The sequence below is a fragment of the Agromyces sp. NPDC058484 genome (assembly GCF_042720415.1).
Lineage (GTDB): Bacteria > Actinomycetota > Actinomycetes > Actinomycetales > Microbacteriaceae > Agromyces.
In genome coordinates this window covers 1-56,075 of record NZ_JBHXMP010000019.1, presented here as the reverse complement: position 1 = coordinate 56,075, position 56,075 = coordinate 1, and the positions used below count along the sequence as shown (strand labels likewise).

General features: G+C 71.2%; 51 protein-coding genes (1 of these 51 running past the window's edge). 19 read left to right on the top strand and 32 right to left on the bottom strand.

Annotated elements, in window-relative coordinates:
- On the top strand, positions 1-539 hold the final stretch of the coding sequence (locus tag ACFWN7_RS14905; RefSeq protein WP_376939621.1) for a hypothetical protein. 721 nt of this gene lie to the left of the window's left edge; the window shows 539 of its 1,260 coding nt (coding positions 722-1,260); its start codon lies off the left edge, out of view; its stop codon occupies positions 537-539.
- Entirely contained in the window at positions 540-1,190 is a 651-nt protein-coding gene (locus ACFWN7_RS14900) for a response regulator (RefSeq protein WP_376939620.1), read from the top strand. It abuts the gene before it with no gap.
- A 48-nt stretch (positions 1,191-1,238) separates the two neighbouring features.
- Here the strand turns inward: ACFWN7_RS14900 and ACFWN7_RS14895 are convergent, their stop codons facing one another.
- From ACFWN7_RS14895 to ACFWN7_RS14860, 8 genes are all read right to left on the bottom strand, one after another.
- Positions 1,239-1,544 carry an MTH1187 family thiamine-binding protein gene (locus ACFWN7_RS14895; protein WP_376939619.1) on the bottom strand — a complete coding sequence of 102 codons (306 nt, stop codon included), beginning with the start codon at positions 1,542-1,544 and terminating at the stop codon, positions 1,239-1,241.
- A gap of 18 nt (positions 1,545-1,562) precedes the next feature.
- The gene (locus ACFWN7_RS14890) at positions 1,563-2,831 is read right to left on the bottom strand and encodes a glycosyltransferase 87 family protein (RefSeq protein ID WP_376939618.1); all 1,269 of its coding nucleotides are present in this window, start codon (positions 2,829-2,831) and stop codon (positions 1,563-1,565) included.
- A gap of 19 nt (positions 2,832-2,850) precedes the next feature.
- Complete coding sequence (locus ACFWN7_RS14885) at positions 2,851-3,699, bottom strand: NAD(P)H-hydrate dehydratase (protein WP_376939617.1); 849 nt, start codon at positions 3,697-3,699, stop codon at positions 2,851-2,853.
- A gap of 49 nt (positions 3,700-3,748) precedes the next feature.
- Positions 3,749-4,129, bottom strand: coding sequence for a VOC family protein (locus tag ACFWN7_RS14880; RefSeq protein WP_376939616.1), 381 nt, complete (start codon positions 4,127-4,129; stop codon positions 3,749-3,751).
- Positions 4,130-4,204: 75 nt separating this feature from the next.
- Positions 4,205-5,242: a hemolysin family protein gene (locus ACFWN7_RS14875; protein WP_376939615.1), complete on the bottom strand. Its 1,038-nt coding sequence runs from the start codon at positions 5,240-5,242 to the stop codon at positions 4,205-4,207.
- Entirely contained in the window at positions 5,239-6,564 is a 1,326-nt protein-coding gene (locus ACFWN7_RS14870) for a hemolysin family protein (RefSeq protein ID WP_376939614.1), read from the bottom strand. The genes ACFWN7_RS14875 and ACFWN7_RS14870 overlap by 4 nt, the downstream gene beginning before the upstream one ends.
- A 484-nt stretch (positions 6,565-7,048) precedes the next feature.
- Positions 7,049-7,471: an ArsR/SmtB family transcription factor gene (locus ACFWN7_RS14865; RefSeq protein WP_376939613.1), complete on the bottom strand. Its 423-nt coding sequence runs from the start codon at positions 7,469-7,471 to the stop codon at positions 7,049-7,051.
- 109 nt (positions 7,472-7,580) lie between these two features.
- The gene (locus ACFWN7_RS14860) at positions 7,581-9,020 is read right to left on the bottom strand and encodes a GuaB1 family IMP dehydrogenase-related protein (RefSeq protein WP_376939612.1); all 1,440 of its coding nucleotides are present in this window, start codon (positions 9,018-9,020) and stop codon (positions 7,581-7,583) included.
- Positions 9,021-9,166: 146 nt separating this feature from the next.
- Between ACFWN7_RS14860 and ACFWN7_RS14855 the strand changes: the two genes are divergently transcribed.
- The gene (locus ACFWN7_RS14855; protein WP_376939611.1) at positions 9,167-12,913 is read left to right on the top strand and encodes a multifunctional oxoglutarate decarboxylase/oxoglutarate dehydrogenase thiamine pyrophosphate-binding subunit/dihydrolipoyllysine-residue succinyltransferase subunit; all 3,747 of its coding nucleotides are present in this window, start codon (positions 9,167-9,169) and stop codon (positions 12,911-12,913) included.
- Between the two features lie 104 nt (positions 12,914-13,017).
- Here the strand turns inward: ACFWN7_RS14855 and rsrA are convergent, their stop codons facing one another.
- Positions 13,018-13,275 carry a mycothiol system anti-sigma-R factor gene (gene rsrA, locus ACFWN7_RS14850; protein WP_376939610.1) on the bottom strand — a complete coding sequence of 86 codons (258 nt, stop codon included), beginning with the start codon at positions 13,273-13,275 and terminating at the stop codon, positions 13,018-13,020.
- The gene (locus ACFWN7_RS14845) at positions 13,272-14,009 is read right to left on the bottom strand and encodes a sigma-70 family RNA polymerase sigma factor (RefSeq protein WP_376939609.1); all 738 of its coding nucleotides are present in this window, start codon (positions 14,007-14,009) and stop codon (positions 13,272-13,274) included. Before ACFWN7_RS14845 ends, rsrA begins: the two co-directional genes overlap by 4 nt.
- A gap of 37 nt (positions 14,010-14,046) precedes the next feature.
- Here ACFWN7_RS14845 and aroA point away from each other — a divergent pair, with 37 nt between their 5' ends.
- Genes aroA through bcp form a run of 3 tightly spaced genes read left to right on the top strand, consistent with a single transcriptional unit; the run spans position 14,047 to position 16,957 of the window.
- Entirely contained in the window at positions 14,047-15,417 is a 1,371-nt protein-coding gene (gene aroA / locus ACFWN7_RS14840; RefSeq protein ID WP_376939608.1) for a 3-phosphoshikimate 1-carboxyvinyltransferase, read from the top strand.
- On the top strand, positions 15,414-16,451 hold the full coding sequence (rsgA, locus tag ACFWN7_RS14835; RefSeq protein ID WP_376939607.1) for a ribosome small subunit-dependent GTPase A: 1,038 nt from the start codon (positions 15,414-15,416) through the stop codon (positions 16,449-16,451). The genes aroA and rsgA overlap by 4 nt, the downstream gene beginning before the upstream one ends.
- A 29-nt stretch (positions 16,452-16,480) precedes the next feature.
- Positions 16,481-16,957 (top strand): thioredoxin-dependent thiol peroxidase, encoded by a 477-nt coding sequence (gene bcp / locus ACFWN7_RS14830; RefSeq protein ID WP_376939606.1) that lies wholly within the window; start codon positions 16,481-16,483, stop codon positions 16,955-16,957.
- A gap of 3 nt (positions 16,958-16,960) precedes the next feature.
- Here the strand turns inward: bcp and ACFWN7_RS14825 are convergent, their stop codons facing one another.
- Positions 16,961-17,395: a hypothetical protein gene (locus ACFWN7_RS14825; protein WP_376939605.1), complete on the bottom strand. Its 435-nt coding sequence runs from the start codon at positions 17,393-17,395 to the stop codon at positions 16,961-16,963.
- 228 nt (positions 17,396-17,623) lie between these two features.
- On the opposite strand from ACFWN7_RS14825, the gene ACFWN7_RS14820 reads away from it, so the two are divergent.
- A complete protein-coding gene (locus tag ACFWN7_RS14820) occupies positions 17,624-17,872 on the top strand; it encodes a WhiB family transcriptional regulator (protein ID WP_022881603.1) in 249 nt (82 codons plus the stop codon).
- Positions 17,873-17,918: 46 nt separating this feature from the next.
- Here the strand turns inward: ACFWN7_RS14820 and ACFWN7_RS14815 are convergent, their stop codons facing one another.
- Genes ACFWN7_RS14815 through ACFWN7_RS14805 form a run of 3 tightly spaced genes read right to left on the bottom strand, consistent with a single transcriptional unit; the run spans position 17,919 to position 21,310 of the window.
- Positions 17,919-19,412: a sensor histidine kinase gene (locus ACFWN7_RS14815; protein ID WP_376939602.1), complete on the bottom strand. Its 1,494-nt coding sequence runs from the start codon at positions 19,410-19,412 to the stop codon at positions 17,919-17,921.
- Positions 19,413-19,433: 21 nt separating this feature from the next.
- Positions 19,434-20,681: a CpaE family protein gene (locus ACFWN7_RS14810; protein ID WP_376939601.1), complete on the bottom strand. Its 1,248-nt coding sequence runs from the start codon at positions 20,679-20,681 to the stop codon at positions 19,434-19,436.
- Positions 20,681-21,310: a hypothetical protein gene (locus tag ACFWN7_RS14805; protein WP_376939600.1), complete on the bottom strand. Its 630-nt coding sequence runs from the start codon at positions 21,308-21,310 to the stop codon at positions 20,681-20,683. The genes ACFWN7_RS14810 and ACFWN7_RS14805 overlap by 1 nt, the downstream gene beginning before the upstream one ends.
- Positions 21,311-21,431: 121 nt before the next feature.
- Here ACFWN7_RS14805 and ACFWN7_RS14800 point away from each other — a divergent pair, with 121 nt between their 5' ends.
- On the top strand, positions 21,432-21,725 hold the full coding sequence (locus tag ACFWN7_RS14800; RefSeq protein ID WP_376939599.1) for a helix-turn-helix domain-containing protein: 294 nt from the start codon (positions 21,432-21,434) through the stop codon (positions 21,723-21,725).
- Positions 21,726-21,738: 13 nt separating this feature from the next.
- Here ACFWN7_RS14800 and ACFWN7_RS14795 read toward each other — a convergent pair whose 3' ends face one another.
- Positions 21,739-22,338, bottom strand: a complete 600-nt coding sequence (locus tag ACFWN7_RS14795; protein ID WP_376939598.1) for a hypothetical protein — start codon at positions 22,336-22,338, stop codon at positions 21,739-21,741.
- Positions 22,339-22,561: 223 nt separating this feature from the next.
- Here ACFWN7_RS14795 and ACFWN7_RS14790 point away from each other — a divergent pair, with 223 nt between their 5' ends.
- Entirely contained in the window at positions 22,562-22,960 is a 399-nt protein-coding gene (locus ACFWN7_RS14790) for an Rv3235 family protein (protein ID WP_376939596.1), read from the top strand.
- 64 nt (positions 22,961-23,024) lie between these two features.
- Here the strand turns inward: ACFWN7_RS14790 and secA are convergent, their stop codons facing one another.
- The 6 genes from secA to mtrA form a co-directional block, all read right to left on the bottom strand.
- The gene (gene secA / locus ACFWN7_RS14785) at positions 23,025-25,817 is read right to left on the bottom strand and encodes a preprotein translocase subunit SecA (protein WP_376939595.1); all 2,793 of its coding nucleotides are present in this window, start codon (positions 25,815-25,817) and stop codon (positions 23,025-23,027) included.
- Between the two features lie 257 nt (positions 25,818-26,074).
- A complete protein-coding gene (gene hpf, locus ACFWN7_RS14780) occupies positions 26,075-26,776 on the bottom strand; it encodes a ribosome hibernation-promoting factor, HPF/YfiA family (protein WP_376939594.1) in 702 nt (233 codons plus the stop codon).
- Positions 26,777-26,799: 23 nt separating this feature from the next.
- Positions 26,800-27,576 (bottom strand): phosphoribosyltransferase family protein, encoded by a 777-nt coding sequence (locus tag ACFWN7_RS14775; RefSeq protein WP_376939593.1) that lies wholly within the window; start codon positions 27,574-27,576, stop codon positions 26,800-26,802.
- A 97-nt stretch (positions 27,577-27,673) separates the two neighbouring features.
- On the bottom strand, positions 27,674-29,347 hold the full coding sequence (locus tag ACFWN7_RS14770; protein WP_376939592.1) for a hypothetical protein: 1,674 nt from the start codon (positions 29,345-29,347) through the stop codon (positions 27,674-27,676).
- Positions 29,340-31,025 carry an MtrAB system histidine kinase MtrB gene (gene mtrB / locus ACFWN7_RS14765; RefSeq protein ID WP_376939591.1) on the bottom strand — a complete coding sequence of 562 codons (1,686 nt, stop codon included), beginning with the start codon at positions 31,023-31,025 and terminating at the stop codon, positions 29,340-29,342. Before mtrB ends, ACFWN7_RS14770 begins: the two co-directional genes overlap by 8 nt.
- A 7-nt stretch (positions 31,026-31,032) precedes the next feature.
- Complete coding sequence (gene mtrA / locus ACFWN7_RS14760; RefSeq protein WP_376939589.1) at positions 31,033-31,713, bottom strand: MtrAB system response regulator MtrA; 681 nt, start codon at positions 31,711-31,713, stop codon at positions 31,033-31,035.
- A 195-nt stretch (positions 31,714-31,908) separates the two neighbouring features.
- On the opposite strand from mtrA, the gene ACFWN7_RS14755 reads away from it, so the two are divergent.
- The 5 genes from ACFWN7_RS14755 to ACFWN7_RS14735 are packed head-to-tail and all read left to right on the top strand — an operon-like array spanning position 31,909 to position 37,384.
- Complete coding sequence (locus tag ACFWN7_RS14755) at positions 31,909-33,069, top strand: hypothetical protein (protein WP_376939588.1); 1,161 nt, start codon at positions 31,909-31,911, stop codon at positions 33,067-33,069.
- Positions 33,066-33,710 (top strand): DUF4129 domain-containing protein, encoded by a 645-nt coding sequence (locus tag ACFWN7_RS14750; protein WP_376939587.1) that lies wholly within the window; start codon positions 33,066-33,068, stop codon positions 33,708-33,710. The genes ACFWN7_RS14755 and ACFWN7_RS14750 overlap by 4 nt, the downstream gene beginning before the upstream one ends.
- Positions 33,707-35,005, top strand: coding sequence for a DUF4350 domain-containing protein (locus ACFWN7_RS14745; protein WP_376939586.1), 1,299 nt, complete (start codon positions 33,707-33,709; stop codon positions 35,003-35,005). Before ACFWN7_RS14750 ends, ACFWN7_RS14745 begins: the two co-directional genes overlap by 4 nt.
- Entirely contained in the window at positions 35,002-36,045 is a 1,044-nt protein-coding gene (locus ACFWN7_RS14740; RefSeq protein ID WP_376939585.1) for an AAA family ATPase, read from the top strand. The genes ACFWN7_RS14745 and ACFWN7_RS14740 overlap by 4 nt, the downstream gene beginning before the upstream one ends.
- A 1-nt stretch (position 36,046) precedes the next feature.
- A complete protein-coding gene (locus ACFWN7_RS14735; protein ID WP_376939584.1) occupies positions 36,047-37,384 on the top strand; it encodes a DUF58 domain-containing protein in 1,338 nt (445 codons plus the stop codon).
- 208 nt (positions 37,385-37,592) lie between these two features.
- Here the strand turns inward: ACFWN7_RS14735 and ACFWN7_RS14730 are convergent, their stop codons facing one another.
- Positions 37,593-38,588 carry a stage II sporulation protein M gene (locus ACFWN7_RS14730; RefSeq protein WP_376939583.1) on the bottom strand — a complete coding sequence of 332 codons (996 nt, stop codon included), beginning with the start codon at positions 38,586-38,588 and terminating at the stop codon, positions 37,593-37,595.
- Between the two features lie 17 nt (positions 38,589-38,605).
- Between ACFWN7_RS14730 and ACFWN7_RS14725 the strand changes: the two genes are divergently transcribed.
- Positions 38,606-39,448 (top strand): RDD family protein, encoded by an 843-nt coding sequence (locus ACFWN7_RS14725; RefSeq protein ID WP_376939582.1) that lies wholly within the window; start codon positions 38,606-38,608, stop codon positions 39,446-39,448.
- A 174-nt stretch (positions 39,449-39,622) separates the two neighbouring features.
- On the opposite strand, the gene ahcY is transcribed toward ACFWN7_RS14725, so the two are convergent.
- The 3 genes from ahcY to ACFWN7_RS14710 are packed head-to-tail and all read right to left on the bottom strand — an operon-like array spanning position 39,623 to position 42,805.
- Positions 39,623-41,110: an adenosylhomocysteinase gene (gene ahcY / locus ACFWN7_RS14720; RefSeq protein ID WP_376939581.1), complete on the bottom strand. Its 1,488-nt coding sequence runs from the start codon at positions 41,108-41,110 to the stop codon at positions 39,623-39,625.
- A gap of 49 nt (positions 41,111-41,159) precedes the next feature.
- Positions 41,160-42,593, bottom strand: a complete 1,434-nt coding sequence (locus ACFWN7_RS14715) for a phosphomannomutase/phosphoglucomutase (RefSeq protein WP_376939579.1) — start codon at positions 42,591-42,593, stop codon at positions 41,160-41,162.
- The gene (locus ACFWN7_RS14710; RefSeq protein WP_376939577.1) at positions 42,590-42,805 is read right to left on the bottom strand and encodes a DUF3499 family protein; all 216 of its coding nucleotides are present in this window, start codon (positions 42,803-42,805) and stop codon (positions 42,590-42,592) included. The genes ACFWN7_RS14715 and ACFWN7_RS14710 overlap by 4 nt, the downstream gene beginning before the upstream one ends.
- A gap of 63 nt (positions 42,806-42,868) precedes the next feature.
- On the opposite strand from ACFWN7_RS14710, the gene ACFWN7_RS14705 reads away from it, so the two are divergent.
- On the top strand, positions 42,869-43,309 hold the full coding sequence (locus tag ACFWN7_RS14705; RefSeq protein ID WP_376939576.1) for a hypothetical protein: 441 nt from the start codon (positions 42,869-42,871) through the stop codon (positions 43,307-43,309).
- Between the two features lie 57 nt (positions 43,310-43,366).
- Here the strand turns inward: ACFWN7_RS14705 and ACFWN7_RS14700 are convergent, their stop codons facing one another.
- The 5 genes from ACFWN7_RS14700 to ACFWN7_RS14680 all read right to left on the bottom strand — a co-directional run bounded on the left by ACFWN7_RS14700 (position 43,367) and on the right by ACFWN7_RS14680 (position 49,786).
- On the bottom strand, positions 43,367-44,818 hold the full coding sequence (locus ACFWN7_RS14700; RefSeq protein WP_376939574.1) for a DUF5719 family protein: 1,452 nt from the start codon (positions 44,816-44,818) through the stop codon (positions 43,367-43,369).
- On the bottom strand, positions 44,808-47,876 hold the full coding sequence (locus tag ACFWN7_RS14695; RefSeq protein WP_376939573.1) for a glycosyltransferase family 2 protein: 3,069 nt from the start codon (positions 47,874-47,876) through the stop codon (positions 44,808-44,810). Before ACFWN7_RS14695 ends, ACFWN7_RS14700 begins: the two co-directional genes overlap by 11 nt.
- 174 nt (positions 47,877-48,050) lie before the next feature.
- Entirely contained in the window at positions 48,051-48,371 is a 321-nt protein-coding gene (locus ACFWN7_RS14690) for a WhiB family transcriptional regulator (RefSeq protein WP_376939655.1), read from the bottom strand.
- Positions 48,372-48,567: 196 nt separating this feature from the next.
- The gene (galE, locus tag ACFWN7_RS14685) at positions 48,568-49,536 is read right to left on the bottom strand and encodes a UDP-glucose 4-epimerase GalE (protein ID WP_376939572.1); all 969 of its coding nucleotides are present in this window, start codon (positions 49,534-49,536) and stop codon (positions 48,568-48,570) included.
- 100 nt (positions 49,537-49,636) lie between these two features.
- Complete coding sequence (locus tag ACFWN7_RS14680) at positions 49,637-49,786, bottom strand: hypothetical protein (protein WP_376939571.1); 150 nt, start codon at positions 49,784-49,786, stop codon at positions 49,637-49,639.
- Positions 49,787-49,871: 85 nt separating this feature from the next.
- Between ACFWN7_RS14680 and ACFWN7_RS14675 the strand changes: the two genes are divergently transcribed.
- Positions 49,872-50,828, top strand: a complete 957-nt coding sequence (locus tag ACFWN7_RS14675; RefSeq protein WP_376939569.1) for a GlxA family transcriptional regulator — start codon at positions 49,872-49,874, stop codon at positions 50,826-50,828.
- Between the two features lie 189 nt (positions 50,829-51,017).
- On the opposite strand, the gene ACFWN7_RS14670 is transcribed toward ACFWN7_RS14675, so the two are convergent.
- Together ACFWN7_RS14670 and manA are read right to left on the bottom strand one after the other, a co-directional pair.
- Complete coding sequence (locus ACFWN7_RS14670; protein WP_376939568.1) at positions 51,018-51,323, bottom strand: GIY-YIG nuclease family protein; 306 nt, start codon at positions 51,321-51,323, stop codon at positions 51,018-51,020.
- A 348-nt stretch (positions 51,324-51,671) separates the two neighbouring features.
- A complete protein-coding gene (gene manA / locus ACFWN7_RS14665; protein WP_376939567.1) occupies positions 51,672-52,925 on the bottom strand; it encodes a mannose-6-phosphate isomerase, class I in 1,254 nt (417 codons plus the stop codon).
- 92 nt (positions 52,926-53,017) lie between these two features.
- Here manA and ACFWN7_RS14660 point away from each other — a divergent pair, with 92 nt between their 5' ends.
- Positions 53,018-54,478, top strand: a complete 1,461-nt coding sequence (locus ACFWN7_RS14660; protein WP_376939566.1) for an O-antigen ligase family protein — start codon at positions 53,018-53,020, stop codon at positions 54,476-54,478.
- A 14-nt stretch (positions 54,479-54,492) separates the two neighbouring features.
- Complete coding sequence (locus tag ACFWN7_RS14655; RefSeq protein ID WP_376939565.1) at positions 54,493-55,770, top strand: O-antigen ligase family protein; 1,278 nt, start codon at positions 54,493-54,495, stop codon at positions 55,768-55,770.
- The last annotated feature ends 305 nt before the right edge of the window (positions 55,771-56,075 follow it).

The window sequence follows — 56,075 nt, the reverse complement described above, 5'->3', positions numbered from 1 at the left end:
TGCTCGACGACGTCGGCTCGGGGCGCATCGCGATCCCGCTTCCGCCCGACGCCGCGGAGCGTGCCGGCTCGCTCGCCGCGCGGCTGCGCGTCCGGCTCATCGAGGGCCGAACCGACACGTGGCTCCGGCACGCGGTCACGGAATCCGCGTACCTCAGCGAGCGAGTCACGGTCGACGACCCCACCGGATGCGCCGGACTCCTCTCGCAGGGCCGGCGCGACGGTCTGCTGCTCGCGCTCTGGCTCCTCGTCGCCGAACGGTCGAAGCGTTCGGCCCCGCCGATGGCCGTGCTCGTGCGATGCCGTGAACGGTCCGACGACGCGCCCGACGCAACGGGATTCGACCTGTCGATCCAGGTCTCCGGTGTCACACGTCGCCGTGTGGACCCGGCGACATGGGACGCTATCGGTAGGGTCGGAATCCATGACGTCGTGACGGAGGCCGAGGGCTTCCGCGTCGACATCGACTGCCGGGTCGATCCGAACGTCAACACCGGCAGCCCGTCGGTCCGCACGGGCCGCCAGATCGAGGGGAACTGAATGGCTGAGACCGATTCACCGATCCGTCTCGCGATCGTCGACGACCATCGCATGCTCCTGGGGGCGCTCTCGGAGTGGCTTCGCGGCGCGGCATCCGACATCGAACTCGCCGCCGCCGTGGCGTCATGGTCGGAGTTGCTCGCCGACGCCGCGTTCCCGGTCGACGTCGTGCTCCTCGACCTCGACCTCCGCGACAACATCCCCATCTCGCTGAAGCTCTCGATGCTGAAGAGCGCCGGCGTGCAGACCATGCTCATGAGCACCTACTCCGAGCCGGCCGTCGTGCGGGAGGCGCTCGGCGCCGGTGCGCTCGGCTACCTCGTGAAGTCCGAGCCGGTGGAGAACATCATCGAGGCGATCCGGGCCGCCCGCGTCGGAGAGTCGTACCTCACGCCCGAGCTCGAGATCGCCCTCGCCGAGGAGGGTGCCGTGCCGAAGCTCTCCGCGCAGGAGCGGCGGGTGATGGCGCTCTACGGCGCGGGGCAGCCCGTCAAGGCCGTCGCGTTCCAGCTCGGCATCTCGGAGGAGACCGCGAAGAGCTACCTCAAGCGCATCAGGGAGAAGTACCGCGCGGCCGGCTTCGATGTCGGCACCAAGGTGGCGCTCCGCAAGCGCGCGATCCTCGACGGCATCCTGCTGCAGTCCGACTGACGCGCGGGGCCGATCGGAGCGCGGGCGCGCGACGCGCGACGCGCGATGTCATCCCTTGTCGAGTGCCGCCTCGAGCCGTTCGATCTTCGCGTCGATCTCGCCCACCCGCCCCGGGCGGATGTCGGCCTTGAGCACCAACGAGACCCTGGGGCCGTGCTCGGCGACGGCCTCCGTCGCGCGCCGGATGACGTCGAAGACCTCGTCCCACTCCCCCTCGATCTCGGTGAACATCGACGACGTGCGGTTCGGGAGACCGGACTCCCGGACGATGCGCACGGCGGCGGCGACCGCATCGTGGACGGAGCCCTCGGGCCCTTCCGCCCCGCTCGGGGCCAACGAGAATGCGACGAGCATGATTCCTCCTCGGGTGGTTCACGCGGCCAGGGGACCGCGGCGATCCCAGGCCCGTCCAGACTGCCACACCGCCCGGATGCCCCACACCGCAAGGAGGACGAGCAGCACGACCTTCGCCGTGAGCAGGAGGACGAACCCCGGGTGGGCGGCGAGGAGCCAGCCGTACCAGTACGGATAGATGACGTGCGTGAGCAGCGCGACGCCCGCCGCGAGCACCGCAGGGACCGCGAACCGCCGGGGCTTGACGGCGAGTCCGAGGATGACCGGCGCCGCGAGCCAGGTCGCGAACTGCGGCGATCCGACCTTGTTCGCGAGCATGAGCACGACGACGAACGAGAGCGCCAGCGGCGGCAGCAGACGCCCGAGGTGCGCTCCCCGCCGCGCCGCGCGGATGCCGAGCAGCAGCACGGCGACCACGCCGACGGCCATGAGCGGCGTCGTGAGGGCGGCCGCGGCATCCGCGCCCGGTCCGGAGATCTGGAACGTCAGGATGTCGCGGTCGTAGACGATCTCGACCGCGCTCGAACCACCGACGATCTGCCAGAGCCAGCCGACCGCGAGCGGCGACTCGACCTGCAGGCCCCGCCCGGCCTGCTCGGCGACGAAGCCCGCGACGTTCAGGCCGGAACCCGCGACGATGCTCACGGCGAGGATGCCGGCACTCAGGGCCACGGCGACGATCACGACGTCCGCGCGCCTCCGCAGGGCGATGACGAGCGCCGCGATGAGCGCGGCCGGCCACACCTTCACCCAGGCGGCGATCGTGAGCAGTGCCGCGGCGACGCGCGGACGACCCGCGGCCCACAGCAGCCCCGTGGTCGCGAGCGGCACGGTGACGGCGTCGATCCGGCCGAGCGCGATCGGCCCCAGGAGGGCGAGGAACCCCACCCACCACCACGCCGCGAGGCGCCGTGTGCGCGACAGCCGACGGGCGCCGAGGAGGATCGCGAACGCGATCGCGTCGAGGATCACGACGATCGCGAGCCATGTCTGGCCGTACCACTCGGGACCGAATGCGAGCGACGCCGCCATCGGCGCGAACGCGAGGATCGGGTACACCCACGGCGCGTCGATGCCCATGCGGAGATACCCGTCGGCGGCGTTCTCGGCCCACAGCCGGTAGACGCTCGTCACGTCGCCGAGCGGGTATCCCATCGCGGCGAGGTTCAGCCACGCGAGGCCGGCATGCACGAGTCCGAACGCGCCCCAGAGAGCGGTGCGGCCGCCGAGGAGCCGGCGGAGTCTGCCGACGGGGGCGGATGCCTCGGGCACCCCGCCGACCGTCATGACGACGAGCCTAGCGAGTTCAGCGTCGCACGAGCGAGCCGATCACCCCCGGCACGGCGCACGCGATGTCGAGCGCGGTGACCGGCCCGCCGCCGGCCTCGGCGCTCGCACGACGGGCTGCTTCGCCCTGCACCCAGGCGGCGGTCGCGGCGAGCGAGGTGAGGGCTTCGGCGTCCGTCGCGAGCACTGCGTGGTGGGTGGCCACGAGTGCGCCGAGCACGCCGCCGAGCACGTCGCCCGTGCCCGCCGTGGCGAGCCAGTGCGTCGGCGCGGTCACGGTGTAGCGGTCGCCGTCGGGGTCGCAGACGTGGGTCACCGCGCCCTTGAGCAGCACGGCGACGCCGAGTTCGCGGGCAGCGCGCTCCGCCCAGGCTCCCGGATCGGCGCGAACCTCGTCGACGGTCGTGCGAACCTCGCGGGCGTCGAGCAGGCCCGCCAGTTCGCGGGCGTGGGGTGTGATGACGGTCGGCGCGGTGTGGGTGCCCACGAGGTCGAGGGCGCCGGCGTCGAGCACGACGGGCACCCTGTCGGCGAGCGCGTGCTCGAGGTCGCCGATCAGCATGAAGGAACGACGCGCCTGGTCGATGCCCGAGCCGATGAGCCACGCCTGCACACGCCCGGCGACCGTCACCGTCTCGGGGCGCCGGGCGAGCACGGCCTGACGCAGGGCACGCGGCCCGGTGTAGCGCACCATGCCGACGCCCGCCCGGTGCGCGGCCTCCACGCCGAGCACGGCGGCACCGGGGTATTCCTGCGAGCCCGAGACGACACCGAGCACGCCGCGCGTGTACTTGTCGTCGCCGGCTTCGGGTGCCGAGATCCATTCGGCCGCGTCATCCGCGGTCCACTCCTGCCACGCGGTCGTCATGCTCCAACGATAGGTCGGGGAGGATGCCTCGGACAGTCCCGGACTCGACTCAGGTGCGCTGGCCGATGGCGATGATGTTGCCCTCGCTGTCGTTGAACCACGCCGTGCGCATCCCCTCCTCCTCTGCCACGCCGTCGACGGTCTGCAGTCCCGGCAGGTCGTATTCGTTGAACACCACGCCGCGCTCCCGGAGTGCCGCCATGTCACGGTCGAGGTCGTCGGTGTCGATGCCGAGCGCGGTGTTCTTCGCGGTTCCGGCGAACTGCGATTCGTAGACCAGGAACGGCGAGCCGCCGAGCTCGAACATGGCCGCCCCCTCGCCGGCCATCTCGGAATCGGGTTCGAGGCCGAACACGTCCTTCCACCACCGCACAGCGCGTGCGAAGTCGGATGCCGCGAGAACCCCGTAGCACTTCACTGAGTCGAACATGAGCGCACCTCACTTCGTTGACGCGCGCAGTCTACGCCCCGTCGGACTGCTGCACATGTCCCCCGTCCGGGCCCCTCAGCCGCGTCTGGTCGCGTCCTGGACCTCGCCGACCAGCTCCTCGATGATGTCTTCGAGGAAGATCACGCCTGTCGTCGTCCCCGTCTCGTCGAACGCCCTCGCGACGTGCGTGCCGAGCCGGCGCATGGTCGCGAGCGCATCCTCGAGATCGGTGCCGTCGTAGATCGAGACGAGCCGTCGCACGCGCTTCGCGGGCAGCGGCTCCTCGAACTCGTCGTCGTCGAGGTCGATGACGTCCTTGAGATGCACGTAACCGACGGGTTCGCCGTCGTCGCCGCAGATCACGTAGCGCGAGAAGCCGTGTCGTGCCACTCCGCGCTCGATATCGCGCGGGGTCGCCGTCGAGGGCAGGCTGACGATGCCCGGCAACGGCACTGCGACGTCCTGCACGCGTTTCGTCGTGAACTCGAACGCCGCAGCGAGCGTGCCGCTCGCATCGTCGAGCACACCCTCTCGCCGCGACTGGTGGACGATCGTCTGCACCTCCTCGAGCGTGAACGTCGAGTTCGCCTCGCTCTTCGGCTCGACTCGGCAGAGGCGGAGGACCCCGTTCGCCGTGGCATTCAGGGCGACGATCACCGGGCGGAACAGTCGTGCGAGGAACACGAGCGGCGGGGCGAGCAGCAGCACCGCGCGGTCGGGGACCGAGAACGAGAGGTTCTTCGGCACCATCTCGCCGAACACGACGTGCAGGTACGACACCAGGAGGAGCGCGATGATGAAGGCGACCGATGCGACGACCCCCTCCGGCCATCCTGTGAGGTGCAGCGGCACCTCGAGCAGGTGGTGGATCGCGGGCTCCGACACGTTCAGGATGAGCAGCGAGCAGACCGTGATGCCGAGCTGGCTCATCGCGAGCATGAGTGTCGCGTGCTCCATGGCCCACAGCGCCGTCTTCGCGTTGCGGCTGCCCGCCTCGGCGAGGGGCTCGATCTGCGAGCGGCGCGCCGAGATGACCGCGAACTCGGCGCCGACGAAGAAGGCGTTCGCGATGAGGAGCACGACCAACCAGACGATCCCGGCCCAGTCACTCATCGCATGCCGCCCTCGTCGGGCTCCGAGTGCGTCGGATTCGGCACGAAGCGCACACGGTCGATGCGCCGACCGTCGAGACGCTGCACCACGAGCGTGCCCTCGTCGACCGACACCTCGTCGCCGACCACTGGCAGGCGGCCGAGCTCGGCCATGACGAATCCGCCGACGGTCTCGTAGTCCCCGTTCTCGGGCACGCGGATGCCGGTGCGTTCGACGAGCTCGTCAGGCCGGAGGATACCCGGGAAGCTCACGGAATCGCCTCGGCGCACGATGCCGGCACGGGTGCGGTCGTGCTCGTCGGCAACCTCGCCGACGAGCTCCTCGACGAGGTCCTCGAGCGTGGCGACCCCGGCGGTGCCCCCGTACTCGTCGACCACGACCGCCATCTGGAAGCCTCGTCCGCGGAGCTCGCCGAGCAGCACGTCGAGCTTCATCGTCTCGGGCACCCGGAGCGCCTCGGACTGCAGGGCGGACGCCGGGACATCCGCCCGCCGCTCCCTGGGCACCGCGATGGCCTGCTTCACGTGCACGAGGCCGACGATGTCGTCGAGGTTCTCGTCGAAGACGGGGAACCGGGAGAACCCGGTCTGGCGGGCGAGCTCCAGCACCGTCGTGGCCGGGTCCTGTCGCTGCACCGCGGCCACGACGGGCCGGGGGGTCATCACCTCGGATGCATCGTGGCCGGCGAAGCGCAGTGTGCGACCCAGGAGCGTCGCGGTGTCCTGCTCGAGGAGCCCGGCGCTCGCCGAGCGCCGCACGAGCGAGGACAGCTCCTCGGCGGAGCGCGCGCCCGACAGCTCCTCCTTGGGTTCGATGCCCACCGCCCGGAGCAGCGCGTTGGCGCTCCCGTTCAGCAACGCGATCGCCGGGCGGAACACCCAGGTGAACGCCGCCTGGAAGGGAATGACGACCTTCGCCGTGGCGACCGGCAGCGCGAGCGCGAAGTTCTTCGGCACGAGCTCGCCGAGCACCATGGAGAGGAGCGTGGCGATGACGATCGCGATGGTGGCGCCGACAGGGCGCAGCATCGCCTCGGGCAGGCCGATCGCGGCGAGCGGGCCGGCGAGCAGCGAGCTGATCGCCGGCTCCATGGTGTAGCCCGTGAGCAGCGTCGTGAGCGTGATGCCGAGCTGGGCGCTCGAGAGGTGGGTCGACGTGATCTTCAGCGCCGAGATCGTGAGGCCGAGTCTCGTCTCCCCGCGCGCTCGACGCGCTTCGAGGTCGGCGCGATCGAGATTGACGAGGGCGAACTCGCTCGCAACGAACAAGCCCGTGCCGATCGTGAGGACGAGTCCGATGCCGAGGAGGATCCACTCAGACATCCACGCCTCCCGGTTCGGTCACGGGCCGGGGTCTATGGCCGGGTGCTTTCGCAGAGGGGGGATCGTCCATGGTCAGCTCAGTATATCGACGGCCGCGGTTCGGATCCTGATCGGTACGCCCGCTCCCACGGGCTCATCGCACGTCGCCCATCGCTCGGCGAGCGCCTGGTCTCTCGCCCTTCCGCCCATTCGCCCTTCCGCCTCCCGGCCTTCCGCCCCCCGGCCTTCCGCCGGCGGTTCAGAGCGCTCGGCGAATTGACTGCTCTCCCGCTCGTGTGCAATGCGCCTCACGTGGGGCGAATCTCATTCGAGCGGGAAGGAACACCCACCACAGCCGACGACGTGGCGTCATCGTATCGAAGCAACGATGCCCCCCCGGCCGGAGCCGTTGCACCGCGACCTCGGCTCGTGTGAAGTGCGCCTCACGTGAAGCAGGTCTCACACGAGCCTTGAGAAACACCGGCCGACCCCGTCGCGACCGCCGCTAGTCCGCATCGGCATCCTCGACCCATGCGGCGAGCGCTTCGCGCTGTCGTCGTCGCTCGGCGTCACCGAACCGATGCATCCGCCGCTCCCGTGGGATCGGCGGCGACGGCGCGCGTCTCTCCGCGGTGCCGTACCTCTGCTCCCACAGTTCGAACAGGTCGGCGACCGCGTCGTCGAGCAACGCGAGGAACGCGGGATTCAGGCGGTACGACCGCGATCGTGGCTCGGTGGGATCGACCGTCGACCAGACCGCGCCGTTCTCGCGCAGCGTTCTGAGCTGATGAGAGACCGCTGTGCGAGTCACCCCGAGTTCCGCTTGCACGACCTCGCTGATCGTCCCGGCACTGTGGTCGCCCAGTGCCAGCACATCGAGGATGCGTCGACGCACCGGATGGGCCATGATCTCGAATGGGTGCGCCACGTCGTCAGCGTACCCACGGAGCCGCAGGTGCGACCGTCGTCATCCACAATCCCGCGAACGCGGGCATGCGGGCCCGCCTGCCCGCCCGCCGGTCGGCCGGAGTCGAGTGCTACCAGCTCACCGGCAGCGCCTTGCCCTCCTCATAGCCGGCGGCCGACTGGATGCCGACCAGGGCGCGCTCGCGGAACTCCTCGATCGTGCGGGCCCCCGCGTAGGTGAACGAGCTGCGAATGCCCGAGGTGATCATGTCGAGCAGGTCCTCGATCGACGGACGCAGCGGGTCGAGGTAGATCGACGACGAGGAGATGCCCTCCGCGAAGAGCTCCTTCCGCGCGAGCTCGTACGGCGAGAGGCGGTCGAAGCGCTCGCGCACCGCCTTCGTCGACGCCATGCCCCAGCTCTCCTTGTAGAGGCGGCCGGATGCGTCGCGGCTCAGGGTGCCGGGCGCTTCGATCGTGCCGGCGAACCACGATCCGATCATGACGGATGCCGCTCCCGCCGCGAGGGCGAGTGCGACGTCGCGCGGGTACCGCACGCCGCCGTCGGCCCACACCTTGGCCCCGAGCTCGCGCGCGGCCTCGGCAGTCTCAAGCACCGCGGAGAACTGCGGACGCCCGACCGCCGTCATCATTCGCGTCGTGCACATCGCGCCGGGGCCGACCCCGACCTTCAGCACGTCGGCGCCGGCCTCGACGAGGTGCGTCACCGCGTCGGCCGTCACGATGTTGCCCGCGACGATCGGCACGCCGAGCCCGAGGTCGCGCACGACGCCGACCGCGCGGATCATGCCCTCCTGGTGGCCGTGCGCCGTGTCGATCACGAGCATGTCGACCCCGGCGGCCACGAGCGCGGTCGCCTTCGCGGCGACATCTCCGTTGATGCCGACCGCCGCGGCGACGCGGAGTCGACCGGAGGCATCGACGTTCGGCTGGTAGATCGTGCCGCGCAGCGCGCTCCTGCGGCTGAGCGTGCCGATGACCCGCCCGCGCTCGATCACGGGCGCGAAGTCGAGCCCAGCGTCCACCATGAGGTCGAACGCGCGGCGCGGGGAGTCGACGTCGTCGGCATCCAGCGATGCGAGGCCGCCGTGCACGAGGTCGCCGAGCCGCGCGTCGGCGAGCGCCGTCGACAGGCGTTCTGCGGCGATGCATCCGACGTACTCATCGCGTGCATCGTGCAGGACGATGCCGTGGCCCGCGACCGGCGGCAGCACGGCGAGCGCGTCGGCCACGGTGTCGTCGGGCCTGAAGTCGTGCGGCGTGTCGAATCGCGGCGACTGCGCCTTCACCCAGCGGATCGCATCGTCGAGCTCCTGCAGGTGCAGGTCCTGCGGAAGCACGCCGATGCCTCCCCGCCGCGCCAGGGTCGCCGCCAGCCGCGGCCCGGTGATCGAGTTCATGTTCGCCGAGACCAGCGGCACGGATGCCCCGGAGCCGTCGTCGGGGGCGAGCGACACGTCGAGCCGGCTCGTGACGCCCGAGCGGCTCGGAACCAGGAACACGTCGGAGTACGTGAGGTCGTGGCGCGGGGTCGTCCGGTAGAACTCCATGTCGTCCACGGTACCGCCGTGAGGGGGCGCCCCGAGCCTTCGCGGGGGTTTAGGCTTGGGTGGGCGATCGGGCGCGGCGTGCGTGCGCGCACGTGCCGGTCGCCGACGGAGTATCCAGCATCAACGGAGAGAGTGGGCGAGAGGCTGTGTCGAGCCAATTGACCGGGTCGGGGTCCGAGGAGACGACCGCGGGCGAGTACGGAGCCAACGAGTGGCTCGTCGATGAGATGTACCAGAAGTACGTCGCCGACCCCGAATCCGTCGACAAGACCTGGTGGCCCGTGCTCGAGCACTACCATCAGGGTCAGGCGGGCGGCTCGACCGATGCGGCGACGACGCAGGCGACGGATGCCGCACCCGCCGCCGAGGCATCCGCCCCTCCCGCCGCACCCGCGTCGACCTCCGAGGCCGCACCGTCGGCCAACGCTCCCGCCGCCGTCATCGGGCAGGCGCCCGAGGCCCGCACCACCTCGGTCGCGCCACGCACGGCGCCGGTGCCCGCCGACGTACCGGTCACGAGCCCGCAGCCCGTCATCGCCGAGGCCCCTCATGAAGACGAGGTCGTCACGCTCAAGGGCATGCCGAAGACCCTCGCGGCCAACATGGACCAGAGCCTCACGGTGCCGACCGCGACGAGCGTGCGCACCATCCCGGCGAAGCTCATGATCGACAACCGCATCGTGATCAACAACCACCTCCGCCGTGCGCGCGGCGGCAAGGTGTCGTTCACGCACCTCATCGGGTGGGCGCTCATCCAGGCGCTCAAGGACTTCCCGAGCCAGAACGTCTACTACACCGAGGTCGACGGCAAGCCGAGCATGGTGAAGCCCGCCCACATCGGGCTCGGCATCGCCATCGACATCCCGAAGCCCGACGGCACCCGTGCGCTCCTCGTGCCGGCGATCAAGCGCGCCGAGACGATGACGTTCAACGAGTACCTCACCGCGTACGAGGACCTGGTGCAGCGGGCACGCCAGAACAAGCTGAAGGCCGACGACTTCTCGGGCGCGACGATCTCGCTCACCAACCCCGGCGGCATCGGCACGGTGCACTCGGTGCCGCGGCTGATGAAGGGCCAGGGCTGCATCATCGGTGCGGGCGCCCTCGAGTACCCCGCCGAGTTCCAGGGCTCCTCCGAGAAGACCCTCGCGAACCTCGCCATCGGCAAGACCATCACGCTCACGTCGACCTACGACCACCGGGTCATCCAGGGCGCGGGATCGGGCGAGTTCCTGAAGAAGGTGCACGAGCTCCTCATCGGGCAGCGCAACTTCTACGAAGACCTCTTCGCGGCGCTGCGCCTGCCCTACGAGCCGATCCGCTGGGCGCCCGACATCTCGGTCGACATCGCGAGCGCGATCGACAAGACCGCCCGCGTGCAGGAGCTCATCAACTCGTTCCGCGTCCGCGGCCACCTCATGGCCGACACCGATCCGCTCGAGTACGTGCAGCGCTCGCACCCCGACCTCGACATCGCCAGTCACGGCCTCACCTTCTGGGACCTCGACCGCGAGTTCGTCACGGGCGGTTTCGGCAGCACCCGCAAGATGCTGCTCCGCGACATCCTGGGCGTCCTTCGTGACTCCTACTGCCGCACCATCGGCATCGAGTACATGCACATCCAGGACCCGGTGCAGCGCAAGTGGATCCAGCACGAGGTCGAGCGCAAGTACGAGAAGCCGACCCACGACGAGCAGATGCGCATCCTCGGCAAGCTCAACGAGGCCGAGGCCTTCGAGACCTTCCTGCAGACGAAGTACGTCGGCCAGAAGCGTTTCAGCCTCGAGGGCGGCGAGTCGGTCATCGCCCTGCTCGACGAGATCCTCCAGGGCGCGGCGAAGCAGGGCCTCGACGAGGTCGCCATCGGCATGGCGCACCGCGGGCGGCTCAACGTGCTCACCAACATCGCGGGCAAGACGTACGGGCAGGTGTTCCGCGAGTTCGAGGGCACGCAGGATACGAAGTCCTTCGCGGGCTCCGGCGACGTGAAGTACCATCTCGGCACCGAGGGTACCTTCACCGCCGACGACGGCCATCAGATCCCCGTGTCGCTGGCTGCGAACCCCTCGCACCTCGAGGCCGTCGACGGCGTGCTCGAGGGCATCGTGCGCGCCAAGCAGGATCGCAAGCCCATCGGCACCTACTCGACCGTGCCGATCCTCATCCACGGCGACGCGGCCATGGCCGGCCAGGGCGTCGTCTTCGAGACGATGCAGATGTCGCAGCTCCGCGGCTACCGCACGGGCGGCACGATCCACATCGTCGTGAACAACCAGGTCGGGTTCACGACGGTGCCGGGCGACGCCCGATCGTCGATCTACTCGACGGATGTCGCGAAGACGATCCAGGCCCCGATCTTCCACGTGAACGGCGACGACCCCGAGGCCGTCGTGCGGGTCGCGGAGCTCGCGTTCCGCTACCGCCAGGAGTTCAAGCGCGACGTCGTGGTCGACCTCGTCTGCTACCGCCGCCGCGGGCACAACGAGGGCGACGACCCCTCGATGACGCAGCCGCTCATGTACAACCTGATCGAGGCGAAGCGCTCGGTGCGCAAGCTCTACACCGAGGCGCTCGTCGGCCGTGGCGACATCACCGAGGAGGAGTACGAGGAGGCGCATCGCGACTTCCAGGACCGGATGGAGCGCGCGTTCGCCGAAACGCACGCTGCGCAGACCGGCGCGATCCCCATCGTCGGTGCGACCGAGAAGAACCACGTCGAGGAGCCCGCCACCGGCGAACTCGAGACGACGGGCGTCTCCAACGACGTCGTCCGGGTGATCGGCGACGCGTTCAGCAACAAGCCCGCCGGGTTCACCGTGCACCCGAAGATCCAGCAGCTGCTCACGAAGCGCCACGAGATGAGTCGCAACGGCAAGATCGACTGGGGCTTCGCCGAGCTGCTTGCACTTGGCTCGCTGCTCCTCGAGGGCACGCCGGTGCGCATGGCCGGGCAGGACGCCCGCCGCGGCACGTTCGTGCAGCGCCACGCCGTGCTGCACGACCGCGAGAACGGCCAGGAGTGGCTGCCGCTGCAGAACCTCGCCGAGAACCAGGCCCGGTTCTGGATCTACGACTCCCTGCTCAGCGAATACGCGGCGGTGGGCTTCGAGTACGGCTACTCGGTCGAGCGCGCCGACGCCCTCGTGCTCTGGGAGGCGCAGTTCGGCGACTTCGCGAACGGCGCGCAGACCATCATCGACGAGTTCGTGTCCTCGGCAGAGCAGAAGTGGGGCCAGCGCTCGAGCGTCGTGCTCCTGCTTCCCCACGGCTACGAAGGCCAGGGACCCGACCACTCGAGCGCCCGCATCGAGCGGTACCTGCAGATGTGCGCCGAGAACAACATGACCGTGGCGCGCCCGTCGACGCCGGCGTCGTACTTCCACCTGCTCCGCCGCCAGGCCTACGCCCGCCCGCGCCGCCCGCTCGTCGTGTTCACCCCGAAGGCGATGCTTCGCCTGCGCGGCGCGACGAGCGAGGTCGCCGACTTCACGAGCGGTCGCTTCGAGCCGGTGATCGACGACGCCCGCATCACCGACAAGGCAGCGGTGAAGCGCGTGGTGTTCCTCTCGGGGAAGCTCTACTACGACCTGATCGCCGAGCTCGAGAAGCACCCGAATCCCGAGATCGCGATCGTGCGCCTCGAACAGTTCTACCCGCTGCCCACGGAGCTGAAGCCCATCGCGGACTCCTACCCGAACGCCGAGCTGATGTGGGCGCAGGACGAGCCCGAGAACCAGGGCGCATGGCCGTACTTCATCATCGAGACGAACAAGCTCGGCCCGCGCCCGGTCACGGTCGTCGCGCGAACCTCGGCGGCGTCGCCCGCCACCGGTTCGGCCAAGCGTCACGCCGCCGAGCAGGCCGAACTCGTCCGGCGCGCGCTCACCCTGTAGCCGCGGGTCGTCGACGCGCGACTCGAAGGGGGCCGGATGCCACGGGGCATCCGGCCCTCCGGCCTGTCACGCCGTCCGCACTGACGGCCGACCGTCGGCCGGCGTCAGTCGACGAGGATGCCGTGCCCCGACTGGATATCGCGGATACGGGCGAGCACGACCGTGCGCAGCTCTTCGGGGGCGCTCTCCTTGCAGGCACGCTGCACGACCTCGGTGATGGCGACGCCGATGCGGAGCTCCGCCCGGCAGTCGGCGCAGCTCTCCACGTGCTCACGGATGTCCGCGGCATCCTCCCGACGAAGTTCGTGGTGGAGGTACTCTTCGAGCTCGGCCCTGGCCTTGTCGCAACCGCAGTCGGTCATCTCGAACTCCTTGGCATGCTCTGCCTCCTGGTGGGTCGTCGCGCGGGCTCGCCCGCCGCGAAACCCTGTTCGCGGGCGTAGTCGGCGAGGGACTCGCGCAGCAGCCGCCTGCCACGGTGCAGACGGCTCATCACGGTGCCGATGGGGGTGTTCATCATGTCGGCGATCTCCTGGTAGGAGAACCCCTCGACGTCGGCGAGATACACGGCCAGCCGGAAGTCCTCGGGCAGCGCCTGCAGCGCGTCCTTCACTGCGCTGTCGGGCAGGTGGTCGATCGCCTCCGCCTCGGCCGAGCGGCTCGAGCGGGCGGTCGTCGACTCGGCACCGCCGAGCTGCCAGTCTTCCAGGTCGTCGATGGTGCCCTGGTAGGGCTCGCGCTGCTTCTTGCGGTACGTGTTGATGAACGTGTTCGTGAGGATGCGGTAGAGCCATGCCTTGAGGTTCGTGCCCTGGGTGAACTGACCGAAGGCGGCGAACGCCTTCACGAAGGTCTCCTGCACGAGGTCCTGCGCGTCGGCCGGGTTCTTCGTCATGCGAAGGGCGGCCGCGTAGAGCTGGTCGATGAAGGGTAGCGCCTGCTCCTCGAAGAGCTCCCCGAGCGACCGGCTCTCGTCGGAGGCGGCGTCGTCGTGCGGCGTGGTGTCGGTCTCGTCTGGGGTCATCACCGGCCATCCTAGATCGTCTGCCGGAACCCTCGCCGGGCGTTCGAGCAACGCAAGCGACACGCGCACCATCTCCTTCCGCGTTCCCTGACGCTACTGTTGATAACCGATGCAGATTTCGAGGTATTCCGCACCCGAGTTCGATCCGTACGGCGACGCCAGGCAGACCGAGACGGACGACGGATGGCGTGCGCCCGTCGCCACCGGCCCGCTCGCGTCCGTCGTGGCGCTGCCCGGCTCGAAGTCCCTCACGAACCGCGAGCTGGTGCTCGCCGCCCTCGCCGACGGCCCGTCGACCCTCCGCGCCCCGCTCTGGTCCCGCGACAGCGAGCTGATGGTCGAGGGCCTCCGCGCGCTCGGCACCCGATTCGAGCGGATGCCGGGAACCGGCGGCTTCGGCGACGATCTGCGCGTCGTCCCGGCCGACGAGCTGCTCGGGTCGACGACCATCGACTGCGGCCTCGCCGGCACGGTCATGCGCTTCCTGCCGCCGGTGGCCGCCCTCGCGCTCGGGCCCACCATGTTCGACGGCGACGAGGGCGCACGCCGGCGACCCATGGGCGGGTCGATCCTCGGGCTGCGCGCGCTCGGCGTCGACCTCGACGACGACCGACGGGGTGCGCTGCCGTTCACGGTGCACGGCACCGGCCGGGTCGAGGGCGGCGCACTCGAGATCGACGCCTCGGCGTCGAGCCAGTTCGTGTCGGGCCTGCTCCTCTCCGCCGCCCGGTTCGAGCGCGGCCTCGACCTCCGGCACACGGGCGAGCGGCTGCCGAGCCTGCCGCACATCGAGATGACGATCGAAACGCTCCGGGTCCGAGGCGTCGAGGTGGCCTCCCCCGAGCCCGGCCGTTGGCAGGTCGCGCCCGGGCCGATCCGGGCGATCGACGTGCACATCGAGCCCGACCTCTCGAACGCCGCGCCGTTCCTCGTCGCCGCGCTCGTCGCGGGCGGGCATGTGACGATCCCGGGCTGGCCCGCCGAGACGACCCAGGTGGGCGCGCGTCTGGCAGACCTCCTCCCCCGCTTCGGCGCCACGGTGACGCTCGACGACGACCGGCTCACGGTGCGGGCACCCGAGCCGTCGCAGGGGGGCGGACGCGGCATCCGGGGCGTCGAACTCGACCTGTCCGAGGCGGGCGAGCTCGTGCCCAACCTGGTCGCCCTCGCGGCGTTCGCCGACGAGCCGAGCATCTTCACCGGCATCGGGCACATCCGGCACCACGAGACCGACCGGCTCGCAGCGCTCGTCGCCGAGCTCAACGGGCTCGGTGGACGCGTCACCGAGCTCGAAGACGGCCTCCGCATCGAGCCGGCGCCGCTGCACGCCGGTCCGTGGCGCGCCTACGCCGACCACCGCATGGCGACGAGCGGTGCGATCGTCGGACTCGCCGTGCCGGGCGTCGTCGTCGACGACATCGCCTCGACCGGCAAGACCCTGCCGCAGTTCACGAGCCTCTGGGAGCAGATGCTCGCATGAGCTGGTGGGACGCCGACGACGACGAGGACGAGCCCGAGTTCGACGAGTCCGATGTGCGCGTGCGTCCCAACCGTCGCGGCTCGAGGCCGCGCACGAAGATGCGGCCGGAGCATGCCGACGCCGTGCAGGGCATCGTCCTCGGCGTGGACCGGGGCCGCTATGCGGTGCTCGTCGATGACGGCGGAGCCGACGAGCGGGAGATCACGGCGGCCCGCGCGAGCGAGCTCCGCCGCAAGTCGGTCGTGACCGGCGACCGCGTCGACCTCGTCGGCGACACGAGCGGCGAGCCCGGCACGCTTGCACGGATCGTGCGCATCGGCGAGCGCTCGACCCTCCTCCGGCGCAGCGCCGACGACACCGACGAGGTCGAACGGGTGATCGTCGCGAACGCCGACCAGATGCTCATCGTCGTCGCCGCGGCCGACCCGGAGCCGCGGATCCGCCTCGTCGACCGTTACCTCGTCGCGGCGTACGACGCCCGCATCCAGCCCCTCCTCTGCATCACCAAGACCGACCTCGCCGACCCCGCGGAGTTCCTCGAGAACTTCGCCGGTCTCGACCTCCCCGTGTTCCGCTCGAGCACCGACCGGATGCCGCTCGCCGAGATCACGCACGACCTCATCGGACACCGGACGGTCTTCGTCGGCCACTCGGGTGTCGGCAAGTCGACCCTCGTGAACGCGCTCGTGCCGGGGGCGGATCGTGCCATCGGGCGCGTCAACGCGGTGACCGGTCGCGGGCGCCACACGTCCTCGTCGACGATCTCCCTCCGCGTCGACGGCGACGGCGGCACGGGCTGGGTCATCGACACCCCCGGCGTGCGCTCGTTCGGCCTCGGCCACGTCGACCGCGCGAACATCCTCGGTGCGTTCACCGACCTCGCACGCGTCGCGGAGCTGTGCCCCCGCGGGTGCACCCACCTTCCCGACTCGCCCGACTGCGCGCTCAACGAGGCGGTCGACGCCGGCGAGCTGGGCGAGACCGGCCGGGCACGCCTCGACTCCCTGCAGCGGCTGCTCGACACGTTCGCGTGACATCCAGCCGATCTGCCTACGATTGACGGATGACCGACGCACGCCTCGCCCCCGGCGACCTCGCCCCCGACTTCACCCTCGACGACCAGGACGGCCGGCCCGTCGCCCTCTCGTCCCTGCGCGGATCCCGCGTCGTGCTGTACTTCTACCCCGAGGCGATGACCCCCGGCTGCACGACGGAGGCCTGCGACTTCCGCGACAACCTGAACTCGTTCGCCGGGGCCGGAGTGCGGGTGGTCGGCATCTCGAAGGATCCGGTCGACAAGCTGAAGCGCTTCGCCGAGCGCGACCGCCTGAACTACACGCTCCTGTCCGACGAAGACCTCGCCGTGCAGCAGCGGTACGGCGTATGGGGCGAGAAGTCGCTCTACGGCAGGATCGTCGTCGGCGCCATCCGCTCGACGTTCGTCATCGGCGAAGACGGTCGCATCGAGCGCGCCTGGTACAACGTGAAGGCCACCGGCCACGTCGCTCGCGTGCGCCGGGAGCTCGGCCTCGCGGCCTGATCGTCATTCGTCGTCGGGCTCGGATGCCGCGCCGTCGCCCCGCGCGAATGCGAGCCGCACGGGCGGCCAGAGCAGCAGCCCGATCACGGTGACGGCCGGCACGAGCAGCAGCCACCCGACATCCGGGCGCGCGAAGAGCCCCTGGAACGCGCCGACCGCGATCGACAGCTGCAGCACCTGCCACACGATCGCCGCGGCGCGCGACCAGGGGGCGCGCCGGAGCGACGCGATCGCGACCGCGCCCACCCACACGAGCGCGATCACGACGAGCACGAGCAGTGCGATCGCGGTCGCGTACGACGCCGGTTCGAGCGCCAGCAGGTCGATCACGAGCCACACGACGAGCGCGGCGAGCGCCGCCGCCTCGAGCAGCAGGATGCCGCTCACGACGACGAGTGCGGCCTTCGCACCACCGGAATCGAATGCCGCTTCGGGCATGGATCCGTCGCTTCGGTCGGTGCGATTCACAGAGTAATCCCAAACACGGCTATTGATTCGATCTCTCCGCTATGCGACCATTTATGAGGCCGAATTGATGCTCACAGGGACGTGAGCCGATCAGTCATGATCCTACTTCCCGAGATTCGGCTTTCCCCCTGCAGCAGCCGGAATCGGCACGCGCCATTGCGCGCGTCTGCGAACGAAGTACACGCAAGGAGCATCTTCATGGATTGGCGCGACAAGGCCGCCTGCCTCACCGCAGACCCGGAACTCTTCTTCCCGGTCGGCAACACCGGCCCCGCCGTCGATCAGATCGAGAAGGCGAAGGCGGTCTGCGGCCGTTGCACCGTCACCGAGATCTGCCTCCAGTACGCCCTCGAGACCGGCCAGGACTCGGGCGTGTGGGGCGGCCTGAGCGAAGACGAGCGCCGTGCCCTCAAGCGCCGCGCGGCCCGCGCGCGTCGCGCATCCTAAGGCTTCGGCGCGCCGGAGGCCGAACCGCCGACGTTGGACGCTCGCGCTACACCGGCGCGATCCAGCGCAACGGCACCTCGATGGTGACCTCGGTGCCACGACCGACGACCGTATGCCAGTCGATCGTGCCGCTGAGCTCGCCCTGGATGAGGGTGCGCACGATCTGCGTCCCCAGCCCCTCTCCGACCTTGCCTTCGGGAAGGCCTGAGCCGCTGTCGCGCACCTGCACCGTGAGCGTCGTCGGCGAGCGGTCGGCCGTGATCTCGACGTCCCCCTCCTGACCGGCGAGCCCGTGCTCGACGGCGTTCGTCACGAGTTCGGTGAGTGCGAGCGCGAGCGGCGTCGCGTATTCGCTCGGCAGCACGCCGAAGGATCCGGTGCGTTTCGGGTGCGCGGTCGTGTTGTGCGCCGATGCCACCTCCGCAACGAGCAGCAGCGCCCGGTCGAAGACCTCGTCGAAGTCGACGTTCTGGGTGAGCCCCTCGGAGAGCGTGTCGTGCACGACCGCGATCGCGCCGACACGGCGCATCGCCTGCGTCAACGCCTCGCGTGCCTCGTCGGAATGGGTTCGACGTGCCTGGATTCGCAGGAGCGAGGCGACGGTCTGCAGGTTGTTCTTCACGCGGTGATGGATCTCGCGGATCGTCGCGTCCTTCGTGATGAGCTCCTGCTCCTGGTGCCGGAGCTCGGTGACGTCGCGGCTCATCACGATCGCCCCGACACGCTCGCCTCGGTGCCGGATGGGGATCGCCCGCAGCGTGACGGTGACGCCGCGCGATTCCACGTCGGTGCGCCATGGCGCACGACCCGTGACCACGAGCGGGAGCGACTCGTCGACGACGAGCTTGCCACTGAGGAGCCGCGTCATGACCTCGGCGAGCGACTCCCCCTCGAGTTCGTCGTCGAAGCCCATGCGGTTGAACGCCGAGAGCGCGTTCGGACTCGCGAACGTCGTGACCCCGTCGACATCGAGGCGGATGAGGCCGTCGGATGCGCGAGGTGCGCCGCGCCGCGGACCGGTCGGCGCACCGAGGTCGGGGAAGTCGCCGTAGGCGATCATCTGGAAGAGCTCCTCGGCGCACTCGTTGAACGTGAGCTCCTGGCGGCTCGGCGTGCGCGTGGCGCCGAGATTCGTGTGGCGGGTGATGACGGCGACGGGCTCGGTCGCAAGCTCCGTGACGGCCGCCGAGACCCGGCGCATCACCGGAACGGCACGCACGCGCGTGGGCATCTCCTCGTACCAGTCCGGTGCGGAGGAGTCGACGATCTGCGACGCCTCGAAGGCACGCGTCACGAGTTCCTGCCATTGCGACTTGATCGGCTGTCCGACGAAGTCGCGGTAGAAGAGGGTCGCCGCACTCGACGGCCGGGAGTGAGCGACCGCGACGAAGTCGTCGTCGCCCGACGGCACCCAGAGCACGATGTCGGCGAAGGCGAGGTCGGCGAGCAGTTGCAGGTCGCCGACGAGCATGTGAAGCCAGTCGACGTCGGCCTGACTGCTGCGGCCCTGGGCGAGGACGAGATCACTGAGGGTCGACACAGATCCAGCGTAGTGCGCGGCTCAGCCGGTGGCCGCCCGTCGCATCGGTGCGAACGCGAAGCCACGCCGCCTCACCGGTTCGGGCACGGGAAGGAGTCGCTCGAGTGCGTAGTCGCGGACCGCGGTGCGGAGCGGGCTCCGCGGCGCGGCATCGCGGAGGGTGCGCGCGGTGAGGATGGCCGCGTCGGCGGCCCTTCCGTCGTGCGGAAGCATGACCGAATCGGTGATGCCCCCGAAACGCCGGAGCGTCTGGCGCACCTGGGCGTGCGCATCGATGCCCAGAGCGCGCGTGCGAACGCGGTTCACCATGACGTCGATTCGCTCGGGCTCGACGAAATCGATCAGGTCGCCGTGCCCGCGGAGGAGTCGTGAGAGGCCGACCGGATCGGCGAGCCCGACGGCGACCACGCGGTCGGCAACGGTGAGCGAGGCGAATGTGGCCGCGTTGCGCCGCGGGGCGAACTGGTCGCTCGTCAGCTCCTCGTCGCGCTCGAGGCTGAAGCCCGTGTCGATCACGACGTACTCGACCCAGCCGCGGATGGCCTCGAGGGCGGCGGAGACGCGGTCGGCCGCCAGTTCGGGCCACCGACTCGGGCCCACGAGACCGGTGAACACGTCGAACGAGGCGCGGGGAGCCGAGTACCGTTGGGCGATGCGCTCCAGCTCGGCGCGATCAAGCGCTCCCCCGGCGGCGAGCCTGCAGGCCGAGGCGAGACCGGGCGCCTCGTCGAGCAGGCCGAGCGACGGGGCGACCGTACCGCCGTACGGATCGGCGTCGACGAGCGCGACCGAGTGGCCGGCGGCGGCGATCTCCGCGGCGAGGTTCACGGCGATCGTCGTGCGGCCCGGCGCACCGGCGGGCCCCCAGACGGCGATCGTCGAGGCTGTGCGCGGCTCACGCGGCGACGTGTCGCCGATGCGTGTCGGCACCGGCACCCCGCCGCGCACGAGCGGTTCGATCTCACGCCAGCTCGCGGAACGGTCGACCACCTCGTGCAGGCCGAGTTGCGCTGCATGCGCCCGCTCGGCGTCGCCTGCGGCGAGCGCGATCAGCCGGATGCCGCGATCGTCGCACGCCGTGAGGAGCTCGGCCCCCAGCGTGTCGCGGCCGGCGCCGACGAGCACCACCTCGGGGCCGAGCACGTCGAGGTTCTCGAGGACGTCTCGCCAGCTCACCAGCCGGGCGACGACGACATGGCCGTGCTCGACGGCATCGGCGAGCAACCGATCCTCTGTGCCGGGGTCGAGCGCGAGGGCGAGCCGAGCCATCAGTCTGCACCCGTACGTGCCAGCACGAGGTCGATCGCGTCGCCGGCGGCGAGCCCCTGGAGTACCGCCGCGACCTTCTCACGCGGGATGAGGAGCTCGACGGAGACGCCGCCCGTCGCGACCATGCCTTCGGGCTCCTGGACACCCGCGATCTCGGCACCGGCGACGAGCACCGCGGGCGGCTCGTAACTGCCCCGGTCGACCAGTCGCGCCGCCCAGACATCGACCGTCGCGCCCGCGCCGAGGCCGCTCGGCAGCGCGCCGCGGCTCGGCACCACGACCGTCGCGAGGCCCGTTCGGTCGACGGAGTCGACGGCCGAGTCGGGCACGAGCTCGCCCGCCTCCATCGTGCGCGTGACCACCAGTCCGCCGTCGGGCAGGTCGCCGGGGGCGAGGTAGTGGTCGGCGGTCGCACCGAGACGAACCGACTCCACGGTGAGATCGGCGGCCGCGATCGGGGTTCCGGGTGTGACGGTGTCGCGGACCGAGTACACCTCGATGGCGTCGTCGAACCCCGAGACGAGTGCCCACACGCCCGCCGTCGAGGCGGCGATCAGCACGATGCCGATGAGCAGCCGCGGGTCGAGTCGAAGTGCGCCTCGATCCGCGCGATCGGTTCGACGGGCCATCGTGCTCCTTCCAGATGCGGCGCGTGTCGCGCCGGCATCCATCGTGACGCGATTCCGAGAGGACGCCCAGAAGTTATCCACACCCGCAGACGCCTCGGCGCCGCGGGTCGATAATCGACACATGACCTCTCCCGGTTCAGGTGACGAGATCGGCCGGTTCCTCACCGTCGCCGACGCGGCAGAACTCCTCGCCGTCGATGTCGCGACCGTCGACGAACTGATACGGTCGGGCGAGCTTCCCGCCATCCGTGTCGGCAGTTCGGGTCCGTGGCGGGTCGAGCGCGCCCAACTCGAGGTGTGGATCGACGACCAGTACGAGCAGACGCGGCGCCACGCCCTGTGGAACCAGGGCGAGTTCGCGAACACGACGGAGCTCTCGGGGGTTCGTTCCGGGCACCTCCGCCCGGTCGACTGACGTACGGCTGCTTTCAGCCGAACTCGACGAGCACGATTCGTTCGAGCGGGACGATGCGGTAGCCTCGCACCTCCTGGTCCCGACGCGGGGTTCCCGACTCGTGGAGCGCGAGGTCGATGTGGTCACGCGCGACTCGATCGAGCGTGCCGTGCACCGTGACGTCGTCGGTGGTGAGATGTACCGGCATGCGGCGGCGAGACAGGTCTCGCAGCACGAATGACAACCCGATGCGCTCCGCGAGCCGGGTCGACGATTCGGGCGAGGGCAAGAGGCTCGGGTCGAGTTGCGCCCGAGTCGGATGGATCGACGCAATCGCGGCGAACGGCACCACGCACTGCGTGGCCGTCTGCTGCCCACCGCGCACCGCGGCGCTCAGCCAGTCGCGACCGAAGGAAAGCGGCCGAAGGTCGAGCGCCCGCCCTCCTCGGAGCTCGATCCTCACTGAGGCCGCCGGGTCGTCGCCGGCGGCACGGGACATGGCGCTCAGGCGATCGCGGAGCGTCAGGCGACCGAGCCGAAGCCGTTCCTCCTCGATCGCGAGCGCGCGCTCCTCATCGCGCTGCTCCTGATCGATTTGCGACTCCAGGTCGTCGAAGAGCAGGTCCCAGCGCATGCACGCACGTTACCCCGGGATGCAGCGTTACCCGATCGTTTTCCACAGGCCGCGAATTCGCTTGACACGATTCGGACCGCTTGAATACGGTTCAGTCAGGGATCACCCGATCACCCCCGATCGGGGGTGATTCCGAGGTCGGCCGATGTCGACGCGACCCCCTTCTGGAGCACTGATGACCGCACGCCCTGCCGTTGCACGCACCGTCGTTCGAGGATCCACCGTGCAGTTCCTCGACGACGAGGACGACTACTTCGCCCGGCAGCCTTCCCGCCGCAGCGAGCTTCCCGATCCCGAGCCGCTGCTGCGGAATCTCACCCATTGCGTCATCGAGGTGCTCGCGGGTGCTCGCGACCTCGACCAGCTCGCGCGCTGGGTCACCGACGACGTGTACCGCAACCTCTCGAAGCGCGTCGTGCTCGCCTCGCGAGCGCGCCGCGCCAAGGGGCAGGCACCCCGACGGCCTGCGTTCTCGATCGGCAACGTGATCACGTGCGAGCCGGCCGACGGCGTCGTCGAAGCCGTCATCATGGTGCACCAGCGCCCGAGGTCGCGCGCGGTCGCCATCCGGCTCGAGGGACTCGACCAGCGCTGGCGCGCGAGCGCGATCGGCGTGCTCTGACCTTCGCCTGGCCGACCACCGTTCACCGGACGCGCGCCCTGCCCGGCGCGGGCCGATGCTCGGCTCAGCCGCCCTTGCGCTCCTGCGCCCTGCGCTCGGCGCGGTTCTGGGGCTGCGACTGTCCGCCGCCGTCGGTGCGCTGGCCGAACGCGCCACGCGCCGGCTCCACCTCGGGCGCCTGCGCCTGCGCGACCGCGCGCCGTGCGCGCTGCGTCGCCGCCTGCTGCACCTGCCCGCGCTGGTTGCGCACCTCGACGCCGCCGGCGTCGCTCGGGGCGGAGTAGCTCAGCTTGTCGTCGGATGCCCCCTGGCGCCCGAGTCCCTTCGCCTCGATGGTCGCGCCGCCGACGCCGGCCTGCGGTGCGACCTCCACCTCGAGGTTGAAGAGGAACCCGACCGTCTCCTCGCGGATCGATCCCATCATCTGCTGGAACATCGCATACCCCTCGCGCTGATACTCCACCAACGGATCGCGCTGCGCCATGGCGCGGAGGCCGATGCCGTCCTTCAGGTAGTCCATCTCGTAGAGGTGATCGCGCCAGCGACGGTCGATGACCGACAGCACGACACGACGTTCGAGCTCGCGCATGGCAGGGCTGCCGAGCTGCTGCTCGCGTCGCTCGTAGGCGAGCTTGGCGTCCGAGAGGATTTCGCGACGGATGAAGTCGCGGTTCACGCGCCCTTTCTCGCCGGCCTCGGCGACGACCTCGTCGATCGTGATGCCGATCGGGTAGAGCGTCTTGAGCTCGGTCCAGAGCGCGTCGAAGTCCCACTCGTCGGGGTTGCCCTCTGCGGTGTGCACGTCGAGCACTTCGTCGATGACGTTCTCGAGGAACGTCTGCGTGCGCTCGTGGAGGTCGTCGCCCTCCAGGATGTGCCGCCGGTCGCCGTAGATGGCCTCGCGCTGGCGGTTCAGCACGTCGTCGTACTTGAGCACGTTCTTGCGGATCTCGGCGTTGCGCGCCTCGACCTGCGACTGCGCCGAGCGGATGGCGCGCGTCACGACCTTCGACTCGATGGCCACGTCGTCGGGAACCCCGCGGGACATGAGGCTCTCGGCCGCACCCGCGTTGAACAGGCGCATGAGGTCGTCGGTGAGGGAGAGGTAGAACCGGCTCTCGCCGGGGTCGCCCTGACGGCCCGAACGGCCGCGCAGCTGATTGTCGATGCGACGCGACTCGTGGCGCTCGGTTCCGAGCACGTACAGGCCACCGGCGGACAGCACCTTCTCGGCCTCGACCGCGACCGCGGCCTTGACCCGCTCGAAGACCTCGTCCCAGGCCGCCTCGTACTCGTCGGGGGTGTCGACCGGGCTGAGTCCGCGTTCGTGCATCTCCTGCACGGCGAGGAACTCGGCGTTGCCGCCGAGCATGATGTCGGTTCCGCGACCGGCCATGTTCGTCGCGACCGTGACGGCGCCGTGCCGGCCCGCCTGTGCGACGATGGCGGCCTCGCGGGCGTGGTTCTTGGCGTTCAGCACCTCGTGCCGCACGCCCTTCTTGGCGAGCAGCCGGGAGAGGTACTCGCTCTTCTCCACGCTCGTCGTTCCGACGAGCACCGGCTGGCCGTTCTTGTGGCGCTCGACGATGTCGTCGACCACCTGGGCGAACTTCGACTCCTCGTTCTTGTAGACGAGGTCCGACTGGTCGATGCGCACCATGGGCTTGTTCGTCGGGATGGGCACGACCCCGAGCTTGTAGGTGGACATGAACTCGGCGGCCTCGGTCTCGGCGGTGCCCGTCATGCCCGAGAGCTTCGCGTAGAGGCGGAAGTAGTTCTGCAGCGTGACGGTGGCGAGGGTCTGGTTCTCGGCCTTGACCTGCACCCCCTCCTTCGCCTCGATCGCCTGGTGGATGCCCTCGTTGTAGCGGCGCCCGACCAGGATGCGGCCGGTGTGCTCGTCGACGATCAGCACCTCGCCGTTCATGACGACGTAGTCCTTGTCGCGCTTGAAGAGGGCCCGCGCCTTGATCGAGTTGTTCAGGAACGAGATGAGCGGCGTGTTCGCCGACTCGTACAGGTTGTCGATGCCGAGGTAGTCTTCGACCTTCTCGATGCCGGGCTCGAGCACGCCGACGGTGCGCTTCTTCTCGTCGACCTCGAAGTCCTCGCCGGGCTCGAGTCGCTTCGCAAGGCCCGCGAACTCGCTGAACCAGCGATTCGCCTCGCCCGACGCGGGCCCCGAGATGATGAGGGGCGTGCGCGCCTCGTCGATGAGGATCGAGTCGACCTCGTCGACGATCGCGAAGTTGTGTCCGCGCTGCACCATGTCGCCCGACTGCCATGCCATGTTGTCGCGCAGGTAGTCGAAGCCGAACTCGTTGTTCGTGCCGTAGGTGATGTCGGCGGCGTACTGCTCACGGCGCACCGCGGGCGTCTGGCCGGCGACGATGCATCCGGTGGTCATGCCGAGCGCGCGGAAGACGCGACCCATGAGCTCGGACTGGTAGCTCGCCAGGAAGTCGTTGACCGTGACGATGTGCACGCCACGGCTGGTCAGCGCGTTCAGGTAGGCGGCGGTCGTCGCGACGAGGGTCTTGCCCTCGCCCGTCTTCATCTCGGCGATGTTGCCGAGGTGCAGGGCCGCCCCGCCCATGAGCTGCACGTCGAAGTGACGCAGGCCGAGGGTGCGGCGGCTCGCCTCGCGCACCGCGGCGAACGCCTCGGGCAGCAGGTCGTCGAGCGACTCGCCGCCTGCGTAGCGCTCGCGCAGCTCGACGGTCTCGTGCTTCAGCTCGTCGTCGGTGAGCGCCTGGAAATCGTCTTCGAGGGCGTTGATCGCCGCTGCGTAGTTCTCCAGTCGCTTGAGGGTGCGACCCTCGCCGACGCGGAGGACCCTTTCCAGAATCGAAGCCACGAATGTTCTCCTGTAGTCGTCGGGCGCCGCCGTGTTCCTCGGTGGAACAGCCCTCGGTGGAACAGCCCTCGGTGGAACAGCCCTCGGAAGGAACTTCCTCGGGTGGAACTTCCTCGGGTGGGACTGGCGGGCATGCCCGTTGCCGCCGTGCAGACGGTCATCATAACCATGCTAGCGGTGAACCGGCCCCGTGCCCTGAGCCTGTCGAAGGGCCTCGCTTCGACAGGCTCAGCGAGCGGGATGCGGAGCGCGCAGCGTCAGGCGGTCGCCCGCTGCAGTTCGGGTGCGGACCCGCCGGATTCGGCATCCGCTCGGTCGTCGAGGCCGATCAGGCCGTAGTCCCATCCCTTGCGGCGGTAGACGACGCTCGGGCGCCCCGTCTCGGCGTCGACGAAGAGGTAGAAGTCGTGGCCGACGAGTTCCATGAAGTAGAGGGCGTCGTCGACGGTCATCGGGTTGGAGGCGAACACCTTGCGGCGGATGACCACAGGGCAGTAGACCTCGTCTTCCTCGGTCGCCTGGTGGTTCTCGTCGACGACCGGAATGCTGCCCGTACGCACCTGTTCGAGCACTTCGGGAGCTGCGGCCTGCACTCCGACCTCGCTGAACCCGATGTCGGTGGCCTCGCGGAGCGACGTGGGCCGGCGTTGGCCGCGATGGACCTTTCGGCGGTCCTTCGCGCGGCGGATGCGCTCGAGGAGACGCCCGAGGGCGACGTCGAACGCGGCGTACTTGTCTGAGCCGTCGGCCTCGGCCCGCACGGTGGGGCCCTTGCCGACGAGGGTGAGTTCGACGCGGTCGAGGCCGGTGTTGCCGTTCTTCTCATTGTGACGGCTGAGCTTCACGTCGAGGGAGATGGCTCGTTCGGCGAGATTGGTGACCTTCTCCGACTTCTCCTCCGCGTAGGCGCGGAATCGGTCGGTGACTCCCAGGTTTCGTCCGACGATGTTCAGTTCCATGACGACCTCCATCTACCGGCGTGTCACCCGGGGCTGAAGGGCGGATCGACCACGCCTGTCCTGCCACCGTAGCCCCCTTGCGCGGCAATGTCACGGAGTCCGTCCCGTGCGTTCGCCGCACCCACGGAACGTCGCAGCGGCGTCTCGGCGAGCACTGCGATCGCCGCGACCGAGCCGCCCGCTGCGGCCAACGCCCGTCGTGCTTCGACGAGGGTGGAGCCGGTCGTCAGCACGTCGTCGACGAGCAGGAATCGCCGTCCGGCGAGCGTCTCACGGGCCCTCAGCGTCCCGGCCGCGTTCGCACGGCGGCCGTCGGCCCCGAGCCCCGCCTGGTCGCTCCGTGCACGTGCGAGACGCAGTACCCGCGACGAGCGGATGCCGCGGCGGGCGAGCAGGAGCTCGACCGGCGCGTACCCCCGCTCCCGCATCGCGTCCGCGGTCGACGGCACCGTGCACACCTCGACGGATCCCCGCGGCACGCCGACGAGGGCCGCCGCCATCGCGGTGCCGAGCGCGCCTGCGAGCGCGCCCGCGGCATCCGTTCGCCCTCCGTCCTTGAACGCGCCGATCGCGTTCGCGACCCTGCCCGAGTACTCGAGACCTGCCCAGGCCGCGCCGAGGACCGGCCGCTCGACGAGGCGGGGCGTCACGAGGAGGGCGAGGCGGCAGTCGCCGCAGACCGCGCGGTCGGCGGCGGCGCAGCCGACACAGGTGACCGGCACCAGCACGGCGAGCGCGTCGAGCGCCGCGCTTCGCACGGCGGCGAGGACGCGCGGTGCGATCGGTGCGGGAGGAGGCATCACCCTCCGAGTGTCACCCGCACCGCCGCGTCGGCCACGACGGGACCGCACGTCGTGCGGCGCCCGCGTCGGATCGGAGAGGTGGAGGACGAGTGGATCAGCCCGGCTGCTGCGGGGCGATCAGACGGATGCCGGTCGCGCGCACCTGCCAGCCGACGCCGCTCGGCACGCCGAGCTCGCCACTCGCCGTGAGCGCGCGAAGGTCGCTGTTGCCGCCGTCGATGAGCACGCCGCCGTCCGGTCCGTCGCGCTGGCTCGAGAACCCGCCGAGCTCCTGGGTGACGATGCGCGTCGTGCCGTCGGGCAGGCCCGTGATCGAGGCGACGGTGCGCGCGTCCAGCCACGCGACGTCGAGCGGGGTGCCCGAGACGTCGTCGAGTCGCAGCGGCGTGGTGCCCAGAGCGACAGGCCGGCCGTCGCCCTCGCGTTCGATCGAAGCGGCGACGAAGTGCGTGCCCGCCCCGTCGGCAAGGAGCGCCACGATGCGCGTCGAGTCGCGCGAGACCTCGATCGCGGCGATCGACGTTCCGCTCCACGGCACGGCGACCTGATCGGAGGTGCCGTCGGGCGCGAACCACACGAGCTGGTCGGGTGCCCCGGCGGGCACCGACCACACGACCCCCTCGCCGTCGACGGCCGGCGTCACGAGATCCGCACGCGGGTCGAGGAGCACCGGTTCATCGCCGGTACGTACGATCGAGACGCCCTGCGCATTGAGGACCGCCGCGGAGGAACCGCCCGGGCCGAGGGCGACGCCGGTGGGGGCGAGCGCGGCGACCTGCGGTGAGAGTCCCGGGATCGGGTCGATGCCCTCCCCCGAGACCGCGAGATAGCCGAACGTCTCGCCGTCGAAGACGACCGCGCGCGGGTCCACGCGGGGATTCTTCAGTGGCGGATCCGAGAGCGGCGGCGCGTCGGGGTCGGCCCCGTTCAGCGTGAGGTCGACGTCGTCGATGTTGCGCACCCCGATCAGGCTCGCGTCGAGCTGCGCCTGCATGCGCTGCACGGCGCGCAGGTTGTCGAAGGCCGCGCCCGTGAGCGAGACGCCGGCGACGCCGCCGACCACCGGCACCGCCGCCGGTTCCAGCTGCATGCCTTCGGGGAACGCCGAGACGACGCCCGGCGCCAGCCATTCTGCGGGTCCGGCGAGGAGCGAGCGCACGATGCTCGTCTGCGCCGAGTCACGGCCGGCGTACCAGCGCACGTCGGGCACGAGATAGCGGAACGTCGGATCGAAGAAGTAGAGGGTGTACTCGCGGAACACCTGGGCGAAGCTGACCTGGTCGATCAGCAGGCCGGCCGGCGCGCTCGAGATGCGCCATTCTCCGTCGACCTGCTCGAACCGGTAGTCGAGCGGGATGGGGGTGCGCGAGTCGGGCTCCTCGTACTGGCCGTTGTCGCCCAGCGAGGCTGCGGGGGTCGCGTCGACGCGGATCGTCGCCTCGTCGACCACCTCCTCGTCGCGGTCGGCGAGCACATCGATCGTGGCTCGGGCGTCGGCCTGCCACTCGTCGGCGAACCCCGGCGTCAGGAACTCGCGGGCGACCTGGTAGTTGTTGCGCGGGCTCTGCGCCGCGAAGATGAACCCGTCGAGGATCTCGAGCTGCGTCGCGCCGTCCGCGGGGCCCTGCACGATGAAGTCGAGGTCGACCGACGAGTCGACGAGCGCGGGGTCGCCCCGCTGCACCGAACCCGAGCCGGGGATCGTCGCGCACCCCGACAGCACGAGGCAGACCAGGGCGACGGATGCCGCGAGCAGGCGTCTACGCATCGTGCTGCTCCCCTCGCGCGACTGCGGGACCGACGGGCTCGACGGCCCCGACCGCGCCGGTCGCCGTCGGACCGGCGGCACCCGGATCCTCGGGTTGGAGCGGCAGCGGTGACACGACGGCCGCGGCATCCGGGGTCCTCGGAAGGGTGAGCCGGAACACCGAGCCCTTGCCTGGCTCCGACCATACGTCGAGCGAGCCGCCGTGGGCGACCGCGTCTTCGAGCGAGATCGCGAGGCCCAGGCCGGTGCCGCCGATCGTGCGCATCCGGCTCGGCTCGGCCCGCCAGAACCGGTCGAACACGCGCGCCGCATCCTCCTCGTTCATGCCCAGGCCGTAGTCGCGCACCGAGAGCGCGATCGCGTTCTCGTTGCTGTCGATCGCGACGACGATCGGGCGTCCCTCGCCGTGCTCGATCGCATTGCCGAGGAGGTTGCGCACGATGCGGCGGATGCGCCTCGGGTCGACGTCCGCGTCGAGATGGCCGCCCGGGGCGACGAGCCGCAGTTCGCTGCCGCGTTCCCGCGCCAGCTCGTGCATCGACTCGATCGCGTCGCCCGCGAGGTGCACGAGGTTCGTCGGCTCGATCGTGAGGGTCACCGACCCGGCGTCGTACCGGCTGATCTCGAGGAGGTCGGCGAGGAGTCGTTCGAAGCGGTCGGTCTGGGTGTGCAGGAGCTCGACGGTTCGCGACGTCGGCCCCGGGAAGTCCTCGCGTTGGCCGTAGAGCACGTCGCCGGCGAGCCTGATTGTCGTGAGCGGCGTGCGGAGCTCGTGCGAGACGTCGGAGACGAACCGCTGCTGCATGACCGAGAGCTCCGCGAGCTCGCGGATGCGTGCCTGAAGGCTGTCGGCCATGCCGTTGAAGGATGCCGCGAGCGCCGCCAGCTCGTCCTCGCCCTTCTCGGGCACGCGCACGCCCAGGTCGCCGGCGGCGAGCCGCCGGCTCGTCGCCGCGGTCGTGCGGATCGGCTCGATGACCCAGCGCACGACGACCAGCGTGATCGCGCTGAGCAGCGCGAGCAGCGCAGCGGCGCCGATGAGTCCCGTGAGGTGCATGAACGCGAGCGTCTGCTCCGCCTCCCCGAGGTTGTAGCCGATGTAGAGCTCGTAGCGCCCGGCGGCCGGGACATCGAGGTCGCTCCCGACGACGATGCCCGGCGACGTCGCCCCGTCGGCATCCGCCAGCGAGACGGACTGCCAGTACTGACCGCCCGGGTCTTCCTGCACCTGGTCGCGCAGCTCGGGCGTGATCACGCCGCCGCCGAGGCGCGGGCTGAGCCGGTCGGGCGGGGCGATCAGCACGGGCGTCGCCCCGGGTTCGCGGAACAGCGCGACGTCAGTGCTTCCCGAGACGCTCGAGACCGTGTTGATCGCCGAGCTCATGAGCAGTTGGAGCGACGCCCGGTCGGAGGCATCCGACGAATCGAGGATGAGCTGCGCCGCCCTGGTGGCGCTGTTGGACGCCTCGAGCACGCGCTCGCGCTGGTCCTGGAACAGGTTCGAGGCGACGCTGAAGGAGATGTAGAGCCCGATCACGGCGATCGCGAGCCCCGACAGCCCGAGCGTGATGAGGACGGTGCGGAACTGCAGCGAACGACGCCAGAGCGCCGCGATACGGCGCGGGGTCTCACGCCACGAACCGGCGGCGAAGATCGGGGAGGCGTCGGCCGCGATCATGCGCGGCCTACGTCGTCGCGCCGGCCCGGTAGCCGACGCCGCGCACGGTCATCACGATGCGCGGGTTGTCGGGGTCGTGCTCGACCTTCGCGCGGAGCCGCTGCACATGCACGTTCACGAGCCGGGTGTCGGCCTTGTAGTGGTAGCCCCAGACCTGCTCGAGCAGCATCTCGCGGGTGAACACCTGCTGCGGCTTCGAGGCGAGCGTGAGCAGCAGGTCGAACTCGAGCGGGGTGAGGCCGATGCGCTCGTCGCCGCGGCGCACCTCATGTCCGGCCGCGTCGATGGTCAGGTCGCCGATGGCGAGGGTCTCGGCGACAGGATCGGGGGTGGGACGGAGCCTGGTGCGGATGCGCGCCACGAGCTCCTTGGGGTTGAACGGCTTCACGATGTAGTCGTCGGCGCCGGACTCGAGGCCCTTGACCACGTCGGCCGTGTCGGACTTGGCCGTGAGCATGATGATCGGCGTGCCCGATTCGGCCCGGATGCGCCCGCAGACCTCGATGCCGTCGATGCCCGGCAGCATGAGGTCGAGGAGCACGAGGTCGGGCTTCGTCTCGCGGAACGCCGAGAGGGCGCCGGTGCCATCCGCGCAGAACGCCGGATCGAAGCCCTCGGTGCGCAGCACGATGCCGATCATCTCCGCGAGGGCCGTGTCGTCGTCGACGACGAGTACGCGTGGGGTCATCCGTTCGTCTCCGTCTTGGCCGTCGCCGGTGGGCGGCCGATGGCAGTGGCTCCACTGTAGTCGTTCGGAGCCGTGAGCCGGCCGAACGACCGCTGCATGGCGCCTGAGCGATCCGGTGTGCCGCCGACGTCCGCGCCACGTCGCCGGCCATGCGAAATGTGAAAGCATGGGGACATCCCCCGCCGGAAGGAGCGCATGCAGGTGTCCGACCACGACTGGCAGGCGCCAGGCACCGTTCCCGCTGCGCCGAGAGCCACGGATGCCCCGCCTCCCGCCTCAGGCGATGCACCCGCCAGCGCGTACCCTCCGCCGGCCGGTCCCGGCGGGTGGACGCCGCCGCCGAAGCCCGGGCTCCTCCCCCTGCGTCCGCTCGGATTCGGCACCCTGCTCTGGGCTCCGTTCCGCACCCTTCGGCACAACCCCGCCGCGACCTTCGGCAGCGGCCTCGTCGTGCAGCTCGTCTCGGTCGTCGCGACCGCGGCGGTCTTCGTGCCGTTCCTCGCGGTGACGTTCTCACGGCTCGAGAACGCGACGGCGGCCGACACCGACGCGATCCTCTCGGGAACCGTGGGCGGGTTCCTCCTGCTCATGCTCGTGCCTGTGGCCATCTCGGTGGTGGCGGGTGCGTTCCTCCAGGGCGTCATGGTCGTCGAGGTCGCGAGCGGCACGCTGGGCGACAAGCTGGGATTCGGCGCGCTGTGGCGCCGCGCCGCGTCGCGCATCTGGCCGCTCATCGGGTGGACGCTGCTCCTGGCCGCCGCACTCCTCGCGGCGGTCGCGCTCGTCTTCCTCATCGTGCTCGTGGCGGCCTCGTTCGATCCGGTCAGCCTCCTCGTCGGCATCGGCATCGCCGTCGTGCTCGGGCTCGGCCTCCTCGTGCTCGGCGCCTGGCTCGGCGTGAAGCTGTCGCTCGTGCCGAGCGTGATCGTGCTCGAGCATGCCGGGATCCGCACCGCGGTCGGCCGCTCGTGGCGCCTCACCGACGGCTTCTACTGGCGCACGTTCGGCACGCTCCTGCTCGTCGGCTTCGTGCTCAACGCAGCGGCCAACATCGTGGTGCAGCCCGTGTCGCTCGTCGGCACCATCCTCGCAACGATCATCGACCCGACCGGCACCGGCGCCGCGCTCCCGATCCTGATCGGGACGACCGTGGTCACCATGATCCTCTCGCTCCTGATCGGGGCGATCACCGCGGTCGTGCAGGCGGCACTGGTCGCCGTCATCACCATCGACCTGCGGATGCGCAAGGAAGGCCTCGACCTCGAGCTCCAGCGGCACGTCGAACTGCGAGACGCCGGCCGGCCGGTCGGCGACCCGTTCCGTGCACCCGACGTCCCGGCGACGGCCCCCGCGTGAACTCGGGTCCGCTCGGCGGGACACCGCTCGATCCCGACGCACCCGAGGCGCGCCGCTGGCTCCAGGACGAGCTCGCGAAGACCGAATACCAGAACGCCCGGCCCAATGCGTTCGACCTCGCGATGCAGGCCATCCGCGACTGGTTCGTCAGCCTGTTCGAGGGCGCGACCGGCCTGCCGGGGCCACTGCTCACGCTCCTGGGCGTCGTGGTCGTCGCCGTCGTGGTCGTCGTGGGCCTCCTCGTCTTCGGCGTGCCGCGATTGCGCCGGCGCCGTCGGGCCCCCGCGCCGCTCTTCGACGACGCGGATCGACGCGACCTCGAGACGCTCCGCCGAGCTGCCGCGGCGGCTGCTGCGGCCGGCGACTGGCCGCTCGCGATCGAGGAGCGGTTCCGCGCCCTCGCGCGCGGGATGGTCGAACGCGACCTGATCCGGGTGCATCCGGGCACGACGGCACGCGGTGTCGCGGATGCCGCGACCGCGCCGTTCCCCCGCCACGAGCACGCGCTCCGGGCCGCTGCGGCGGACTTCGACGCCGTGCGCTACCTCGGTCGGGCCGGCACGAGCGAGCGCTACGACGCGCTCACCGACCTCGAAGGTGCGCTCGCCCGGGCCGCGCCGGTGACCCAGGTCCCGGCATGACGCTCGTCGCACCTTCGATCACGCCGACCCTGCGCGCCGGGCTCCGGCGGCGGCGAGCCTGGATCGTGATCGCCGCGGCCCTCGTCCTCGGCGCGCTGGTCGTGCTCGTGGTACAGGGCGGCATCCGCGCTCCGGGCGCCGTGCTCGGCGCCGACAACCCTGCGCCGCCCGGTTCCAAGGCGCTCGTCGAGGTGCTCCGCTCGCACGGGATCGACGTGACCCAGGCCCGCGGCATCGACGCCGCCGTCGACGCCGCACAGGGCGGCGCGACCGTGTTCCTCTACGACGAGCTCGCGCTCCTCGACGCAGAACGACTCGACGAGCTCGCGTCGGCAGTCGACCGGCTCGTGGTGGCCGAGCCGGCGTTCGGCACCCTCGAGGTGCTCGCACCCGGAGTGCGCCTCGGCGGCACAGCGACCGGCGCGCTCGACGAGGTCGCGTGCGACGTGGGCGCCGCCGAGCGGGCCGGCGAACTCTCCGACGGGCAGCGGCTCCTCACGGTCGACGACGACGCGCAGGCTGCGGGGTTCACGGGCTGCTTCCGCGACGGCGAGTTCGGCTATGCCGTGGTCTCCGGTCCCGGTCGCGCCGGCGGCGAGCTCACCCTCGTCGCCGCGACCACCGTCTTCACGAACGACCGCATCGACGAGGCCGGCAACGCCGCACTCGCGATCGGCCTGCTCGGGGCATCCGACCGTCTCGTCTGGTACCTTCCGGGGCCCGGAGATGCGGATGCCGCAACGGCGCCGACACTCGCCGAACTCACCCCCGGGTGGGTGAGCCCCGTCATCGTGCTCCTCATCGCCGTGGTCGTCGCCGCCGGCGTCTGGCGGGGGCGCCGGTTCGGCCCGCTCGTCGTCGAGAACCTGCCGGTGCACGTGCCGGCCGGTGAGACGAGCGAGGGGCGGGCGCGCCTGTACGCGCGCAACGCCGCGCGCGGCCATGCCGCCGACCAGCTCCGTATCGGCGCGATCGGGCGCATCGCGGCGCTGCTCAGGCTGCCGCGGTCGTCCGACGTCGACACCCTCGCCGAGGCGGCAGCGGTCGCGACCGGCCGCGATGCGGCATCCGTCGCCCGCCTGCTCGTCGCCGACGTGCCCGCCGGCGACCGCGAGTTCGTCGAGCTCGCCGGCGAGCACGACCGCCTCGAGCGCGACGTGCGAGGCTCGATCCGGCCCGACCGCTCCCTGAGCTCGTCGAAGGGAGCCGTCGCTCCGACGGGCTCAGCGGACGACCCGCGCGCTTCGACAGGCTCAGCGGACGATTCCGACCGCCCGACAGGAAGGCGACCATGACCGACGCGACTCCCGCATCCGATGCGAGCACGACAGCGGCCCCGCCGACTGCGACCTCCGCTGCCGACGCCACGACGACCGCGGCCACCGACGACGAGTTGCGCGCCGCGCTGAACCGCGTGCGCGCCGAGGTCGGCAAGGCCGTCGTCGGCCAGGACGGCGCCGTGACGGGCCTCATCATCGCACTGCTCACGCGCGGCCACGTGCTGCTCGAGGGCGTGCCGGGCGTCGCGAAGACGCTGCTCGCACGCACGCTCAGCCGCACGCTGCAGCTCGACACGCGCCGCCTGCAGTTCACGCCCGACCTCATGCCCGGCGACGTCACCGGCTCGCTCGCGTACGACCCTCGGTCGGGCGAGTTCGCGTTCCGCGAGGGCCCGGTGTTCACGAACATCCTGCTCGCCGACGAGATCAACCGCACGCCGCCGAAGACGCAGTCGGCGCTGCTCGAGGCGATGGAGGAGCGGCAGGTCTCGGCCGACGGCGTCACACGCCCGCTGCCCGACCCGTTCATGGTCGCCGCGACCCAGAACCCCATCGAGTACGAGGGCACCTACAGCCTGCCCGAGGCGCAGCTCGACCGGTTCCTGCTGAAGCTCGTGCTCGACGTGCCCGAGCGCGACGCCGAGGTGACGCTGCTGCGCCGGCACGCCGAGGGATTCGACCCGCACGACCTCGCGGCCGCGGGCGTCACGCCGGTGCTCGAGGCGACCGAGCTCGCCGCGGCGCGTGCGGCGGCGGCATCCATTCGCGTCTCCGACGACGTGCTCGCGTACGTCGTCGATCTCGCCCGGGCCACCAGGCGCAGCCCGTCGATGCGGCTCGGCGTCAGCCCGCGCGCGACGACGGCGCTGCTCGCGGCGGCGAAGGCGTGGGCGTGGCTCACCGGGTACGACTCGCTCACGCCCGACCACGTGCAGGCGATGCTGCTGCCCGTGTGGCGGCACCGCGTGCAGCTGCGGCCCGAGGCCGAGCTCGAGGGCGTGGCGGTCGACGCGGTGCTGCGCGGGGTCGTCCAGCAGGTGCAGGTGCCGCTCTGACATGGCGGTCTCCGGTCGGTTCGTGCTGCTCGTCGCGCTCGGCGTCGTGCCGGTGGTCGTCGCCGGCATGTCGGGCGCGGATGCCGCGTGGCTCGCGCTTCTCGGCTGGCTGTCGTTCGCCGTCGCCGCGGGCGTGCTCGACCTGTCGCTCGCCGCGTCGCCCAGGCAGGTGGCGCTGACCCGCGACCTGCCCGACCGGGTGCGGCTCGGCGAGACCGTGGCGGCCGAGCTCGCGGTGCAGAACCTCGGGTCGCGGATGCTTCGCGCCGTCGTCCGAGACGGCTGGGAGCCGTCGGCCGGGGTCGCCGGTGCCAACCGCACGATGGTGCGCATCCCGCCGGGTGAGCGGCGACGGATGACGCTCGAGCTCACGCCCTGGCGGCGCGGCGATCGGCGCTCTTCGCAGGTCACGCTGCGGGCCGTCGGTCCGCTCGGGCTCTGGGCACGGCAGGCGACGCTCGCCGCGCCCGGACGCGTGCGCGTGCTGCCGCCGTTCCACTCCCGGGCGCACCTGCCGTCGCGGCTCACGCGCCTGCGCGAGCTCGACGGACGCACGCCGCTCCTCATCCGCGGGCAGGGCACCGAGTTCGACTCGATCCGCGAGTACGTGCGCGGCGACGACGTGCGCTCGATCGACTGGCGGGCCACCGCGCGGCACGCGAACCTCGAGATGCCGGGCAGTGCCCGCCTCATGGTGCGCACCTGGCGCCCCGAGCGCGACCGCCGCATCGTCATCGTGGCCGACACCTCGCGCACCGCGGCGGCGCGCATCGCCGACGAGCCGCGGCTCGACACCGCGTGGGAGTCCGCACTGCTGCTCGCGGCGCTCGCGTCGCATGCGGGTGACCGGGTCGACTTCCTCGCGTGGGACCGCCGGCTGCGCGGCCGCGTGCACGGCGCGAGCGGCGCCGAACTGCTCACCCGCATGGTCGACGCGATGGCCGGCATCGATGCCGAGCTCATCGAGGCGGACTGGGCGTCGGTGCCCGGGCAGGTGCGCCAGGTCACGAGCCACCACGCTCTCGTCGTGCTGCTCACCGCAGCCGACTCGCCGGGCAGCGCCCGCGGGCTGCTGTCGGTGCTGCCGCAGCTCACGTCGCGGCACACGGTGGTCGTGGCATCCGTCGCCGACCCGGCCGTGGCCCGGGCCGCTCGTGAGCGCGACTCGCTCGACAGTGCGTACCGGGCGGCGGCCGCCGAGCGCGCACTGCTCGATGGCGAGCGGGTGGCGGCGGCCGTGCGGCGCCTCGGCGCCATCACCGTGACGGCGGCGCCGCACGAACTGCCGCCCGCCCTCGCCGACACCTATCTCGAGCTGAAGGCCGCGGGACGGCTCTGACTTGTCGTCCCCACACCGGCATGTCTTCCCACACCGGCCTGTCTTCCCCACACCGGTTTACATGACATCGCCCGACTTGCATGACGTTGACAACTGGAGACGTCATGCGAACCTGGCCATGTCATGCAAACGGTGGATGCCGCGGCATACGACCCGCGGATGGCCGCGACGAACGACCCGCGGATGGCCGCGACGAACGACCCGCGACTCAGCCGGCCGCGATGCGGCTGGCACCCGCGTCGAACTCGACGAGGTCGCCGGTCTCCCCGGCACGCGCAGCGCGGCCGCCGAGCACGAGCATGTACGCCAGGAAGCCGCCGAGGGCGAGCGCCCCGATGCCGATCTTCACGGGCCACGGCCATGGCGCCGGGGTGACGAAGCCCTCGATCAGCCCCGACACGAACAGGAAGAACACCAGGCCGATCGCCACCGTGAACAGCGACCGAGCGTCTTCGGCGAGCGCGACCCCGCGCGGCCTTGCGCCCGGTGCGACCCACGCCCAGAAGATGCGCAGGCCGGCCGCGGCGGCGACGAACACGCACGTGAGCTCGAGCAGGCCGTGCGGAGCGATGTAGAGGAAGAACGTGTCGGCCTCGTCGTACGCGAACATGACCGCCGCGGTGATGCCGAGGTTCTGCGCGTTCTGCAGGACGACGTACGGCACCCAGACCCCCAGGATGCCGAACGCGACGCACTGCGCGGCAATCCACGCGTTGTTCGTCCAGACCGCGCCGGTGAACGATGCCGCGGGGTTCTCCGAGTAGTAGGCCACGAACCCCTCCTCGGCGAGCTGACGCAACTCCCGCTCGCTGCCGAGCGCGGCGAGCACGCGCGGGTCGCCGCCGATCCACCACGCGTAGAGCGCCGCGACGACGAAGGTGGCGACCGCGACGGCGAGGGTGAGCCAGCGCAGGCGGTAGAGCGCCGCCGGGAGGCTCACGACCGCGAACCGCGTGAACTGCCGCAACGAGTTCTCGGGTGCGCCCGTGAAGCGTAGGCGAGCGTGCGCGAGCGACACCGAGAGGCGATCCCCGAGCGCGGTCGATCCGGCCGTGGTCTGCACGAGCGAGAGGTCGGATGCCGCGCCCTGATACCGCTCGATGAGCTCGTCGGCGGCGGGCCCGTCGAGTCTCCGCGTGCGCGAGAGCACATCGAGCCGCTCCCAGTCGTCATGGCGGGCGGAGGCGAGCGCGTCGAGGTCCATCTGCTTGAATACTACCCATGGCCGACGCGACCGGATCCCCGAGCCGGGCCGCCCGATTCGACGACGAGGGCCTGGTCACCGGCGAGGCCGTGGCCCTCGACCTACGCCCCGCGAGCGCGCTCATCCGCGCGGGCGGCACGGCCATCGACGTGCTGGTCGCGGTGCTGCTCATCGTCGCCCTGCTGCTCTCTTTGGCGGGGCTCTCGGTCGACGAGGCGGCGTTCCGCGCCATCATCGTCGCGGGTGTCGTCGGCTGCATCGTCGTGCTCCCCACCGCCGTCGAGACGGCATCGCGCGGCCGGTCGCTCGGCAAGCTCGCGCTCGGCCTCCGCGTGGTGCGCGACGACGGCGGGGCGATCGGATTCCGGCACGCCTTCATCCGCGCCCTCACCGGCGTCATCGAGATCTACCTGACGTTCGGCGGCCTCGCTGCGCTCGTGGGCTTCCTCAGCCCGTCGTCGAAACGCCTCGGCGATGTCCTCGCGGGCACGCACGCGCAGGTCGAGCGGGTGCCGAGGCTGCCGCAGACCGCGTTCGGCGTGCCGCCCGAGCTCGTCGGCTGGGCCGCGATCGCCGACGTCGCGCGCCTGCCCGATCCGATCGCGCGCCGGGTGGCGTCGTTCTTCGGCAACGTGGAGCACCTGGTGCCCGAGAGCCGTGCCCGCGTCGCGGCATCCCTCGCCGCCGAGGTCGCACCCTTCGTGTCGCCGTTGCCGGATGCCCCGCCCGAGCGCTTCCTCGCGGCCGTCGTCGCCCTGCGCCGCGAGCGCGACCTCACCGCGCTCCGGCTCGAGGGCGCGCGGATGGCCGCGCTCGAGCCGCAGCTCACGGCGAGGCCCGCGGGCTTCCCCGACCGCTGAGCCCCGCGCTCACTGAGCCGTCGATGTGAGCTGGCCGAGTGGGTCCGACCTGTTCGTGTGACCCGATTCGGAAATTGGGGCGCCGCGCCGCACGAGAAGGCGCCATTTACGGCGTGTCGGTTGAATCCCCGAATCCGGCAACAAGCGGATGCGCGCCGCGGCATCCGCCAAGGGTCAGTAGCGGTAGTGGTCGACCTTGTACGGCCCCTCGACCGGCACGCCGATGTAGGCGGCCTGTTCGGGGGTGAGCTCGGTGAGCTCCACGCCGAGGGCATCGAGGTGCAGGCGCGCGACCTTCTCGTCGAGGTGCTTCGGCAGCACGTACACGCCCACGGGGTACGCGTCGGGGCGGGTCCACAGCTCGATCTGCGCGAGCACCTGGTTCGTGAACGAGTTCGACATCACGAACGACGGATGCCCCGTGGCGTTGCCGAGGTTCATGAGCCGCCCCTCGGAGAGCACGAGCACGCTGCGGCCGGTCGGCAGGCGCCACTCGTGCACCTGGGGCTTGATCTCGACGCGTTCGGCGCCCTCGAGCGACTCGAGGCCCGCCATGTCGATCTCGTTGTCGAAGTGGCCGACGTTCGCGACGACCGCGAGGTGCTTGAGGCCGAGCAGGTGCTCGAGGGTCACGACATCCTTGTTGCCGGTGCCCGTGACGAGGATGTCGATCTCGCCGAGCACGGACTCGAGGCGCGAGACCTGGTAGCCGTCCATCGCTGCCTGGAGCGCGCAGATCGGGTCGACCTCGGAGACGATGACGCGGGCCCCCTGCCCACGAAGCGCCTCGGCCGCGCCCTTGCCGACATCGCCGTACCCGGCGACGAACGCCACCTTGCCGCCCATCAGGACGTCGGTAGCCCGGTTCAGGCCGTCAGGCAGCGAGTGCCGGATGCCGTACTTGTTGTCGAACTTCGACTTCGTCACCGAGTCGTTCACGTTGATCGCCGGGAAGAGCAGCTCGCCGTTGGCGTGCAGCTCGTACAGGCGGTGCACGCCGGTGGTGGTCTCCTCGGTGACGCCCTGGATCTCCTCAGCGATGCGGGTCCACCGGTCGGGCGCGAGCTCGAGCGAGCGGCGCAACGTGTCGAGCACGACGCGGAACTCGTGGCTCGCGGCATCCGTCGCCTCGGGAACCTCGCCCGCCGCCTCGAACTCGCGGCCCTGGTGCACGAGCAGGGTGGCGTCGCCGCCGTCGTCGAGGATCATGTTCGGGCCGATCCAGTCGGCACCGGATGCCGCAGCCTCCGCGCTCCAGTCGAAGATGCGGTCGGTGCACCACCAGTACTCCTCGAGCGTCTCGCCCTTCCAGGCGAACACGGGCACGCCCGACGGCTCGTCGACGGTGCCGTCTGGACCGACGACGACGGCGGCGGCGGCCTCGTCCTGCGTGGAGAAGATGTTGCAGCTCGCCCAGCGCACCTGCGCGCCGAGCGCCACGAGGGTCTCGATGAGCACCGCGGTCTGCACCGTCATATGGAGGCTTCCGGCGATGCGCGCGCCCGCGAGCGGCTTGTGCCCGCCGAACTCGGCGCGGAGGGCCATGAGCCCGGGCATCTCGTTCTCGGCGAGGCGGAGCTGGTGGCGGCCGGCCTCGGCGAGCGAGAGGTCGGCGACCTTGTACGGGAGGGCGGATGTCGCGGTGGGGGTGGCGAGCGTCATGCCGACCATTCTCGCAGGCCCACGCCCGGCTGCGCTCCGCGCGCAGTGATCAGCCGCGGATGAGCGCGAGCACCTCGTCGCGCACGGACTCCATCGTCGCGGCATCCGCGCCCTCGACGTTGAGCCGCAGCAGCGGCTCCGTGTTGGACGGGCGCACGTTGAACCACCAGAACGGCTCCGTCTCGGCGGTGATGCCCGTGACCGTGAGCCCGTCGAACTCGTCGAAATCGGCACGGCCGGTGAAGGACTCGACGATGCGCGTGTACGCCGCCGGCACGTCCTCGACCGTCGAGTTGATCTCACCGGACAAGGCGTAGGGCGTGAAGCGCGCCGCGAGCTTCGACAGCGGCTCGTCGTGCGCGCCGTGCTCGGCGAGCACGTGCATCGCTGCGAGCATGCCGTTGTCGGCGCCCCAGAAGTCGCGGAAGTAGTAATGCGCCGAGTGCTCGCCGCCGAAGACCGCCCCGGTCTCGCGCATCCGGTCCTTGATGAGCGAGTGGCCGACGCGCGTGCGCACGGCGGTGGCCCCGGCCTGCTCGATCGTCTCGGGCACGAACTGCGAGGTGATGAGGTTGTGGATCACCGAGATGTCGTCTTCACCGGCTGCGCGCACGCGCTGGATCTCGCGAAGCGCCACGATCGCGGCGACCGCCGACGGGTTCACCGCCCCGCCCTGCTCGTCGACGACGAAGCACCGGTCGGCGTCGCCGTCGAACGCGAGCCCGAGATCGGCGCCGTGCTCGACCACCGCGCGCTGCAGGTCGACGAGGTTCGCGGGCTCGAGCGGATTCGCCTCGTGGTTCGGGAACGTGCCGTCGAGCTCGAAGTACAGCGGCACGAGCTCGAGGGGCAGTGCGGGCAGCCCGGCGGCCGTGCCGAGCACCGCGGGAACCGTGAGACCGCCCATGCCGTTCCCCGCGTCGACGACGACCTTGAGGGGCCGGATGCCGCCGAGCCCGACGAGCGAGCGGAGGTAGGCCGCGTAGTCGGCGAGCACGTCGACCTCGACGATCGAGCCTCGGCGCGCGGCATCCGTGATGCCCTGCTCGAGGTACTCGGCCGCCCGGTCGCGGATCGCCGCGAGACCGGTGTCGAGCGAGATGCCCTGCGCACCGGCGCGCGAGAACTTGATGCCGTTGTAGGCGGCGGGGTTGTGGCTCGCCGTGAACATCGCGGCGGGAGCGTTCATCGAACCCGACGCGAAGTAGCTCTCGTCGGTCGAGCAGAGCCCGATCGACACGACGTCGGCGCCGCGGCGGGTCGCCCCGCGTGCGAACGCGGCCGCGAAGCCGGGCGACGAGTCGCGCATGTCGTGGCCGACGACGACCTTCGCGCCCGCTGCGCCGACCTCGTCGACGAACCCGGCCGCGAGGGCTTCGACGGTCTCGTCGGTGACGCCCTCACCCACGATTCCGCGAACGTCGTAGGCCTTCACGATCTCGTCGAGGCGCGCGCGAGCCTCGGATGGTGCAGCGGGATTCATGCCTTGAAACCTACCCCACCGAGCGAGACGTGCCGGACGACCTGCCACCCCACCGGCGCCGACGTGCGCTCGGCATGACGCGCGCAGAGGTCATAGCCCTGCGGATCACGCGAGACGGCCAGCGGACCGAGCACGGCCATCGCGTCGGCGTAGTCGAACGTGAGCGTCGCGACCGCCTCGGCGGCGCATGCGGTGCGCGAACAACGTCTCATGGCCACACCAGAGTATCGAGGGGGGCGGGCATTGCGGTGGAGGGCAGACACTACGATGGGAAAATGGCCCGATCCCGCCGTGTCGCCACGCCTCGCTCCGCCAGACGGCTCGCCCGAGACAGGCACGGCCGCGGCATGCGCTCGGCGGTCACCGGGCCGCATCTCGAGCCGATCCGCACGCGGCTCGACGACTTCGACTTCACGGTCGCCACGACCGCCGCCTACCTCCGCGGCCTCTGGCCCGAACTCGAGGGCGTCGTGTTCGAGGTCGCGCAGGGCCCCGCCGAGGCGATCCACGGCGACCACATCGACCGGTGGAAGGTCGCGCACGACGAGCGCCGCATCACGTTCTACCGCCTGCCGATCGTGCGGTTCCTGCGCCTGCAGGAGGGCGAGGACCGCGACGAGAAGCTGCTCATCGAGAGCTGCGTGTTCCGGGCCGTCGCCGAGCTCCTCGACAAGGACCCGTGGGAGCTCGCTCCCGGGCGCTACCGGCACCTCTGACGCGCGTCGCTCCCTGAGCTTGTCGAAGGGCGCTTCGACAGGCTCAGCGAACGAGCCTCAGCGCGGGTAGACCGCGATCGGCGAGTCGAGCGGCCCGGGCGGCTGCACGCCGAACGAGGCGAGCTCGTCGTCGCCGGTGAACGACACCGTCGCGTGCAGCCCCGCCGTTCCGCCGAGGATGACGGATGCTCCGCCGTCGAGCGCCACGGACGCCGCACCCGCGGCCGGCACCGAGACGGTGCGCTCCGCGCCGCCGATCGTGAGCGTGACGTCGACGGCCGAGCCGCCGGGGTTGACGAGATGCAGGCTCGGCGACGGCCCATCGGGCACCGCGACGACGGCGGAGTCGAGGAGGGGCGCCGTGGCGACGGTCCATGCGAGATCGGACGGCGCAGCGGCATCCGTCTGCCCCTCCGCTCCGCCGACCGTCGCCCGTGCCGCCGCGACGATCGGCGCGTCGGCCTCGAGGCGGACGGTGTAGACGCCCTGGTCGAGCACGCCGAGCGGCACGTCGGCCACCTGGCCGGGCTGCAGCGACGCCTCGATCGTGGTGCCGCCAGACCCCGACTCGGGCACGACGCCGATCGAGACCTCGACGGGGTCGCCACCGGGCGCGTACAGCCGGACGACGGGGTGGTCGTCGCCGTCGGCGTGGTCTTCGGATGCCGCGACGCCGCCGGACTGCGGCACCACGAGCCCCGGGATCACCTGGGTCGTCGCGGGGGGCGCGGTCGCGCCGGTCAGCTCGACGCCGGCGGGTGCGAGGCCGACCACGACCGAGTGCACGAGGCTCGCGGCGACCGCTCCGCCCGTGCTCGTCACGTGCACGACCGGTGAGCTGAGGCTCGGCGCGAGCCCCGCGAGCGAGATCACGCGCTGCGTGCCGGGCGGCACGATCATGTCGAGCGCGGAGGGCGCCTCCGCCGCGCCCGTCTCGCCGACCACCCGCACGTCGACGGTCGCCGCCACCGCCGTGGGATTCGAGAGCAGCACGAGGCCGCTGCGCCCGAGGTTCGTCGCGCCGGCCACGAGCCACGCATCGGCGACGGCCTCGCCGCACGCCGCCGCGGTGAATCCGGCGAGCGTCTCGGCGGCCACGCCCTGCGACTGCGCACCGGCGAGCATGCCCGCATCGACACCGCCGGGCTCCGCGGCGATGGCGACGGGTGTGCCGTCGTCGACGGCGAACGGGTTGCCCGGTGCGGCGAGCGGCGTCTCCTCGAGTGCCGCGTCGGCCGGTTCGGTGGCGGTCACGATGTCGGCGGCGCCCACGGATGACGCGGTGGTCGCTGCGGCCGGATCCTCGCCGAGCGCCAGCACCGGTCCCGGGCACACCCGTTGCTGACGGCTCTCGGCCGGCTGCACGAGCACCGACGTGGCGGCGGCGCGGTGCTCGGGCCAGGGCACCAGCGCGGCGGCGGCGAGCGCCCCGACCGCGACGGCCGCCACCCCGACGAACGCGAGGGCGCGCCCGCCGGCGCGCAGCAGTCTCCTTCGGTCAACGGCCATCATCGACTCCTTCCGCGGCAGCGGCCTTCGGCCGCGCGTCGGCGTCGGCAGGCGTGTCGTCCGGCGCACCGGCGACGGCGTCGGCCGGCGCGTCGTCCGCATCCGCGGATGCCGCGGCCCCGGCGTCGGCCGCTGCATCCGCGTCGGCGGACTCGGCGGTATCGGCCGGGTCCGCATCGGACGGCTCCGCGGTTCCGGGCGACCCGTCGGCCTCCGCGGGCGGCGCTGCGCCCCGTTCCGCGCGACCTTCGCCACGTCGCACCCGGCGGCTCGGCCGGCGATCGGCCTCGCGTCCGGCGCCGGTGGGGATCGAGAGCAGCACGGCCGCGCCGATGACGATGAGCTGGATCGTCGTGATGACGACGGCGAGAGGGCCGCCGGCGCCGGCCGGGATGCGGGCCGCCGCGGCATCCGGTTCGGCGGCGGAGAACCGCCAGAGCGTGCCGAAGCCCGTCTCGCCGACCGCGACGAGCGCCGCGTTGCCGTCGAGCGCGGTGCGCGCGCGCACCTCGGCCTGCGTGGCCTCGCGGCCGTCGTCGGCGGCCGGCGCGAGCAGCACGAACGCGACGCCGAACTCGCGCACCGCGGCTTCGGGATCGAACCCGCTCCTCGAGGCGAGGTTGCCGGCGACCGTCGCGAGCTCTGCTTCGTCGTCGGTGAGCTCGACGCGGGTCTGGTCGAGGGTCGACTGGTCGTCGAGCGTCTCGCCGGTGCCGTGCTCGAGCCAGGCACGGATGCCGCCGCCCGACTCGGGTTGCATCGTGAGCGTCGTCACCCGCGGGTCGGTATCGGCCTGGGCGATCACGAACGCCGGCAGGCTCCGCTCGGCCGCGGGTGCGAGCGGCACGGCGTCGGTCGCGATCGCGGCCGCCGACGGCACGACGGCGACGAGCGAGATCGCCGCGACCGCCGCGGCGAGGATCGCCCCACCGCGACGGACCGCACCGAGGGCGATCACCGCGGCGAGGATCAGCCCGAGCCACGCGAGACTGAGCCCGGCGCCGGTCCACACGGACACGACCTCGGGGCCCACGACCGCAACCGAGACGTGCGTCGCCGCGACCGCCGTCGCGAACCCGAGCAGTACCGTGCCGAGGGCGAGGAGCGCGCCGCGGAGACGGGGAGTGAGCACCGCAGCGAGCGCCGCGAGCACGAGCGGCACGACGAGGAGCGACGCGACGAGCCTCGGGTCGAGCGAGGTCGTGGCGCGCACGAGCTCGTCCCATCCGCCCCACCCGCCACTCGGCAGGCCGAGGGCGAGCTGCCACACCGACGGCTCCGGGCCGCCGAGCGGGACGCCCGGGTCGGCGAGGAGGGCGAGCGGCGTGCCGCGTCCGACCTGCCAGGCGATAAGCGGGAGCGCGAGGGCGAGCGCGGGGATCGGCAGGCCCGCGAGGCGCGGCGCCGCCCGGCCGCTCAGGGCGAGCGCGACGGCCCAGGCGACGAGGAGCGCGGGGGTGAGGCTCGGCGCCGCGGCGATGACGGCTGCGAACAACAGGGACGCGGTCGCTGCCGCCGCCCACGACGTCGCCGCGCCGAAGACCGCGAAGGCCAGCCAGCCGAGGAGCACATGGGCGATCACCGCGCCCGGACGCCCCTCGGCGAGCGCAGCGAGGAACATCGGCGATGCAGCCCACACCACGGCGGCGAACGCGCGGAGCGATCCGCGGCCGGTGAGACGTGATGCAGCGAACCACATGCCGATTGCGGCGGCCGGCAGCGCGACGAGCCAGAGCAGCACGACCACGAACGACGGCGACCAGAAGGTGAGCGAGCCGAGCACGGCGAGGGCGCCGTTGAACGGGTCGGCCGCACCGACGAATCCCGTGCCGACGTCGCGCCATCCGTATGCGGCGTTGCGCCACAGCTCGGCGAATCCCGAGAGCGGGAGGAGCCCGCCGCCGCCGACCCCGGCCGCTCCGATCAGCCAGGAGAAGAGTGCGACCGAACCGGCTGCGGTCGCCAGCAGCACCCAACCGCCGCCGGTACCGAGGAACTGCAGGTCGTGCGTGCGCCCCCTGGCGCGGGTGCGCCGCTCCTCGGCCGCCGCCTGACGACGTCGTCGCATGTCGTCGGGCTGCATCCGGAGGGGGGCGATCGACGACCAGCCCGTCGTGCGCGACGCCTTCAGGACCCGGCGCGCGCGCGCGACCCGCATCCCCGAGAACATCGTCGCCAGCGCCGCACCGAATTCCCCGGTGATCGCACCGGGCCGTTTCACGAGCAGATCCTTGATCGACCGGAACACCGCGAGCGGAAGGAGGCTCAGCCAGTGCAGCGGCACGACCGGGGCCGGCGCGTACACGAGTCGGCGGTGGAGCTCCGCCGCCCTCGCCGCCCGGGCACGTCGACGCGCCGTGCGGCTCCCGCCGCCGCCGTGTGGGCCCGCCACGCCGTCGGCCGCGAACCGCACCCGCGCCCCGGGGACGACGGCGACCCGGTGACCCGCGAGCCGCGCGCGGATTCCGAAGTCGAGTCCGTCGTCGACGGTCGGCAGCGCCGGGTCGAAACCGTCGAGCGCCTGCCAGACCGTGTGACGCACGAGGATCGCCGCCGGATCGAGCCCGAGCACGTCGCTCGACGCGTCGCGCTGGCCCTGGTCGAGTTCGTCGGCGACCAGCTCGACGCTCCGCCCGAGCCGGGTGACGGTGCGGCCGAGCCCGACAATACGGTCGGATTCGTCCCATTCCATGAGCTTCGGACCGGCCACGGCGACCGACCGGGCCGTCTCGAGCGTCGCGAGCAGTGCGCCGAGCGCTCCCGGCTCGGGGGCCGAGTCCTCGGCGAGCAGCCAGAGCGCGTCGCCATCCGATGCCGGGGTGTCGAGCATGCGCTCGCCGGCCCGCACGGCCTCGCCGAACGACAGGTGCTCCTGCAGTTCGACGACGTGCGTCGCCCCCGCCGCAGCCGTGTGCGCGCGCGCGTCGGCGTCGGGCTCGGTGAGGACGACGACCAGCGCGTCCGGAGTGCGGACCTGCGCACGGATCGCGTCGAGGGTGCGCCTGAGGTGGTCGCCGCCGTGGTGCACGACGAGGATGGCGGTGACTCTGGGGAACATCGGGGACAGCCTAAGCGGGCGTCAGCGCGGCATCGGAATCCGCACGGGCGCGCCATGAAACGAAGCGCCCACGCCAGGTGCCCCGATCGTCGCGCGGGCGGCTGCTGCGGGCGGCTCGCCGTGCGGGCGGCTCGCCGTCCGGTGCGGGCACGTGCGCCCGCACCGGATCGGAACTCAGACCGCGCGCTTGCGGAGCTTGCGCCGCTCGCGCTCGGAGAGGCCGCCCCAGATGCCGAAGCGCTCATCGTTGGCGAGCGCGTACTCGAGGCACTCGCCGCGGACCTCGCACCCGGTGCAGATCTTCTTGGCGTCGCGGGTGGAGCCGCCCTTCTCGGGGAAGAACGCCTCCGGATCGGTCTGCGCACACAGCGCGTCGCTCTGCCATGCCAGCGGATTGTCGTCTCCGGTGCCCGGACGCACGCCGGGAACGCCCAGCCTGACCGGATCGACGAACCAATCGTCAGGTACTCCAGAACGATATTCAGGATTGCCCATATCGTCTCCCACCCAGTTGTACCGACCACCCAGAGGGTGTGTCATGAACAATTACACCGGTGTAGTTCGTGAGAGTCAAGTCGCAGATCGTAAACCCTCGACCACCCGTCGAGGCTTCAACCCGGCCGCGACACGCCGACGGCGTTCCGGAGTCGCGGTGTTCCGATCCGCCGCCCCCGTGCGGGGGACATACGGATCAGCCCTCGGATGCCGCGCGGCGCGCCTCCCACGCGCTCTCGACCATCTGGGCGAGCGAGTGGCGCATCCGCCAGTCGAGGTCGCGCGCGGCGAGCTCGCCCGACGCGACGATGCGGGCGGGGTCCCCCGCGCGCCGCGGGCCGACCTCCGGCGTGAAGTCGATCTCGGTCACGGCCGCGACGGCGCGCATGATCTCGCCCACGGAGACCCCGTCGCCCGAGCCGAGGTTGTACACGGGCTCGATGGCGTCGCCCGCATCCAGCCGACGCGCCGCGACGACATGCGCGGCGGCGAGGTCTGCGACGTGGATGTAGTCGCGCACGCAGGTGCCGTCGGGCGTCGGATAGTCGTCGCCGTTGATGCGCGGCGTGCGCCCCTCGAGCAGCGCGTCGAAGACGAGGGGGAAGAGGTTGTGCGGGCTCGCGTCGAACACCCGGGTGGTGCCCGAGCCGACGACGTTGAAGTAGCGCAGGCTCGTGTGCCGAAGATCGGTTGCGCGGGCCTGGTCGGCGATCAGCCACTCGCCGATGAGCTTCGACTCCCCGTACGGCGATTCCGGATGCTCCGCGGTGCCCTCGGTGACGAGATCGACATCGGGCGTGCCGTACACGGCGGCGCTCGACGAGAACACGATGCGGTCCACGCCCGTGGCCTCCATGGCCGCGAGCAGGGTGACGGTGCCGGTGACGTTCTGCTGGTAGGCATGCAACGGCTGGGTGACGGACACTCCGGCGTACTTGAAACCGGCGAGATGCACGACGCCCCGAACGTCGTAGCGGCCGATCGTGGCTTCGAGCTGGGGCCCGTCGAGGATCGTGCCCTGCACGAACGACGTTCCCGGCGGGAGGAAGCTGCGTCTGCCGGAGGACAGGTCGTCGACGACGACGGTGTCGATGCCCTGTTCCGCGAACGCCCTGACGACGTGGGCGCCGATGTATCCGGCGCCCCCGGTGACCATCCAGCTCATGCTCCCGCCCTCCGCGCGCGGCTCGTCCGCACGCCCACCCCGATCGTAGTGGGGCGGCGCAGGGCGGGAGCGACGGATGCCGCGGGGCCCTGCCGCCGGCTCAGACGAGGCGGGTCGGCAGGTTCTCGGCGTGCCGGTTGCGGTCGCGGATCTCAGGACGCCCGTAGCCGTCGCCGTCGAGACGGAGCACGGTGGCGAGGACGCCCCAGACGGCGAGTCCCGCGATCACGAGGAGAACGATGGTGGTCATGGCAGTAAATGTACCTCTTGCGATATCCTGCCGACAGTGGCAGAGTGGCCACATAACGATCGATTCCTGCCATTCCGGAGGCCCCGTGCTCAACACCATCGCCTGTATCGCCGTCCCGCAGATGGCGCCCTTCGAGTTCGGCGTCATCTGCGAGGTGTTCGGCATCGACCGCACCGACCAGGGCGGGCCCACGTTCGACTTCCACGTCGTGGCCGCCGAGCCCGGACCGATTCCCACGAAGCTCGGCTTCGACGTCGTCGTGCACGAAGACCTCGAGGTCGCACGACGTGCCGACCTCGTGGCCGTGCCGGCCTCGCTCATCGACGAACCCGTCGACCCGCGCATCATCGACGTGATCCGCGACGCCGTGGCGCGTGATGCCTGGGTGCTGAGCGTGTGCTCGGGCGCGTTCACGCTCGGCCGTGCCGGCGTGCTCGCCGGCCGCCGCGCGACCACGCACTGGATGTACACCGATCGACTGGCCGAGATGTTCCCCGACACCGAGGTCGACCCCGACGTGCTCTTCGTGCAAGACGACAAGGTCGTCACGGGCGCGGGCACCGCCGCCGGCATCGACGCGGCCCTGCACATCGTGCGCACCGAACTGGGCGCGAGCGCCGCCAACATCATCGCCCGCCGCATGGTCGTGCCGCCGCAGCGCGACGGCGGGCAGTCGCAGTTCATCCAGACTCCGGTGCCCGAATGCCGCACCGATTCGTTCGCGAAGGTCACCGAGTGGATGCTCGAGCACCTCGACCAGGAGCTCACCGTCGACCTGCTCGCCCGCAAGGCGCTCATGTCGCCGCGCACCTTCGCCCGGCGCTTCCGGGCCGAGACCGGCACCACGCCGAACGCGTGGCTCAATCGTCAACGGCTGCTTCGTGCCCAGCAGCTGCTCGAGGAGACGTCGCTCACTCTCGAGGAGATCGCCCGCGAAACCGGCTTCGGCGCCGCCGCCGTGATGCGGCACCACTTCCTGAAGGTGCTGCAGACCACGCCCACGCAGTACCGACGCGTCTTCGGCCCCCGCGCGGCCGGCTGACCTCGTTGGCTGAGCCCGCCCCGCTCGCTGAACTCGTCGAAGCGAGCCCACCCCGCTCGCCGAGCCCGTCGAAGCGAGCCCACCCCGCTCGCTGAACCCGTCGAAGCGAGCCCACCCCGCACGCTGAGCCCGTCGAAGCGAGCCCACCCCGCTCGCCGAGCCCGTCGAAGCGAGCCCGCCGTGAACCTTTCACTCCTCTGCGCCGCGGCGCGAGTTCGCTCTCCCACGTGACAGCGCCGGCAGTCTCCCGTACTCGCCGTCGATGAGCGCCTGCTTCTTCGCTCGACTCCAGCCTTGCACCTGCTTCTCGCGGGTATACGCGTCATCGACGCGATCCCACGTCTCGCAGTACACGAGTTCCACGGGCCGATGCTTTCGGGTGAAGTTCGCTCCGAGCCCTTCGTTGTGCTGCCAGACGCGCGCTTCGATGTCCTGAGCAGTACTGCCCGTGTAGAAGGCGCCGTTCGAGCAACGGAGTATGTACATCCAAGCCATAGCAGCATTCTGGGGCTCACCCGCTGCACGAGCCCGCTGCTCACGGAATCGCGCGAACAAGCATCTGTGACCGCGGACGTGTTGAGGACGACTTTCGGCAACCAGTCGCGCGAAGCTGGTCATGTTCCCTTCGACAAGCTCAGGGAACGACTGGTCGCTGAGCCTGACGAAGCCCTCGTTTCGACGAGGTTCCCTTCGACAAGCTCAGGGAACGCCACACCGGTTCCCTTCGACAAGCTCAGGGAACGCCACACCGGCTCCCTTCGACAGGCTCCCTTCGACAAGCTCAGGGAACGCCACACCGGCTCCCTTCGACAAGCTCCCTTCGACAAGCTCCCTTCGACAAGCTCAGGGAACGGCAGCGGCGGGCCCGCCCGTCGTCGCCACCCACGCGATCCCGTCGCCCTCGATCGCGAGCTCGCCCTCCTCGGGCGTGACGAAGACCGCCTCGCCGCGGGCCACCGCGGCTTCGCCCCGGGCTCCCCGGATGCGCAGCGCGCCGCCCTCGGCGAGCACGATCGCGGGACCGGCCAGCGCGACGCGGGCTCCGCGGGCTCCCGGCTCGGCGCGGTACAGCACGAAGTCGGGCACGTCGGGACGGAACGCCACCACGCCGGCCCCGACAGGCTCGGCCGCGAGGTGCGGCGGCGCGATCGGCGTGAAGTCGAGCACGTCGAGCAGTTCGGTCACGTCGATGTGCTTCGGCGTGAGCCCGCCGCGCAGCACGTTGTCGCTCGCCGCCATGAGCTCGATCCCGAGCCCGTCGAGGTAGGCGTGGATGTTGCCGGCCGCGAGGTAGAGCGCCTCGCCGCGGCGCAGCCTCACCCGGTTCAGCAGGAGGGAGATGACGATGCCGGGGTCGCCGGGGTACGCCTCGGCGAGCACGCCGACGGTCTCGAACGAGAGCGCGTACGCGGAGTTCCGGGCGAGGTCGGATGCCGCGAGCGCCGTCACGCGTTCGGTGACCCACGCGGCCTCCCCCGTGTCGCCGCCGCGCCCGTCGCGGAGCAGCCACTCCACGGTGTCGCGGAGGGGGTCGGGGCCGGCGAGGCGGGACTCGAGCAGGTCGAGCGCGCCCGGCTCGGGCGTTTCGGTCGCGGCATCCGCTGATCGCAGCACCTCGAGGATGCCGCGCACCTCGCGCTGCGGACGGAACCCCGAGAGCGCATCGAACGTCTCGCTCAGCGCGACGATGAGCTCGGGCTTGTGGAACCGGTCGCGGTAGTTGCGGTCGTAGGCGCCGATCGGCACCCCGTCGGCCTCCTCGCGCGCGAACCCCGCGCGGGCCTGCTCGGGCGTCGGGTGCGCCTGCAGCGAGAGCGGCGCGGCGGCCGCGAGGAGCTTCAGGAGGAACGGGAGGCGCGCGCCGCGGGAGGCGAGCTCCTCGCCGAGCGCACGCGCCGGCTCGGCCGCGATCCACTCCGCGAGGTCGGCGTATCCGACGGATGCCGCATCGGCGAGCTTCGCCGGCGATCCCGCGTGCGCGCCGAGCCAGAGCTCTGCCTCGGGCGCGCCCGTCGGCGCCGTGCCGCGGAACTCGGCGATCGCCGTCGCCGACCCCCACGCGTAGTCCCGTGGAGTGTTGCCGATCGCCACGAACATCCTCGATGACCCCTTCCCTGAGTAGGGTCCAAACTACCGCGCGGGGGCGCTTCGACGGGCTCAGCGAGCACGGCCGCGATAGCCTTGCACCCATGACCCCCGGCCGACGCCGCGCCCTCATCGGTGCGTACGCGACGTTCGCGCTCTTCACGGTGCTCGCCGGCCAGTTCTGGCGGAACCTCCTCGGCTGGTGGGGGTTCGGGGCGGTCGTCCTCGTCGTGGTCGGCGGCGGGATCGCCCTCATCGTCGCCGAGCGGCCGGCGTGGCGGTGGCGCCGCATCCCGAAGTCGACCCTCGCGTTCCTGCTGATCGCGACGCTGTCGCTCGCCTGGTCGTTCTACCCGGCGGCGTCGATGCTCGGGCTCACCATCACGTTCGTGACCACATTGGTCGCCGTGGCACTCGCGCTGTGCCTCAGCTGGACGCGGATCGTGCGCCATCTCGCGGGGGCGATCAAGTGGGTGCTCGGGCTGTCGCTCGTCTTCGAGCTCTGGGTCGCGATCTTCGTGCGCGGCCCGGTGCTGCCGCTCTTCCCCGACTTCGACGTCGACGGCGAACTGCCGGACGCCTTCTTCTGGTCGCGCGGGCTGCTGTTCTCGGGCGGTCCCATCGAGGGCATCGTCGCCAGCCGCAACCTGCTCGGCATGGTGGCGCTCCTCGGGCTCATCGTGTTCGGTGCGCTGCTCGCGGCTGGCAGCGTGCGCCGGGCCCAGGGCATCGGCTGGCTCGTCGTGTCGGGCGTCGTGATGCTCCTCACCCGGTCGGCGACCGTCATCCTCGTCGGGGCGCTGGTGGCCGTCGCGTTGGGCTTCGTGGTCTGGGCGCGGCGGGTCGGGCCCGATCGCCGGCGCGGCGTGTACTGGGCGGCCGCTGGTGCGCTCGTGGCATCCGTCACCCTGCTCGTCGTGTTCTGGGGTGCGCTGCTCGACCTCTTCGGCAAGAGCGAGGACGTCACCGGCCGGTTCGACATCTGGGAGGCCGTCACCGGCCTCGCGCTGGAGCGTCCGTGGTTCGGCTGGGGGTGGATCGGGTACTGGCAGCCGTGGGTCGAGCCGTTCGACGGGCTCGCCGTGCGCAACGGCGTCGAATACCTGCAGGCGCACAACGCCTGGCTCGACGTGTGGATGCAGGTGGGCGTCGTCGGGCTCATCGCGTTCGCGTCGATCGTCATCGGCGCGCTCTGGCGCTCGTGGTTCCTCGCCGTCGACCGGCCGAAGGATGAGCAGGGCCGGCCGCTCCCCCACTCCGCGGCGTCGCTCGTGCCGCTCCTTCTGCTCGTCGCGCTCATCGGCCAGAGCCTCGCAGAGAGTCGCATCCTCGTCGAGAGCGGCTGGCTGCTGCTCGTCGCGATCGCCTGGTCGACGAAGCAGCGGCAGTGGGCGCCCGAGCCGCTGCCCGCCGAGCCGCCGCCGGTGCCGGCGTCGCGCAAGCCGCCCGAGTTCCCTGAGCCCGTCGAAGGGAACCCCGCCCGCTTCGACAAGCTCAGCGAACGCGGGTTCCCTGAGCCCGTCGAAGGGAACCCCGCCCGCTTCGACAAGCTCAGCGAACAATGATCGCTCCCCAGACGATGAACGCACTCCGCGAATTCGCAGGCTCGGCTCGTTTCGCACAGGCGGTCACCCTCGTCGCGATCGGGTTCGCGTTCTCCACGCACGCGCTGAGGAGCGTGCTCGGCTGGCCCGGCCTGCTCGCCGCGCTGGCCGGCCTGCTCGCGCTCTGCGGCGTCTCGCTCGTCGCACGCTGGCGCGCCGTCGAATGGTACGGCATCCTGCCGATCACGATCCTCGTGTTCGTAGGGTGGTGCGCGGCATCCGTGCTCTGGAGCCACACCCCCGGCATCAGCGCCGCCCGGGTGCTCTACCTCGTCGCGTTCGCCTTCATCGGCGTGTACGTCGCGCTCATGCGCGACACGATCCAGATCGTGCGGGCGTTCGGCGACGTGATGCGGCTGCTGCTCGGCGTCTCGCTCGCGCTCGAGGTGCTCTCGGGCATCCTGCTCGACCTGCCCATCGTCTTCCTCGGCATCCAGGGAGACCTCGTCGAGCTCGGCCCGATCCAGGGCGTCTTCGGCACGCGGAACCTGCTGGGGTTCATCGCCCTCATCGCCCTGCTCACGTTCGTCGTGGAGTGGCGCACCCGCATCGTGCCGCGCGGCCTGGCCATCGCGTCGATGGTGCTCGCGTCGCTCTGCCTGGTGCTGTCGGGATCGCCCACGACGTTGACGGCGCTCGGCGCCTCCCTCGTGGCTCTCGCCGCGCTCTTCGGGCTGCGGCACGCGGCTCCGGCCACCCGGTGGCGGTGGCAGATCGCACTGCTCGCCTCGTCGGTCGTGGTCGTGGTGCTCGCGTGGATCTTCCGCATCCGCATCATCGAGCTCCTCGACGCCCGCGGCGAGTTCGACGTGCGCCTCGATGTGTGGCGCGAGCTCTCCCGGTACCTGAACCAGAACCCGCTGCAGGGCTGGGGCTGGGTCGGTCCCTGGCCGGATGCCGCGCCCTATGTCTGGATCGAGTTCGCCACCGATCGCGAGCACGCGTCGGCCCTGAGCGCCTACATCGACGCGTACTTCCAAGTGGGCGTGATCGGGGCGATCATGTTCGTCGCGCTCGTCGGCGTCGCCCTGGTGCGCGCCTGGCTCCTGGCATCGACCCGCCGGAGCGTCGTGTACGTGTGGCCGGCGCTGATGCTCGTGGTCGTCGCGGTGACGTCGTTCGCCGAGAGCTTCGCGCTCACCGAGGGCGGCTGGATGCTGCTCGTCGTCTGCGCCGTCAAGGCCGCGCGCGACATGAGCTGGCGGGACGCGCTCGCGGCCGGGCGGCCGCCCGTGCAGAGCGAGCAGCTCTGAGGTTCGGTCGCTGAGCTGGGCGAAGCGGCCGTCGAGGATCGGGCGCCCCGCGACCTGACGCGGGTCGCGTTGGCTCGAGTCCGGGGCGATGCCGGCGGTCGCCGGGGTGTGCGCTGACGCCGAGTCCCGGATTTGTGCGGCGCATCCCGCAGAAACCCGGGACTCGCGAGAAGCGTGGGCCATGTGCTACTCCAAACCACCGGAGAGCCCCGCGAGTCCCGTATTTCCGCGGCTCCATCCGCAGAAACACGGGACTCGCGAGAAGCGTGGGCCACGTGCCGTCCTATGCCACCGTGGAGATTCCC

Bases quoted from the DNA above. Each gene is read 5' to 3' on its own strand.
- ACFWN7_RS14880 (WP_376939616.1), bottom strand. From the start codon at position 4,129: ATGTTCGACTCAGTGAAGTGCTACGGGGTTCTCGCGGCATCCGACTTC.
- ACFWN7_RS14710 (WP_376939577.1), bottom strand. From the start codon at position 42,805: ATGAGACGTTGTTCGCGCACCGCATGCGCCGCCGAGGCGGTCGCGACG.
- ACFWN7_RS14745 (WP_376939586.1), top strand. From the start codon at position 33,707: ATGACGCTCGTCGCACCTTCGATCACGCCGACCCTGCGCGCCGGGCTC.
- aroA (WP_376939608.1), top strand. From the start codon at position 14,047: ATGCAGATTTCGAGGTATTCCGCACCCGAGTTCGATCCGTACGGCGAC.
- ACFWN7_RS14705 (WP_376939576.1), top strand. From the start codon at position 42,869: ATGGCCCGATCCCGCCGTGTCGCCACGCCTCGCTCCGCCAGACGGCTC.
- ACFWN7_RS14820 (WP_022881603.1), top strand. From the start codon at position 17,624: ATGGATTGGCGCGACAAGGCCGCCTGCCTCACCGCAGACCCGGAACTC.
- ACFWN7_RS14735 (WP_376939584.1), top strand. From the start codon at position 36,047: ATGGCGGTCTCCGGTCGGTTCGTGCTGCTCGTCGCGCTCGGCGTCGTG.
- ACFWN7_RS14825 (WP_376939605.1), bottom strand. From the start codon at position 17,395: ATGCCCGAAGCGGCATTCGATTCCGGTGGTGCGAAGGCCGCACTCGTC.
- ACFWN7_RS14755 (WP_376939588.1), top strand. From the start codon at position 31,909: ATGCAGGTGTCCGACCACGACTGGCAGGCGCCAGGCACCGTTCCCGCT.
- ACFWN7_RS14690 (WP_376939655.1), bottom strand. From the start codon at position 48,371: ATGGGCAATCCTGAATATCGTTCTGGAGTACCTGACGATTGGTTCGTC.
- ACFWN7_RS14770 (WP_376939592.1), bottom strand. From the start codon at position 29,347: ATGCGTAGACGCCTGCTCGCGGCATCCGTCGCCCTGGTCTGCCTCGTG.
- mtrA (WP_376939589.1), bottom strand. From the start codon at position 31,713: ATGACCCCACGCGTACTCGTCGTCGACGACGACACGGCCCTCGCGGAG.
- ACFWN7_RS14860 (WP_376939612.1), bottom strand. From the start codon at position 9,020: ATGGAGTTCTACCGGACGACCCCGCGCCACGACCTCACGTACTCCGAC.
- rsrA (WP_376939610.1), bottom strand. From the start codon at position 13,275: ATGACCGACTGCGGTTGCGACAAGGCCAGGGCCGAGCTCGAAGAGTAC.
- ACFWN7_RS14775 (WP_376939593.1), bottom strand. From the start codon at position 27,576: ATGCCTCCTCCCGCACCGATCGCACCGCGCGTCCTCGCCGCCGTGCGA.
- ACFWN7_RS14845 (WP_376939609.1), bottom strand. From the start codon at position 14,009: ATGGTGCGCGTGTCGCTTGCGTTGCTCGAACGCCCGGCGAGGGTTCCG.
- ACFWN7_RS14800 (WP_376939599.1), top strand. From the start codon at position 21,432: ATGACCTCTCCCGGTTCAGGTGACGAGATCGGCCGGTTCCTCACCGTC.
- ACFWN7_RS14900 (WP_376939620.1), top strand. From the start codon at position 540: ATGGCTGAGACCGATTCACCGATCCGTCTCGCGATCGTCGACGACCAT.
- ACFWN7_RS14885 (WP_376939617.1), bottom strand. From the start codon at position 3,699: ATGACGACCGCGTGGCAGGAGTGGACCGCGGATGACGCGGCCGAATGG.
- ACFWN7_RS14725 (WP_376939582.1), top strand. From the start codon at position 38,606: ATGGCCGACGCGACCGGATCCCCGAGCCGGGCCGCCCGATTCGACGAC.
- ACFWN7_RS14730 (WP_376939583.1), bottom strand. From the start codon at position 38,588: ATGGACCTCGACGCGCTCGCCTCCGCCCGCCATGACGACTGGGAGCGG.
- ACFWN7_RS14680 (WP_376939571.1), bottom strand. From the start codon at position 49,786: ATGACCACCATCGTTCTCCTCGTGATCGCGGGACTCGCCGTCTGGGGC.
- ACFWN7_RS14655 (WP_376939565.1), top strand. From the start codon at position 54,493: ATGAACGCACTCCGCGAATTCGCAGGCTCGGCTCGTTTCGCACAGGCG.
- ACFWN7_RS14875 (WP_376939615.1), bottom strand. From the start codon at position 5,242: ATGAGTGACTGGGCCGGGATCGTCTGGTTGGTCGTGCTCCTCATCGCG.
- ACFWN7_RS14890 (WP_376939618.1), bottom strand. From the start codon at position 2,831: ATGACGGTCGGCGGGGTGCCCGAGGCATCCGCCCCCGTCGGCAGACTC.
- hpf (WP_376939594.1), bottom strand. From the start codon at position 26,776: ATGGAACTGAACATCGTCGGACGAAACCTGGGAGTCACCGACCGATTC.
- ACFWN7_RS14810 (WP_376939601.1), bottom strand. From the start codon at position 20,681: ATGGCTCGGCTCGCCCTCGCGCTCGACCCCGGCACAGAGGATCGGTTG.
- manA (WP_376939567.1), bottom strand. From the start codon at position 52,925: ATGTTCGTGGCGATCGGCAACACTCCACGGGACTACGCGTGGGGGTCG.
- ACFWN7_RS14740 (WP_376939585.1), top strand. From the start codon at position 35,002: ATGACCGACGCGACTCCCGCATCCGATGCGAGCACGACAGCGGCCCCG.
- ACFWN7_RS14700 (WP_376939574.1), bottom strand. From the start codon at position 44,818: ATGGCCGTTGACCGAAGGAGACTGCTGCGCGCCGGCGGGCGCGCCCTC.
- ACFWN7_RS14670 (WP_376939568.1), bottom strand. From the start codon at position 51,323: ATGGCTTGGATGTACATACTCCGTTGCTCGAACGGCGCCTTCTACACG.
- ACFWN7_RS14895 (WP_376939619.1), bottom strand. From the start codon at position 1,544: ATGCTCGTCGCATTCTCGTTGGCCCCGAGCGGGGCGGAAGGGCCCGAG.
- mtrB (WP_376939591.1), bottom strand. From the start codon at position 31,025: ATGATCGCGGCCGACGCCTCCCCGATCTTCGCCGCCGGTTCGTGGCGT.
- ACFWN7_RS14870 (WP_376939614.1), bottom strand. From the start codon at position 6,564: ATGTCTGAGTGGATCCTCCTCGGCATCGGACTCGTCCTCACGATCGGC.
- bcp (WP_376939606.1), top strand. From the start codon at position 16,481: ATGACCGACGCACGCCTCGCCCCCGGCGACCTCGCCCCCGACTTCACC.
- rsgA (WP_376939607.1), top strand. From the start codon at position 15,414: ATGAGCTGGTGGGACGCCGACGACGACGAGGACGAGCCCGAGTTCGAC.
- ACFWN7_RS14795 (WP_376939598.1), bottom strand. From the start codon at position 22,338: ATGCGCTGGGACCTGCTCTTCGACGACCTGGAGTCGCAAATCGATCAG.
- ACFWN7_RS14695 (WP_376939573.1), bottom strand. From the start codon at position 47,876: ATGTTCCCCAGAGTCACCGCCATCCTCGTCGTGCACCACGGCGGCGAC.
- galE (WP_376939572.1), bottom strand. From the start codon at position 49,536: ATGAGCTGGATGGTCACCGGGGGCGCCGGATACATCGGCGCCCACGTC.
- ahcY (WP_376939581.1), bottom strand. From the start codon at position 41,110: ATGACGCTCGCCACCCCCACCGCGACATCCGCCCTCCCGTACAAGGTC.
- ACFWN7_RS14805 (WP_376939600.1), bottom strand. From the start codon at position 21,310: ATGGCCCGTCGAACCGATCGCGCGGATCGAGGCGCACTTCGACTCGAC.
- ACFWN7_RS14660 (WP_376939566.1), top strand. From the start codon at position 53,018: ATGACCCCCGGCCGACGCCGCGCCCTCATCGGTGCGTACGCGACGTTC.
- ACFWN7_RS14715 (WP_376939579.1), bottom strand. From the start codon at position 42,593: ATGAATCCCGCTGCACCATCCGAGGCTCGCGCGCGCCTCGACGAGATC.